The following is a 54,504-nucleotide window of genomic DNA, read 5'->3' as shown; positions in this document are numbered from 1 at the left end:
CCTCGATACGGGTGTCCAGGCGGCCCCGGCCCATCTGCCGGGCGGCCTCGCGCATGTCCCGTACCGGGCGGAGCACGCTGCGCGCGGCGAGCAGCGCGGGGATCAGGGCGATGGCGAGGCCGGGGACGGCTCCCTGCTGGGCGGCGTCGACCATGGCCTTGACGGTGGCCCGTTCGGCATCGAGCGGCATGGTGGCGTAGAAGACGACGCCGGTGGCCTCGCGGACCCCGTCGTGGACGAAGACGGCCGCCATGGCGACGACGAGGTACGGGTTGCCGAAGCGGTCCTCGACGCGCTGGAAGGCTCCGTGCGGGTGGACCGTCACGTTCCGGCGGAGCGCGTCGGTGACCAGGGGGGAGGTGGTCGGGCTGATGTTGGAGGAGGCCCGCAGCGTGCCGTACTCGCCGAAGATCGTCCAGGGGTGCGGCTTGCCCCGCTTGGCGATGTCGCTGACGCGGCTCTGGAGTTCCTCCTGCTCCATGGGCAGTTGCATGCCCTCCTGCTCGATCTGGTCGCGCAGGGTGGAGACGGCGGTGTCCTGGGTCTGGGTGAGGATCGCGTTGCGAGCCTTCTGGTAGGTGAGGGCGGCCGTGCACACCGCGGTGATGGCGGCGACCAGGAGGAAGGCCGCGATCAGCCGGGTGCGCAGGCCGAGCGGCGCGATGCGTCTCACCTCGTACACCCCCTACAGGGGGCCGAAGCGGTAGCCGAAGCCCCGCACCGTCTGTATGTAGCGGGGGGCGGCGTCGGGGTCCTCGATCTTGTGGCGCAGCCGGCGGACGCACGCGTCCACGAGCCGGGCGTCGGCGTGGTAGCTGTGCTCCCACACGTACTCCAGGAGCTGCTGGCGGGAGAAGACCTGCTCGGGCGAGGCCGACAGGTGCAGCAGGAGCTTGAGTTCGCTGGGGGCGAGGGGTACGCGCTCGCCGTTCTTGGCGACGGTCAGGCCACTGCGGTCGATGGCCAGTCCGGCATGGAACTCGATCTCGTGGCGGCCGCCCACCGGGTCGCCGAGGCGGCGCAGGACGGCCTTGATACGGGCCTCGATGACCTCGGTGCGGGCGGGCTTGACGATGTAGTCGTCGGCTCCGGCCTCCAGGCCGACGACCACGTCGAAGTCGTCGCCGCGCGCGGTGAGCATGATGATCGGCACCTCGCTGGTGTCGCGGATCCGGCGGCAGACCTGCACGCCGTTGATCCCCGGCAGCATCAGGTCGAGCAGGACCAGCTCGGGGCGGAAGCTCGCGAGCAGCGCGAGCCCGTCCTCGCCGGTCTCGGCGGCGCTCACCTCGTGCCCGCGACGGCGCAGGCCGAGGCCGACGCCCTCCCGGACGGAAGGGTCGTCCTCGATCAGCAGTACGCGTGGCATGCGGTCAGTATCCAAGATCTTTTTGGGGCGGCCTCCCCCTAACGGCCGATCTTGCGCCGCAGGGAGTCGCGCAGGTCGGTGATCTCCGTCAGGCGCAACGGCCCGGCAAGGAGGACGACGACGAGTGCGAGGGCCGCGGTTCCCGCCGCCGCGGCGGCGAGGTTCCCGAGGGGGTCGGCGGTGCGGGCGACGGCGTACCCGACGGCGGCCGCGGGCACGCAGGCGGCCAGCAGCCGCAGGTGCGTGGCGACGGCGCTCGCCTGCCGGGCGGTACGCGTTCCCGTGCGCGGGCCGAGCCGCCGGGCGAGGACGTACGCGGTGACGGCGGCGCCCGCGGTGAAGGCGATCGAGCAGGCCGCGGCCATGCCGGTGACGGCCCAGCGCGGCGGCAGCAGGAGGTACGCGGCCGCCGAGAGCCCGGCGTTCAGGGCGGCGATGACCAGGTTGAGGAAGAAGGGGGTCCGGGTGTCGGACAGGGCGTAGAAGCCGCGGGAGAGCACGTACTGCGCGGAGTAGGCGATCAGGCCCGGCGCGAAGGCCGCCAGCATGCCGGCCATGACGGCGATGTCGGCCTCGTCGGCCTGCCCGTACTCGAAGACGCTGCCGGTCACCCAGGGCGCGAGGGCGGCGAAGAGCGCGGCGGCCGGGACGACGAGGGCCGCGCTGGAGCGCAGCGCGTAGGAGACGTCGGCGCGGACGCGGGCGAGGTCGCCGTCGGTGGCGGCGGCGCTCATCCGGGGCATGAGGGCGGTGACCAGGGAGACGGTGATGATGCCCTGCGGGACCATCCACAGCAGGTAGGCGTTGCTGTAGGCGGTGTAGCCGGCGCCGCCGGCGAGGCCCGCCTCGACGGCCTGCTCCCCGGTGGCGGTGGAGAGCCGGGTCACCACCCAGTAGGCGAGCTGGTTGGTCAGGACGAGCAGGACGAGCCAACCCGCGTTGCGCAGGGGACGGGTGAGGCCGCTGCCGCGCCAGTCGAAGCGGGGGCGCCAGCGGAAGCGGGCCGCGCGCAGCGAGGGGACGAGGGCGAGGGCCTGGACGACGATGCCGGCGGTGGTGCCGAGGCCCAGCAGCCGGGTCTCCGAGGCCGTCAGGCCGTCCGCCGCGTCGTGGGAGAGGTACAGGAACAGCCCGAAGACGACGATGACGACGAGGTTGTTGAGGACCGGGGTCCACATCATCGCGCCGAAGCGGCCGCGCGCGTTCAGCACCTGCCCGAGCAGCGTGAACAGTCCGTAGAAGAGGATCTGCGGGAGGCAGTAGCGGGCCAGGGCGACGGTGGTGGACTCCTGACCGCCGGTGTAGGGGGTGTACGCGGAGACGATCAGCGGGGCGGCCAGCACAGCGGCGGCGGTGAGGACGAGCAGCGCGGCCGTGCACACCGTCAGCAGCCGGTCGGTGTAGGCGGCTCCGCCGTCCTCGTGCTCCTTGGCGGCGCGGACCAGCTCGGGGACGAACACCGCGTTGAGGGCGCCGCCGATGAGCAGGATGTAGAGGATGTTCGGGACCGTGTTGGCGACGGCGTAGGCGTCTCCGAGCATTCCGGTGCCGAGCGCGGCGACGACGACGGCGGAGCGGACGAATCCGGTGGCGCGGGAGACGATCGAACCAGCGGCCATGACCGCACCGCTGCGCAGCACCGAGGTCTTCTGCCGCGACGCGGGGGCGGCCGCGCCGCCGGAGGCCGGGGCGGCCGCGCCACCGGAGGCCGGGGCGGCCGCGCCACCGGAGGCCGGGGCGGCCGCGCCTGCGGGGCCGGTACCCGGCCCGCCCGGATGCCCGCCCGTGCCCGCGTCCCGGGGAGCCGCGCCCGCGCCGGGGGAGGCCGTGGCCGCGTCCCCGGCGAACGCGCCCGTGCCCACGCCGGGCGTGGCCGTGTGTGCCGTGGCCGCCGGTACGCCCGGGGCGCCGGCCGCGCCCGTCGTCGCCGCTGCCGTCGTGCCCTGGTTCACCGGCGGGCCAGGTAGGCCTGGAAGGCCTTGTAGAGGGCCGTGTTGGCGTATCCGTCCATCGGGGTCTCCCACTCGCCGAGCATCTCGACGACCTGCCCGCCGGTGCCGAGCTTCCAGCGCAGCAGCCCGAAAGCACGTTCGTCGGGGTCAAGGGTGGAGGGTACCCCGCGCATGTCGTACTCCTCCGCCCCGAGCTCCAGGGCGTCGCACATCATGCGCCACTGCAGCGCGTTGCTGGGCCGTACCTCGCGACGGTGGTCGGCGGAGGCTCCGGTCTGGTACCAGACCCGGCGCCCGGCCACGATCATCGTGTGGGCGGCGAGTATCTCGCCCTGGTGCACGCCCAGGTAGAGGCGCATCCGGCCGGGCTCCTCGGCGTTGAGTTCCTCGTACTGGCGCTGGTAGTAGGCGAGGGAGCGGCCGAGCCGGAAGCCGTCGCGCTCCTCGGTGATCCGCAGCAGCCGGTAGAACTCGGGCAGGTCCTCCGCGGTGCCGACGACCGTCTCCACGCCCAGCTTCTCGGCCTTGCGCACGTTGCGCCGCCATTCCTGGTTCAGGCCCGACCACAGGTCGCCCCGGGAGCGGCCCGCGAGCGGCACGCGGAAGACGTGGCGGGGCTGGGCGTCGCCGTCGTCCTCGCCGCCGCACCGCTTCCAGCCCCGGGTGCGCAGCCGGTCGGCGAGGGCGGCGCCGACCGGGTCGACCTCGGTGGCGAGGACGTCGGACACCTGCCGGCCCGGCCCGGTGGCGGACTTGACGGTGGCCGCGTCCCAGCGGCGGTAGGCGGGGCTGGGGCCGATGCGGACGGCGAAGGCTCCGGCGGCCTTCAGGTGGCGCATGAGCGGGGTCAGCCAGCGGTCGATGTGCGGGTCGGACCAGTCGGCGACGGGGCCCTCGGGAAGGTAGGCGAAGTATTTGCGGGTGCCGGGAAATTGGCGGTAGAGAACGAGTCCGGCACCCTCGATCCGGCCGTCGGGGTAGTGCCATCCGACCCTTTCCGAGCGCCAAAGGTCCTTCACTTCCGCCCATGACGGGTACTGGAGAAAGCTCGCCCGCCGATGCCGCGCAAGGAAGTCCCGGTACTCGGTGACGGACAGGGCGCGCACCCGGGGCTCTTGGTCCTGGTCGCGCTGAGTGGGGGTCACGAGCAGTGCACACACGGCTGACGGCCTTCCTGTTCGCCGGATTCGATGGCTCACAGGACTCTCACAGCCACGCGTGACCGAAGTGCGCGGCGATTGTGACCGGACGATGACCGTTTCGCTGCGGTCGATGTCACAGCAGCCGAACCGAACTTTTCCCCGAGTTCCGCAACCTAAAGTCGGCTCGTTCGCTCTTACTTTGCGTACGTTCACACTTCGGAGGGGTTTTCGTTGAGCCGTATACGCACTCGTCACGCCGTGATGGCGGGCACCGCGGTCCTGGCCGCCACACTGACCGCCTGTTCGGGCGGGAGCGGGAGCGGGAGCGCGGCGGCGGCCAAGGCCGAGGTCAAGCAGAAGCCGGACATGGCGATCTCGGTGAACCTCACGGGCGATCAGGTCAAGGCGGGCGAGCCGGTGAAGGTGACCATCGCCGACGGCAAGCTCGCGCAGGTGAAGGTGTCGGACGGCAAGGGCGGTGAGCTGGCGGGGCAGATAGCCGCCGACGGCAAGACCTGGACCTCCGAGCGGAACGCCTCGCCGGGCACCGACTACAAGGTCGAGGCGCAGAACACCGACAAGCAGAGCGCCACGACCCAGTTCAAGACCGGTGCGGCCGACAAGGTCAACAAGGTCTCGATCAACATCTCGAAGGGCAGCACGGTCGGCGTGGCCATGCCCGTCTCGCTGGTCTTCGACAACCCGGTCACCAACAAGGCCGAGGTGGAGAAGCAGTTGAAGGTCACCACCTCGAACGGCACCGAGGGGTCGTGGGGCTGGTTCAAGGACTACTCCGGCAAGGACCGAGTCGACTGGCGGCCGAAGGAGTACTGGAAGTCCGGCACCGACGTGAAGGTCGACATGAACCTGGGCGGCGTGGACTCCGGCAAGGGCGGCGGGCTCTTCGCCCGGGACTACAACACCGAGTTCAAGATAGGCAAGGACCGCCGGATGGAGGTCAGCCTCGACACCAAGAAGATGACGGTGACCGAGGACGGCCAGACGGTGAAGACCATCCCGATCTCGGCCGGTACGCCGGGCGGCCAGAAGGCCTCGTGGTCCGGGAAGATGGTGCTGATGTCCAAGGAGGGCACCATCAACATGAACTCCGAGACGGTGGGCCTGGGTGACGCCTACAACAAGATGGTCGACTACTCGATGCGGCTCACCTGGTCGGGCATGTACGTGCACGCAGCGCCGTGGAATTCGGGGAACTTCGGCCGCGCCAACGCCAGTTCCGGCTGCGTCGGGATGAGCGACGCCAACGCCGCCTCCTTCTACGCCGAGGCCCAGGTCGGCGACGCGTTCGAGGTCGTCGGCGACGGCTCCAAGGGCAATGCCGACCTCGGCAACGGCTACGGCGAGTGGAACCTGACCTGGGACCAGTGGAAGGCCAAGAGCGCCCAGTCCGGAGCCCCTCAGAACGGCTGACACCGGGGACCGGCGCCGGGGACTGACTTCGACGTGCCCGCGGGCCACCGGCTCGCCCTCGTCATCGACACCGTCGACCCGCTGTACATCGAGCACAACCGTTCCTACTCAGTGAGCAGGAGTGGGTGTTGGACCCATTCCTGCCCGCTGCGGACATCCCGAACGGTTTTGGGTGTCCTGGTCGCCCGCGTTCGCTCCGCGTCCGGTGACACGCATCGTGTGCGTGGTCCGGGGACGCGGGGGCGGGGTTCCTCACACCCAAGGGTGGCCGGTCGGGCCTGGACGGTCCGATGCCCACGACGATCACTCTGGTCGTCGTGGGGCGGTGTCGTCCGTCGCCCGATCGGGTGCCCTTGAGCGCGCCTGCCGATCGCGATGCTCGCCGCATCGTGGCGGCTGGTTGTGCGGTTCTTGGTGGTGAGGGGCTTCTGCCAGTGCTGGGCGCCCCACTTGCTGGTGTAGGCCGGGTCGACGGCGATCACCGTGATACCGGTCTGGTCGGCCATGGAGGACAGCCGGGCCCGCAGCTTCCCCGTGGGCATGCCGGAGATCAACTGCCGGAAACGCTTGCTGCCCCCGTGCTTCTCGCGGGTTTTCTCCGCCGCGAACTCCAGGTCCTCGACCGCGATCGCGGCGACGCCGCAGACTTTCGCCCAGTGCAGCAGTCGGGTCAGCGCGTGGCGGACCTGGGCATCCCGATGCTGGGCGGTGCCGCTGAGGTCGTAGAAGAAGCGGTGCGGCTGTCCGATGGGGTTGCCGTGAGTGTCGAGGCGCCATGCAGCGAGGTGGTCGGCGTTGGTGTCGACACCGATGACACCGTGCGCGAGGGCCGCTTCGAGCGGGATGGTCTTGGTCGGCGGGTATTGCCAGGAAGCGGTCAGGTACCAGCGGTCCCGGTCCGTGTCGTAGCGGATGCGGTAGGCGATGGCCCGGTTGGCTTCCACGCGGTCGGCCCACTCCGGCCCACGGTGGGCGAACGCGACGCGGCAGGACAGGACGTACCGGCCGTGCCCGGCGTTGGCCAGGCCGGTGAGCGGGGAGGGCAACTTGATGCTCACCTCGCCGTCGGGCGTGACGCGGATCGTCTCGTTCCCGAACCGCTTACCGGACTCCCCGTCGGCCTGGAGGAACCAGCGTTCGGCTTCCCACCGGCGGCGCCACTGGGTCTCGGTGAGCTGGGCGGCATCGAGGTGGTGCCGGGTGCCCAGGAGGCGTTTGCCGCCCCGTACGATCCGGACCCGCCCTGCCTCGCGGTCGGCCCGCGCACGGGCCAGCCGGTCTTCCAGCACGTGCAGGCGCCGGGTCTTGGCGAACCATTCCGGCTTACTCCGGTAGCCGCCCGGAGAGCGCCGGCGGCCCTTCTCCCCGACCGGGAGCGACAGGCGGCGGGTGATCGTCCGGATCCCGGCTTCCAGGTTATGGATGTACGCCGCCTGGCCGCGCCGGGCCAGCGCCCACTGGTCATGCGTCGCCTTGGTGACCGACCCCGCCCACCGCGACGACGACACGGCAGTGAGTCCCCGCTTCCGCGCGGCCCAGGCGTCCGTGGAGTGATCCAGCCCGTCGGCACAGCGTGCCTTGAGATCGCGGGATGCCAGCGCGCCGAGGTGCGCGCCGGTCAGGCGCAGCACCTCCTCGTCCAGCGGCGTGAGGTTCTTCAGCCGGGTCCGCACCGCGACACCGGCCGGCCCGAGCGCGACGAACGGCGCCGACAACTCCCGCAACCCACCCACCCCGCACCCCCTCAGCCGCCGAAAGCCGTCCCCATGCTCAACGACCGCCGCTCGCGAGGGTCACCCATTCGATCCAAGAACTCTCGTTCCAACCGGCCACCGACCCGCCCCCCACCGACGAGACGCTCACTCACACACGCCAGAACACACTCACACCCGGTCGACAAGCAGCAGTTCCAACCCCTGCGCGAGCCGTGAGCCCGTGCGTCAGTGCTTGAGGATCTTCGAGAGGAAGTCCTTGGCCCGGTCGCTCTCCGGGGCGGTGAAGAACCGCTCCGGAGTGCGGTCCTCGACGATCTGGCCGTCGGCCATGAAGACCACGCGGTTGGCGGCGGACCGGGCGAAGCCCATCTCGTGGGTGACCACGACCATGGTCATGCCCTCCCGGGCAAGCTGCCGCATGACCTCCAGCACCTCGTTGATCATCTCCGGGTCGAGCGCGGAGGTGGGCTCGTCGAAGAGCAGCGCCTTGGGGTCCATCGCGAGGGCCCGGGCGATGGCCACGCGCTGCTGCTGGCCGCCGGAGAGCTGGGCCGGGAACTTCGGTGCCTGGTCGGCCAGGCCGACCCGGTCCAGGAGCTCCAGGGACCGCTTGTCGGCCTCGGCCCGCTTGCGTCCTCGGACCTTGATCTGCGCGAGCGAGACGTTGGCGAGGACGGTCTTGTGCGCGAAGAGGTTGAAGGACTGGAAGACCATCCCCACCTCGGCCCGGAGCCGGGCCAGTTCCTTGCCCTCCTCGGGCAGCGGCTCCCCGTCGAGGGTGATCGTGCCCGATTCGATGGTCTCCAGCCGGTTGATCACCCGGCACAGGGTCGACTTCCCGGAGCCGGAGGGGCCGATCACCACCACCACCTCGCCGCGGCCGACGGCGAGGTCGATGTTCCGGAGCACGTGCAGGTCCCCGAAGTGCTTGTTGACGCCCCGGAGCTCGATCAGCGGATCGACGGCCATGCCGGTCACCCCTCCGAGGCCTCGGCGTAGGCCTGGCTGAGCTCGGGGGAACCGGTCATCGCCCAGGAGACCCCCGACTCGATCACGTTCAGCTCCCGGCCCGAGGCCAGCCTGATCACCGGCTGGCCGCTCGGCCAGACCTCCCAGCCCGTCCCCGGGATGGTGCGGATGATCACGGTCCCGAGGTAGAAACCGGCGTCGTTGCCGAGCCACGGCACGATCTCGGGATCCCTCCGCCAGCGGGGCATCAACTGGTCGAGGGCCTCCAACGAGGCAACGCTCTCGTCGAGTTCGAGCCCCGCCGCCCTCGCCTGGACGCGCAGCATCTCGCACTCCGAGAACAACTCGGCCACGCCCTCGGGGTCGTCCGCGAAGGCGGCGGCAAGTCCCCCGCCCTGTTCCGTTTCGTGTCGGTTCAGCCAGTTGTCCAGGAAAGGGATGTTCATACCGCCCAGCGTGGCACCAGGATCCGCCGCCGGCCACAGGGCGCGCCTGGATCGGACGGCACGGATCTGGCGGCGCCGCCCTAGAGCTCCAGGTCCACGACGACCGGGGCGTGGTCGGAGGCGCCCTTGCCCTTGCGCTCCTCGCGGTCCACGTAGGCGTCCTTGACGGCCTTGGAGAAGGCCTCGTTGCCGTACACCAGGTCGATGCGCATGCCCTTGTTCTTGGGGAACGCCAGCATCCGGTAGTCCCAGAACGTGTACGGGCGGTCGTACTTGAGCGCGCGCGGGAAGACATCGGAGAGCCCGGCCGCGCGCAGCGCCTCCAGGGCGGCCCGCTCGGCGGGAGTCACGTGCGTGAGGCCCGCGAAGACGGCCGGGTCGTAGACGTCCTCGTCGGTCGGCGCCACGTTGAAGTCGCCGAGCACCGCGAAGGGCCGGGCCCCGGCCGCGTCTTCGGCGACGGCCGCGGTCAGGGCGCGGAACCAGTCCAGCTTGTAGCCGTAGTGGTCGTGCTCGACCTCGCGGCCGTTGGGCACGTAGACCGACCAGACCCGGACCCCGCCGCAGGTGGCGGAGATGGCGCGGGGCTCGTCGACCTCCTCGTAGAGGGGCCCGCCGGGCAGGCCCGTGACCACGTCCTCCAGGCCGACCTTGGAGAGCAGGGCCACCCCGTTCCACCGGCCGGTGGCGTTGACGGCCGCCTCGTAGCCCAGCTCGCGCAGCGCGTCGTACGGGAACTGCTCCGCGGAGCACTTGGTCTCCTGGATGCACAGGACATCCGTGCCGGAGCTCTCCAGCCAGGCCAGCAGGCGCGGCAGCCGGGCGGTGATGGAGTTGACGTTGAACGTGGCGATACGCATGTGTTCAACCTACCGCCCGGCACCGACATCACAGCTCGGCGGTGTCTCCGGCGGTGAGTCGCCCGTGGTCCGTGCCGCCCAGGGCGTCGAGGGTGAAGTCGTAGATCGGCCGCGCGATGTCGGCGAGGTAGGCGTCGTGGATGTCGATGGCCCGGCGCGGCTTGACCTCGCGGAGGTAGTCGACCACCTCGCCGATCTTGTTCCAGGGGGCGTGCACCGGGAGCATCAGGGTGTCGACGGGGGCGTCGGGCACGGTCAGCGCGTCCCCCGGGTGGAAGAGGGAACCCTCGACGAGGTACCCGACATTGGTGACCCGGGGCATGTCCGGGTGGATCAGGGCGTGCAGTTCGCCGTGGACCTGGACGTCGAACCCGGCGGCGGTGAAGGCGTCGCCGTTGCCCACGGTGTGCACCCGGCCCGGGTAGGCGGGGGCGATCTTGTCCGCGACGCTGCGCAGGGTCCACAGCTCGGCCGCCGGATTCGCGTCGAGCGCGGCCCGCAGCCGGCCCTCGTCGAAGTGGTCGGGGTGTTCGTGCGTGACGAGCAGGGCGTCCGCCCCGAGACCGGCATCGGATTCGCTGAAGACGCCCGGGTCGATGACGAGCACGCGCCCGTCCTTCTCTAGCTGGACGCAGGAGTGCAGCCGCTTGGTGAGCTTCATGATCCCAGGCTACGGAACCGCGGTGGAGACCACGTAGACCTTGGGGTTCTCCGGGTTCGTGAGGTCGACCGTGATGTCGCGGGTGGGGCGCGGCTCCGGCTGCTCCAGGGTGATCCCGTACCAGCTCGCCTTCGGGCTCCAGCTCCAGCCCGCGACCTCGGAGTCGTGCGGGGAGATCGCGATCTCCCCCTGGGCCAGGGCGTCGCGGCTGGTGCCGGCGGAGGCGAGGAAGGCGTCCAGGTCGGCCGGGGTGACCGAGAACGCGGTGAACAGCCGGCTGGTGTGCCAGTTGTTGGTCTCCAGGAAGCCGACCCGCCAGGCCTTCGGCGGGATGGGGACCTCGTAGATGCTGCGCTGCACCTTGGAGGGCCAGCCAGGCCGGACCTTGGAGGCGCCGACCCGGGCGGCCTTGTCGCGGCCGCTCTCGCGACTCTGCTGGGTGGAGATCGCCAGGTAGCCCGCCGGCACGCCGATCAGCAGCAGGATGATGACCGCGGTGATCCAGCGGCGCTTGACGACGTGCCTGCGGTCCTCGACGGGGCGCGGGGTGGCGTCGCCGTCGGGGGAAGGGGCCTGGCGGGGCAGGGTGGGCGGGTTCACGGCTGGTCGTCCAGGTGCTTGGGGCCGGGGATCTCGGGGCCGGGCGTCTTGGGGACGGGGGCTTGCGGGGCCTTGGTTTCGGGGGCCTCGGTTTCGGGGGCCGGGGTCTCGCGGCGGCCCAGCTGCTGCGCGTAGCGCTCGTACCGTTCGTAGCGCTCGACCCTGCGTCGGGTGGCGCGGCGGAAGCGGCGGGCGACGAGCCGGGCCAGGTCCGCCGCGCCGACCATGCCGGCCTCGGGGCCGAGCTGCGCCTTGGCGATGCGGGCCTCGGGCCGGTAGCCGCGGCCGGTGAGGTGGCGCCGGAAGGCGTCCCGGGCGGGGCCGATGAGGAGGTCGTCGGCGGCGCTGACGCCCCCGCCGATGACGAAGCAGGAGGGGTCGAGGGCGGCGGCCAGGTTGGCGATGCCGACACCGAGCCACTGGCCGATGTCCTGGAGCAGCTCGACGCACATGGCGTCGCCCTCGCGGGCCAGCTCGGTGATGAGCGGCCCGGTGATCTCCGAGACGTTGCCACCGACGCGGGCGATGATGTTGTACGCGACCGGGGAGTCCGCGGCGGCCAGTTCACGGGCCTCGCGGACCAGGGCGTTGCCGGAGCTGTACTGCTCCCAGCAGCCGCGGTTGCCGCAGGGACAGCGGTGCCCGCCGGGGACGACCTGCATGTGGCCGAACTCGCCGGCGACCCCGTAGCGGCCGCGCTTGACCTGGCCGCCTTCGAGGATGGCCCCGCCGATGCCGGTGCCGAGCGTGATCATGACGAGGTGGTCCTCGCCGCGACCGGCGCCGAAGCGCCATTCCGCCCAGGCGGCGGTGTTGGCGTCGTTGTCGACCATGACGGGGACCGCGAGCCGGGACTGCAGCGCGTCGCGCAGCGGCTCGTCGCGCCAGGCCAGGTGCGGGGCGAACAGCACGCGGGAGCGGTCCGCGTCGACCCAGCCGGCGGCGCCGATGCCGACCGCGTGCACGTCGTGCCGGTCGGAGAGGTCCAGGACCAGTTCGACGATGGTGTCCTCGACGACCTTGGGGCTCTTGGACTTGTCGGGGGTCTCGGTGCGGATCTTCTCCAGGATGACCCCGTCGGCGTCCACGACGCCGGCCATCACCTTGGTGCCGCCGATGTCGATGCCGACGGTCGGGACGCGCGGGGCGGTCAGGTGGGACCGGCGCTCACGGGTCCCGATGGTCCGCAGGACGGTGCCTCTCGCCGCCCTCCGGTGGGCGAGCGTGAAGTCCCGGTACGTGCTCATCGAGTCGTGTCGTCCCTGTCGGTGGTGGCGGTGTGCGTGGTGCGGTCGTCCCCCGATTCTGCCACCCGCTCCAGCTCGTGGCTCAGCTCGTCGAGCTCGGAGCCGCCCGCCATCTGCCGGGTGAGCTCGTCGAGGGTGATCGAGTCGCGGGTGTGGCTGCCCGCCATCGTGCCGCGTTTGAGGAGCACGAAGCGGTCCCCGACCAGGTGCGCGTGGTGCGGGTTGTGGGTGATCAGGACCACGCCGAGACCCGCGTCACGGGCGGCGGCGACGTACTTGAGGACCACTCCGGACTGCTTGACGCCGAGGGCGGCGGTGGGCTCGTCGAGTACGAGGACCTTCGCGCCGAAGTGGACGGCGCGGGCGATGGCCACGCACTGCCGCTCGCCGCCGGACAGGGTCCCGATGGGCTGGTCGACGTCGCGCAGGTCGATGCCCATGCGCAGCAGCTCGGCCCGGGTGGTCTCCCGCATGTGCCGGACGTCGAGGCGGCGCAGGAGCCCGCGGCCCTTGGTGGGCTCGGAGCCGAGGAAGAAGTTGCGCCAGACCGGCATGAGCGGGACCACGGCGAGGTCCTGGTAGACGGTGGCGATGCCGCGGTCGAGGGCGGCGCGCGGGTTGGGGAGCACGGTCTCCTCGCCCTCGATCTCGAAGGTGCCGGCGTCGTGCTGGTGCAGCCCCGCGATGATCTTGATGAGGGTGGACTTGCCGGCGCCGTTGTCGCCCAGCACGCAGGTGATCTCGCCCGCGGAGACCTCCAGGGAGACGCCCTGGAGGGCGCGGATGTTGCCGTAGTACTTGCTGACGTCGGTCAGCTTCACCAGTGCGGTGCTCACTTTGCCTCCGCCCGCTTGCGGACCCACGCGTTGAGGAGCGTCGCGAGCAGGAGCATCGCGCCGAGGAAGAATTTGAACCAGTCCGGGTTCCACTGGGCGTAGACGATGCCGTTGCTGGTCATGCCGAAGATGAAGGCGCCGACGGCCGAGCCGATGGCGGAGCCGTATCCGCCGGTCATCAGGCAGCCGCCGATGACGGCCGCGATGATGTACAGGAACTCGTTGCCGACGCCCTCGCCCGACTGGACCACGTCGTACGAGAAGAGGATGTGCTGGCCGGAGATCCAGGCGCACAGGGCCACGCCCATGTAGAGCCCGATGCGGGTCTTCACGACGGGGACGCCGGTCGCGCGGGCCGCGTCCGCCCCGCCGCCGACGGCGAAGATCCAGTTGCCGGCGCGGGCGCGCAGCAGGATCCAGGTGGCCACGGCGACCAGGACCAGCCACCACAGGATGGTGACCTTGAGGGTGACCGATCCGATCGTCCACTGCGAGGCGAACAGGGCGCGGGCCGAGGAGAAGCCCTCCATGTCGGCGATGCTCTTGGTGGAGACCGAGCCGCTGATCAGCTTGGTGAATCCGAGGTTCAGGCCGGTCAGCATCAGGAAGGTGCCGAGCGTGATGATGAAGCTGGGCAGCTTGGTGCGGGTCAGCATGAAGCCGTTGAAGAACCCGATGGCGAGGGTCACGACCAGGGACACCAGGACCCCGACCCAGACGTTCGCGGTCATCTGGTAGCTGAACATCGAGCTGACCAGCGCCGAGGTCGTGACCATGACACCGGCGGAGAGGTCGAACTCGCCGCCGATCATCAGCAGGGCCACCGGGCAGGCCATGATCCCGATGGTGGAGGCCGAGTAGAGGATCGTGCTCAGGCTGGAGGCCTGGAGGAAGGTGGGGGCGGCGATGGAGAAGAAGACGAAGACGGCGGCGGCGCCGACCACCGCGCCGAATTCGGGACGCCCCAGCAGCTTGCGGACCAGGGAGGTGGGCGCGAGCCGTTCGTCCGCGGTGGCGGTGGCGCTCATCGCCGACCCCGCTTGATGTAGTCCTCCAGCCGGGCGGCCTCGGCCCCGGTGACGATCTGCGGTCCGGTGAGGACCGGGCGGCCGCCGCCGAGCACGTTCGCGTTGTAGCGGTAGAGCCAGAGCAGGTCGATGGCCTCGTAGCCCTGGAGGTAGGGCTGCTGGTCGACGGCGAAACCGAGGGCGCCGGACTTCAGGTCGCGGGCGACGGCGTTGTTCAGGTCGAAGGTGTCCACCTCGGCCTTGCTCGCGGCCGCTTCCTTGGCCTTGATCGCGGTGGCGGCGAAGGGCGCGCCGAGGGTGACGATCGCGTCGACGGAGGGGTCCGCCTGGAGCTTGGCCTGGATGGCCGCCTGCACGGAGGGCATGTTGGTGCCCTCGACGTACAGGTTCTCCATCGTTCCGTCGAACGTCTTCTTCGCCCCGGCGCAGCGCTGCTCGTGGCCCACGTTGCCCTGTTCGTGCAGGACGCAGACGGCCTTCTTGCGGCCCCGCTTGCCCAGCTCGGTGCCGACCGCCTCGCCCGCGATCGTCTCGTCCTGGCCGATGTGGGTGAGCGCCCCGTACTCGGCGGACTGGGCGGATCCGGAGTTGACCGTGATCACCGGGATGCCGGCCTTGACGGCCTTGGCGATGACGTCCTTGAGGGCCTCGGGTTTGGCGAGGCTGACAACGATGCCGTCGACCTTCTGGTCGATGGCGTTCTGCACGAACTGAGCCTGCTGCTGGGCTTGGTCGTCGTGGGCGTAGACGAAGTTGATGTTGTCCTTCGCCGCCGCTTCCTTGGCGCCCTTCTGGACGATGTCCCAGAAGGTGTCGCCGTCGCCCGCGTGGGTGACCATCGCGAAGGTCCAGCGCGGGGTGGACACGGCGGGCCGGCCCGCCTCGGCGGCCTTCGCGCGCTCTTCGGCGCGCTTTCCGCCCGTACTGCTGCAGCCCGCGAGCGAGGCTCCCAGTACCGCCGCGAGCACCGCGCCAACGACGCGCACCCCTGTCCCAACCCTAGCCACGTCGCCGCGCCCTTCCCTCGTCCGTCTCGTCCGTCATGTTCGTCACGACCGTCATGATTCGGTCATTCCGGTTCCAGCCGCTCAGTATCCGCCACAGTGGACCATGCGGGCCCATCGGGGCATGCCCGGGCAGATTGACAGGTCCCCCGTACGGGGTCACGTTGAGTGCATGCGCATCGGGCTCATCGGTACGGGCCGGATCGGCTCCTTCCACGCGGCGGCACTGGCCCGCCATCCGGAGGCGGGCTCGCTCCTGCTCGCGGACGCCGATCCCGCGCGGGCGGCGCGCCTCGCCGACCGGCTCGGGGCCACCGCCGCGCCCTCCGTGGAGCAGGTCTTCACCTGGGGCGTGGACGCGGTGGTTGTGGCCTCCGCGACCGACGCCCACGCGGACCTCGTCGTACGCGCCGTGCGCGGCGGGCTCCCGGTGTTCTGCGAGAAGCCGCTGGCCCCCGACCTGACCCGGACCCTGGCGGCGCTGCGCGAGGTGGCGGCCGCGGGCGGCCTGCTCCAGGTGGGGTTCATGCGGCGCTTCGACGCGGGCTACCGCACGGCGCGGGAGCTGGTGCGTTCGGGCGCGCTGGGCCGGCTGCACACCGTACGGACGATGACGGCCGATCCGGCGCCGCCGAGCGCCGAGTACCTGGCGACCTCGGGCGGGCTGTACCGGGACTGCCTCGTGCACGACTTCGACATGGTGCGCTGGGTGACCGGGCGCGAGGTGGCCGAGGTGTACGCGGCCGGGTCGGACGCGGGGCCGCCGAGGTTCCGGGAGATCGGGGACGTCGACACGGCGGCGGCCCTCCTCACCCTGGACGACGGGACCCTCGTCACCTCGACCGGCACCCGGTGCAACGGCGCGGGCTACGACGTGCGGATGGAGCTGGCCGGGGAGCTGGACCAGGTCTCGGCCGGGCTGGACGACCGTACGCCGATCGCCTCGACGGAACCGCACGGTCCGCCCCCGGCGAGCAAGCCGTGGACGGGCTTCCTGGAGCGGTTCGCCCCCGCGTACGAGGCGGAGCTGGCGGCCTTCGTGCACCTGGTGCGGGGCGAGGGCGCCAACCCGTGCGACGGCCGGGAGGCGCTCGCCGCGCTGCGGATCGCGGAGGCGTGCGAGCGCTCGCGGCGGGAGGGGCGCCGGGTGCGGATGGAGGAGCTCCCGGATCTGTGAGGGGGTGGCCATTCGTCACGCCTACCAGCGCACGGGAAGCCTGGTCACGCCCCGCATCAGGCTGCCCCGCTGCCAGAGCGGCGGCCCGCCTGCCGGGTCCTCCTCCAGGTCCGGGAAGCGCTCCAGCAGGCCCCGGATCGCGATGCGGCCCTCCATGCGGGCCAGCGGGGCTCCGATGCAGAAGTGCGGGCCGTGCCCGAAGGCCAGGTGGCCCTGCGGGGCGCGCCGGATGTCGAAGGCGTCCGGGTCCTCGTACTTCCCCGGGTCGCGGTCCGCGGAGGCCAGCGAGACGAGGACGGTGGCCCCGGCCGGGATGACGGTGGAGCCGAGCGCGACGTCCTCGCGGGCGTAGCGGTAGGTGGCGTTCTGGACGGGGCCCTCGTAGCGGAGCATCTCCTCGACGGCGCCGTCGAGGAGCCCGTCGTGGTCGGCGCGCAGGTCGGCCAGCTGGTCGGGATGGGCCAGCAGGGCGCGTACGCCGTTGCCGATCAGGTTCACGGTGGTCTCGTGGCCCGCGACGAGCAGCAGGAAGGCCATCCCGATCACCTCGTCGGACGAGAGGGCCTCCTCCCCGTCCTCGCCCTCCTCCCGGGTGCGGATCAGGGCGCTGAGCAGGTCCTCGCCGGGATCCTTCGCCTTGGCGGCGACGAGGTCCGCGAGGTAGCCGCTCAGCTGCCGGTGCGCGGCGCCGTCGGGGCTGCCGGCGCCCGGGGAGAGGATCTCGCGGGACCAGGAACTGAACCGGTAGCGGTCCAGGTCGGGGACGCCGAGCAGCTCGCAGATCACGGTCATCGGCAGCGGGAAGGCGAGGGCCTTGACCAGGTCGGCGGTGCGCTCGCGGCGGGCGGCCATCGCGTCGAGGAGCTCGTCGGTGATCTGCCGGACGCGGGGGCGCAGGGCCTCGACCCGGCGCGTGGTGAACTCGCGGGCGACCAGGCGGCGCAGCCGGGTGTGCCGGGGCGGGTCGGATTCGAGCATGTTCGCGTTGCTCGCGGCGGCGAGGGTGTCCGGGAAATGGCCGGATTCTCGCCAGTCCTTGGCCAGGCCGGGGTGGGTCAGTGCCTCGCGGGCCTCGGCGTGGCCGACGACGAGATAGGTGGGGTCGTACTCGGGGGCCTGGGCGGTGACCCGGTGGACCGGTCCCGTCTCGCGTAATCGGGCGTAGAACGAGTGGGGGTCGGCGGAGAAGTCCGCGGCGTTCGCGCTGATGTCCACGACTGGCATTGGCCCACAGTACGGCGGCGGTTCGCCCCCTGACGCGGCGTTTTCGGCCACTCCTCAGGAGGCGGCGCGGCGCCCCCAGGCCGTGCCGGCGAGGACGAGGGCCGCACCCGCGAAGCCGAGCGGGGCGAGGTGTTCGCCGCCGATGGCGATGCCGGCGGCGGCCGCCCACAGGGGCTCGGTGCCCAGCAGCAGGCTGACGCGGGAGGGCGAGGTGCGGCGTACGGCCCACATCTGCACGAAGAAGGCGAAGAGCGTGCAGAAGAGGGAGAGGAACGCCAGCCCGGCCCACTGGGCCGCCCCGAAGCCGGCGGCGGTGGCCCAGGGGCTCTCCCCCGTCCCCGGCACGGCCGCCAGCAGCGCGAACACGGCGACGGCCCCGCCGAGCTGCACGGTGGTCAGGGACAGCGAGTCCGCGTCCTGCACGGCCCGGACCCGGGCCATCAGCAGGACGTGCAGGGTCCGGGCGAGGGCGGCACCGAGGATGAGCAGGTCGCCGAGGCTGGGCGCGGTGAACCCGGCGCCCTGGGTGAGCAGCAGGACCCCGGCGACGGAGACCCCGGCCGCCCCGAGGAACCCGGGGGAAGGCTTCCTCCGCTCCACCAAGGCCTCGGCCAGCGGCGTGAAGATCATGGTCAGGCTGATGATCAGCCCGGCGTTGGTGGCGGACGTGTGGACGACCCCGTAGGTCTCCAGCAGGAAGATCCCGCCGAGTACGAGGCCCAGTCCCCCGGCGCCGCGCAGCTGCGCGGGGCGGAGCGCCCGCAGCCGCGCCCACCCGGCGACGGCCAGCACGGGCAGTACGAGCGCGAACCGGAGCACGAGAACGGCGATCACGGTGTGGGTGGTGGTGACGCCCTTGGCCGCGAGGTAGCTGCCGCCCCACACGACGGCGACGGCCAGCACGGGCAGGTCGGCGAGCCAGGCCCGGCGGGGGGCGGTGGCGAGGGCGGGCGAGGTCACGGTCATCGAAGCTCTCCAACGGTGCTCGGGAAGTGGAGACTTCGGCGGCTCGCACGGTGCGGGGCCACCGTACCGGAGGCGATCATGCCGGTCGAACGATTTCCCTACCTGTCAGACCGGCCCCGTAGCATCGCGGTATGGCCGACCTCTACGCCCTGGACCTGGCGTTCGACCTGCTCGAATCCACCCCGGACACCGTGCTCGCGGAGCTGCGCCGCCAGCTCGCGCCCGGCGGGATCCTCTCCTCGCGCGGCCCGGCCGCGCGGATCGGAGGCATGCTCGTGGGCGAGTTCGCCCCGGCGTCCGGCCCCGGCTGGGCGCTGACCAGCCGCCAGGAGGTGCACGAGGAGGGGCTCCCCGCCCTCGAGGACCTCCTCGTGGTCCTCGCCCCGCACATCCGCCGGCCGGGCCCGGTGGGCCGGATCCGGCACTGCGAGCACGAGTCCCCGGACCTCCTCGTCCTGCGCGAGGGCCGTGTGGTGCAGGTGGCCCTGGATCCCCGCTGACCGCCGGCCACCGCGTGCGCCGCGTCAGTCCGCGAACGTCCCGAAGGCGGCGCGCCCGGTGGGCCGGTAGGTGTGGATGGCGGTCCCGCTCGACGTGGTCCTGGACCCGGTCAGCTCGAAGGCGGTCGGCAGCCCGCCGGTCGGGAACAGCCGCCGCCCGCCGCCCAGGAACACCGGGAAGACCAGCAGGTTCAGCTCGTCCACGAGGTCCCGCGCCAGCAGCCACTGCGCGAGCTGCCCGCTGCCGTGCACCTGCAACTCCCCGTCCAGCGCGTCCTTGACCCGGACGATCTCGCTCTGCAGCTGCTCCCCGTCGAGCACGGTGACCGGACCCCACTGCGGCTCCTTGAGGGTGGTCGAGGCCACGTACTTGGGCAGCCGGTTCAGCTTGCCCGCGACGGGGTCGGCCGGGTCGTCGTGCTGCGGCCAGTAGCTCGCGAAGATCTCGTACGTCCGCCGCCCGAGCAGGAACGCCCCGGTCCGGCCGAAGACCTCGGTGATGAACTCCCCCATCCCCTCGTCGGCGAACGGCACGAGCCACCCGCCGTACTCGAACCCGCCGCTGCGGTCCTCCTCGGGCCCGCCGGGGGCCTGCATCACCCCGTCGAGGGTCAGGAAGGTGGTGAGGGTCAGCTTGCCCATGGCTCTGCGCTCCTTGCCCGTTCGTCGCCGTGCACCGGCCTACACCGGTTCAGACTCCCGCCCACCCGGTTCCCCATCGCTCCGCCACGCGGGGAGGGCACCCGCACGCCGCGCCCGCTACGGGCCGTGGACCGGGAACGACGCCTGGAACGCGAGGCGCAGGTCGGCCCCGTCCCCGATGCGGGTGAGGAGTTCGTCGAGCGCGATGAACTCCTCCCAGACCGCCCGGCCGCTCGCCCCGGCCAGTGCGGTCACGACGAGGTCCTCCAGCTCGGGGACCCGCTTGTTCTTCCAGATCTTGTCGGCGAGGCTCACCAGCAAGTCCTCCAGGCCGATGCCCGGTTCCGCCCACGACGCGTGGTTGGCGGCGAAGCGGGGATCGGTGCTGCCGTTCAGGGCTCTCGCGAGGAGCGTGGTGGCCGTCATCGCGTCAGGGTAACGACGGTGACCCCTGCTCGGCCCTCCCCTACGGTCCTGTCATGAGCGCATCCACCCGTGGCCTGATTCCGCCCGCCCTCCCCCACGTCTACCGGGTCACCAAGTACGACCCCGCCGACCGCAACCGGCACGGCCACTACACCGGCACGGAGGACGTCGTCAGTGACCACGGCCCGGTCGAGGCCGCCTACCTGGAGGCCGTCGCCGCCTTCGCCCGCGACACGGGCGTCGACCGGGTGGCCGTCCGTGAACCGGGGGTCGGCGGCTTCGTGCACTTCGGGGCGGAGCCGACGGTCGAGGGCCACGGTCTGGCCGGCCTGTTCCCGGCCGACCTCACCGGGTTCCACGACGGTGCCGAGGTGTCGATCCCCGTCGCACAAGAGCTCGTGCGGGCCATGCTGCGCGACAACGGGGCCTGGTGCCGTCTGGAGGTGGAGGGAGCCTTCGCCGTCCACATCGGCTACGACCAGTACATGTACGTGGGCAGCAGGCACCCCTGCGGGACGGCCCTGGACCGGACCCGCTCCCTGGGACTGTTCCCCGAGCCCATCGACGCTTCGCCGTACGACTTCGAACCGGACGGTCCGGACGGTCCGGAGATTCCACGCCCCGCCGACGAGGACTTCTGGGCCCGGGTGCGCCTGGTGGTCGCCGACTCCCGGGAGACGGTGCTGGAAGAGGGCCACCTCAGCAACGCGACGCGCTGGCACCGGCTCACGGACGCGAACCTCGACGCGGTGCGTGCCGGGCTCGCACCCCGGGCCCGGCTGGCCGTCTGGCCCGATCTGTTCACGGACATCGCCACCCTCCTGGACTCCCTGCCGGACGAGTTCGCGGCGGAATTCGTCTGGGAGGACGCGGCCGGCCGGATCGAGTACGCCTTCGTCGACGAGACCGAGCTCGACGAGCTGACCTCCCGGCTCGCCGGTGCGCGTGCCGGGGCCTTCCTGTCCCCGGACATCGGTGGGCGGCGCCCGCTGCTCGCGGCGGTGCTGCCCGATGCCGACGGAGTCCTGCGCGCACGCTGGCAGAGCGACCGGACCCCCGTGGACGGGGCCCGGATCCGGGACTGAGTCGTCTCAGGCGGGGCCGCCGGGGTCGAGGAGCCGGTCGCCGAGCGGGGTGCGGCGGTAGAGGACGTGGCGGGCGTCGCGGGCGCGGGTGACCAGGCCGGTGGCGTGGAGGACGGCCAGGTGCTGGGAGACCGCGCTGGGGGTGACCCGGAGGCGGCGGGCGAGTTCGACGGTGGGCAGGGGACCGTCGAGGAGGGCCAGGAGGGTGGCCTTGGGGGCGCCGATGAGCCTGGGGAGGGCGGTGGCGTCGGGCGGGCTCGGGGCGGACCACAGGGTCGCCACGCCCCGGCTGGGATAGGCCAGGCCGGGCGGCTGGTCGGCGGTGACGGGCGGGGCGGGCTTGTGGGCGAAGACGGAGGGGATCAGCAGCAGTCCGCGCCCGGCGGCGGGGATGTGGAACTCGCCGAGGACGTTGTCGATGCGCAGGGTCCCGCCGTCCCAGCGCAGGTTGGGGTGCATGTCGGCGAAGAGGCGGCGGGCGCCGCCGACGGCCAGCTGCCGGGCCCGGTAGGTCATGTCGGCTTCGAGCACGAGCCGCATCGCGGGCCAGGTGGGCTGGAGAGCGAGCGTCCAGTACCGGTGCAGCAGTTCGCAGATGGTGTCGCGCAGGGCGGTGACGGGGCGGTCGTCGGCGGCGAGCGCGGGGTGCAGGGGCGCGGGGAGCGGGTCCGGGTGGTGCGCGTCGAGCAGGTCCCGGCGGACGACGGCGGCCGGGGTCCGGCGTACGACGGCCAGTTCCTCGGCGAAGGTCGCGGAGAACCGCTCCGGACGGGGCGTCAGGAAGTCGGGCGTCGTACGGTGCTGCGCGACGAGCGAGGCGAGCAGTGCCGTGTCCAGCGTGCCGCTGACGCGGGGGACGGTCGCCCTGCGCCAGGGGGCGTGGATCGCGGACAGTCCCGGCTCACGGAGCACGCGGAGGCTCAGCACGGTGTCCATGAGCGGGGACAGGGCGAAGCGGGTGTCCGCGAGGTCGTCGGCGTCGAGCCCGAAGCTGATCATTAAGCCCGAGGCTACATCCATTGGCCGGGCCTACGGGGTGGGCTGAACTGCCGGGCATGACGAAGCCCTCCCGCGGCCGGCGCGGCGGCCGGACACCCACCGCCCGACCTGCCGGACCGCCGGCCCCGACGCACCGGCCGACGCCACCCCGTCACCCCGGACCGCCGGCACCGGTTGCGGCGCCCGCGCCCGCCTCGCAGGCACCCCCGGCGCCCTCCGCGCCCCGGGCGACGCAGCTGGCCAAGGCCTCCCCGGCGGTGACGACCCCCGCGGGCACCGAACAGGCCGCCCAAGAGACCTCCGTGAAGCAATCCGCGGCGGCAGCCGGGCCGCGCACCTCGGCGGCGCGCCAGCCGCGGGTGGCAGCCCCGGGAACACCGGCGGACCGGCTCGATCGGCGGCTGATCGCGATCCTCTCGCTGACCTGCGCCGTCGCCGTGGGCAACATCTACTTCCCGCAGGCCATCGTCCCGTTGATCGCCGCCGGCCTCGGGACTTCGCCCGACAAGGCGGCCGCCATCGTCACCGCCACCCAGGTCGGCTACACCCTCGGCATCTTCCTGCTCGTCCCCCTCGGCGACCGGCTCCCGTACCGCCGTCTCCTCGTCGCCCTCCTCGCGGCCGGCGGCGGGTCCCTGCTGGCCGCCGCCCTGGTCCGCGGTCTGACCCAACTCCTCGTCGCGGGCGTCCTCGTCGGGGTGACCACCACGGCCGCCCAGCTGATCGGCCCGATGACCGTCGGCCTGGTCGCGGAGCGGCGGCGGGGTGTGGTGATGGGGACCCTGCTCAGCGGGTCCATCGGCGGCATGCTCCTGGCCCGTACCTTCAGCGGCGCCCTCGGCGAGCGGTTCGGGTGGCGGGCCCCGTACTGGGTCGCCGGGCTCGTCATGCTGTGCCTCGCCGTCGTACTGGCCCGCGCGCTGCCCGCCGGCGAGGCGGCCCCCGCGCCCCGGGTGCCGCTCCGCTCGCTCCCCCTCCGGCCGCTGCGGCTGCTGCGCACCGAGCCCGAACTGCGCCGCTCCGGCTGGTACCAGGCCTCCCTGTTCGCGGGGTTCTCCGCGATGTGGGTCTGTCTGGCGCTGCTCCTCACCGGCCCGCTCTACGGTTTCGGCCCTCAGGCCCTCGGCCTCGTCGCGCTCACCGGCGTGGTCACCATGGCGTGCACCCCGGTGGCCGGCCGGCTCGTGGACCGCCTCGGCCCCGACCGGGTCAACCTCGCCTGCTTCCTCGCCACCCTCACCGCCGCGGGCGTACTCGCCGTCGGGGCCCGGGGCGGCACCGCCGGCCTCGTCGGGCTCGTCCTCGGCACGCTGCTGCTGGACACCGCCATGCAGTGCGGCATGGTCGCCAACCAGGCCCGCTTCTACGCCCTGCGCGCCGACTCCCGCAGCGCGCTCAACACCGCCTACATGACCTGCGGTTATCTGGGCGGCAGCGCCGGGTCCTGGCTCGGACTGATGGTCTACCGGCACACCGGCTGGCCGGGGGTCTGCGTACTGCTGGCCCTGCCGGCCCTCCCCGTCGTCGACTCCGTCCGCCGGGTACGGGCCGCGAAACGCGAGGTCGGATTCCCGCCAGCGGACCGGACCTCCCGGAGATTTCATTGAACCCGCAACCAATCACGGGAATCGACGAGATCGACGAGCTCAACGGGAGGAAACACCATGCACAGCACCACAGTTGCCCTGGTGACCGGCGGCAGCCGCGGGATCGGGGCGGCGAGTGCCCTGAGGCTCGCCGAGGACGGCGCCGACGTCGCGATCACGTACGTCAACGACGCCCGGGCGGCGGCCGAGGTCGTCGGCAAGGTCGAGGCCCTCGGGCGGCGCGCGGTCGCCGTACGGGCCGACGCGGCGGACCCGGCGGCCGCCGCCCTGGCGGTGGAGCGGACGGTCCGGGAGTTCGGCCGGCTCGACGTGCTCGTCAACAACGCGGGCATCGGCGTCCTCGGCCCCCTGGACACCCTGGCCCCGGACGACGTGGACCGGGTGCTCGCCGTGAACGTACGCGGGGTGTTCCTGACGGCGCAGGCCGCGGCCGGTCACATGCGGACCGGCGGGCGGATCATCACCATCGGCACCTGCATGACCCAGCGGGTGCCCGGTCCCGGCGGCACGCTCTACGCGATGAGCAAGTCGGCGTTGATCGGCCTGACCAAGGCCCTGGCCCGGGAGTTGGGCGGGCGCGGGATCACCGCGAACATCGTCCACCCCGGGCCGGTGGACACCGACATGAACCCGGCGGACGGCCCGTACGCCGGCCCGCAGGCCGCGATGACCGCCGTGGGGCGGTTCGGCACCGCCCATGAGGTGGCCGCCATGGTGGGCTTCCTCGCCGGATCGCAGGCCGCCTTCGTGACGGGCGCGGAGTTCGCCGTCGACGGCGGCCACGCCGCCTAGCCTCCCGACCGCCGGTCACGACAACCAGCGGCCGCCCGCCATCAGGTCACGCCCGGCGATCTCGTTCGCCTCGCGCCAGGCCTGGATCCACACCGGCGCGACCCGGAAGTACGGGTAGGGGACGGCGAAGCCGCCCGGGTCGAACCCGGTGTGGGCGGCGAAGGCCTCCCGCTCGCCGGGGGCGAGGTCCCCGACGTCCAGCGTGGTCGCGGCGCCCTCGACGAGGACCACGTCGCGGGTGACGCCGAAGGCCAGCCGTACCCGGCCGTTCGCGGCGAGGTTGCGCCCGGTGGGCACGGTGGCGCGGGTGGACAGCAGGAAGGTCTCGCCGTCCCACCGGAAGGAGAGCGGCACGAGGCACGGCACACCGTCGGCGTCCGCGGTGGCGACCCAGACGTCGTTGTCGTCCTGGAACCGGGCGAGGGTGTCCTTGAGACGGACCTCACGCTCGCGCGGCGCGGCGGGAACCTCGGTCATGTACGTGCCCTCCCCGTCGGTGCGGGGCCCGCGCATCGGGCCACCGAGGCCCATCCTGCCCCACCCGTAACGGAGTTCACATGAAAAAGCGCCGGAGGGGCGCACCGCTCAGCGGTGCGCCCCTCCGGGCCGTGCGCGCCCCGGGGGTGTCGGCCCCCGGGGCTGGATGTGGGTGGCGTCAGCCGCCCAGCTCCTGGTGACGGGCGGCCAGGGCGGCCGCGCCGTTCTCCGTCAGCGAGCCGAAGAGGCGCAGGCGGGAGAAGCCGCCGTCCGGGAAGATGTCGATCCGGACGTGCGTGCCGACCGCCGGGGCGTCCAGCACGAAGCGGTGGTTGGTGTCGGGCTGCAGGCGGGTGCGGGGGAGGAACTCCTGCCACTCGCCCTCCTCGCCCGTCTTGATGGACAGCGAGGCCCAGCCGGCCGAGTTGCCCTTCAGGTACGCGGTGTCGATCTCGACGGCGCGGATCTCGGACTCGGTGACGAGCTGGTAGCGGATCCAGTCGTTGCCGTTGTCACGGCGGCGAGCGGTCTCCCAGCCGTCGTCCATCTTGCGGGAGCGGCCCGGGTTGATGGTGTTGGTCGGCGGGGAGTAGAAGCGGTTGGAGGCGTCCTGGACGGAGCCGCCGTTCTCCAGCGCCACCACGTCGAAGGAGCCGAGCGCCTCGAGCCACTTCGGGTCCGGCAGGACCTCGCCGTAGACGCGCAGGCGGGCGATGCCGCCGTCGGGGTGCTGGTTGACGCGCAGGTGCGTGAAGCGCTGCGGGGCGGCGACCTCGAAGCCGTTGGCCGCGTGGCCGCCGACCGGGGTGCGCTCGACCAGGGTCGTCCACTTCACGTCGTCGCCCTGGAGCTCCGCCGGGGTCGGCGCCAGGGCGCCCTCCCAGTTGGTGCCCTCGATGGAGACGGCCTGCGGCATGTTGCCGCGGAAGTGGGCGGTGTCGACGACGATGCCGCGGATCACGCCGGGGGCGCCCAGGCGCACCAGCGCCCAGTCGTGGTCCTCGGGGGTCGGCCAGGGCTGGGTGGCGGAGACGCCACGGCGGCGGCGGGTCTCCCAGCCGTCCATGACCTTGCCCTTGTGACCGAAGTCCTCGGGGTCGAAGTGCGCGGCCTCGGAGATCAGCAGGTTCTCGCGCTGGGCGAAGAACTCGTCGTTGGCGTCGATGACACCGGCGCCCAGCTCACGGGCGGCGAGGTTCGCGTACTGGGTGAACGGGAAGTCCGCGGTGCGGTAGTCCGCGTACGGGTCGCCGCCTCCGTACGGGTTCGCGTTACCGGTGAAGGAAGGAATCGCCACTGTCAGTTCTGCCTTTCGAGGAGGAGGCCCGTGGGCTCGGTCGGGTTGCCGTGGTCGGCGATCTGCGTGCCGCGCAGCCAGGTGGACTTGACGACGCCGTGCAGGGTCTTGCCCGCGTACGCCGTCACCTGGTTGCGGTGGTGGAGCTCGGCCGGGTCCACGGTGAACGTTTCTTCGGGGGCCAGGACGGCGAAGTCGGCGTCGCGGCCGACCTCGATCGCGCCCTTCTGCGCCAGTCCGGCGAGGGCGGCCGGGGCGGCGGACATCCAGCGGACGACGTCCTCGAGGGTGCGTCCGCGCTTGCGCGCCTCGGTCCAGATCGCGGGGAGGCCCAGCTGCAGGGAGGAGATGCCGCCCCACGCGGTGGCGAAGTCGCCGGTCTTCAGGTCCGCGGTGGAGGGCGAGTGGTCGGAGACGATGCAGTCGATCGTGCCGTCGGCGAGCGCGTCCCACAGGACGTCCTGGTTCGCGGCCTCGCGGATGGGCGGGCAGCACTTGAACTCGGTGGCGCCGTCCGGGACTTCCTCGGCGGTGAGGGTGAGGAAGTGCGGGCAGGACTCGACCGTGATCTGCACGCCCTCGGCCTTGGCGGCGGCGATCAGCGGCAGCGCGGAGGCGGAGGACAGGTGCAGGACGTGGACGCGCGCGTTCAGTCGCTTCGCCTGGTCGATCAGGTTCTGGATCGCGGTGTTCTCGGCGTCCTGGGGGCGGGAGGCCAGGAAGTCGGCGTACTTGGGGCCCGGGTTCTGCGGGGCGGACTCCAGGTGGTGCGGGTCCTCGGCGTGCACGATCAGCAGGCCGCCGAAGCCGGTGATCTCGGCGAGCGAGGTGGCCAGCTGCTCCTGGTCGAGCAGGGGGAACTCGTCGACGCCGGAGGGCGAGAGGAAGCACTTGAAGCCGTAGACACCGGCGTCGTGCAGCGGCGCCAAGTCCTTGACGTTGTCCGGCAGGGCGCCGCCCCAGAAGCCGACGTCGATGTGCGCCTTGGTACGGGCCACCTCCTGCTTGACGCGGAGGTTGTCGACCGTGGTGGTGGGCGGCAGGGAGTTGAGCGGCATGTCGAGGATCGTGGTGATGCCACCGGCCGCGGCGGCGCGGGTGGCCGTCCAGAAGCCTTCCCACTCGGTGCGGCCCGGGTCGTTCACGTGGACGTGGGTGTCGACCAGACCGGGGAGCAGGACGTCGTCGCCGAAGTCCTGCAGCCGGGCTCCGGCCGGTACGTCCGCGTCGTGCGGCAGCACGGCCGCGATCTTCCCGCCGGCGACGGCCACCGAGGCGGCACGCGTCCCCTCGGGGGTGATGACGCGCGTCGAGCGCAGTACCAGTTCCACAGCCACGTCGGACACCGGAACCTCCCCATCTACTTCCACAGAGCGAAATTCAACGTTCTGTTGACGGAGTCTGCGGGGCGATGGAGAACCAGTCAAGAGCGCCCGGAGGGACCGCTGATCCACCAGCACCGCAATTGGATGTTTCCACAGGATGGAATTAAGATTTCGCTATACAGAATGTAGCTACCACCACCGGGAGTCGGGCAGGTAACTTCGCGAGGACGTCCGCCCCCGGACATACCGCCTCTGACCGGCGGAGACGGCATCGCCCCTGGTCTAGGGCCGACGCCGACTGACCGGTAGGCTGCTTCCTTGCCTGCCAGCACCGAAAGGACCGCGCCGTGCCGACGTCCAGCGCCAGCACCACCGACGCTTCCGCCAAGCCCACCGCCGCCAGCGGTGGCGTCCAGTCCCTTGAGCGCGCCTTCGATCTGCTCGAACGCATGGCCGACGCAGGGGGCGAAGTCGGTCTCAGCGAGCTCTCCGCCGCCAGCGGTCTGCCGCTGCCGACGATCCACCGTCTCATGCGCACCCTCGTGGCGTGTGGCTATGTCCGCCAGCAGCCCAATCGACGTTACTCCCTCGGGCCGCGTCTGATCCGCCTCGGCGAGTCCGCGTCGCGCCTTCTGGGCACCTGGGCCCGCCCGTACCTGGCCCGCCTGGTCGAGGAGACCGGCGAGACGGCCAACATGGCGCTGCTCGACGGGGACGAGATCGTCTACGTCGCCCAGGTGCCGTCCAAGCACTCCATGCGCATGTTCACCGAGGTCGGCCGCCGCGTGCTGCCGCACTCCACCGGTGTGGGCAAGGCGCTCCTCGCGTACACCCCCGCGGAGGAGGTGCGCGCCCTGCTGGCGCGCACCGGGATGCCGGCCGCGACCGAGAAGACCATCACCACGCCCGAGGGCTTCCTGGAGGCCCTGGAGCAGGTCCGCAAGGCCGGCTACGCGGTCGACGACAACGAGCAGGAGATAGGGGTCCGCTGCCTCGCGGTCTCCGTGCCGAACTCGCCGACCGCCGCGGCGATCTCCATCTCGGGCCCCGCGGGCCGCGTCACGGAGGCCGTGGCCGAGTCGTTCGTGCCGATCCTGCAGGGTGTGGCCGCCGAGCTCTCGGTCGCGCTGGCGAACCAGAACCCCGCGTAGCGGCCGGCTGCCGTACGTACGCGAAGGCCCCGGCTCCCCTCGCTTCGAGAGGGGAGCCGGGGCCTTCGCGCGTCCTGCCCGCTCAGGACGCCGGGACCCGCTCGGGCTCCGCGCCCTGGGTCAGGCGGCCGTCCGTCATCGTCGCCGTGCGGTCCATCCGGTCCAGGTGCGCGTGGTCGTGCGTGACCAGCACGGTGGCCGTGGAGCGCTCGCGGGTCAGGGTGACCAGCAGGTCGAGCACGGCCGCGCCGCGCTCGTGGTCCAGGGCGCTGGTCGGCTCGTCGACCAGCAGCACCGCCGGCTCGTTCATCAGGGCGCGGGCGATGTTGATCCGCTGGCGCTGGCCGCCCGAGAGCTGGTGGGGGCGCTTGTCGGCCTTGTCGGCCAGCCCCACCGCGTCCAGCAGTTCCAGGGCGCGGCGGCGTACGGTGCGGGCGGGCCGGCCCGAGAGGTGCGTCATGACCTGGAGCTGTTCGGCGGCGGTGAGCGAGGCGAGCAGGTTCGGCTGCTGGAAGACGATGCCGATCTTCTCCCGGCGCAGCGCCGCCTTCTCGGCGGCGCCGAGCCCGGTGACGTCCGTACCCGCGACCACGACCCGGCCGGAATCCGGGGTGACCAGGGTGGCGGCCACCGCGAGCAGGCTGGACTTCCCGGAGCCCGAGGGCCCGATCACGGCCGTCAGGGTGCCCGGGGGGACCTCCAGGCCGACCGAGTCGAGGGCGGTGAGCCTCCCGTCGCCGTCGGGGTAGGTGAGCGTCACGTCGTGGACGAGGAGGGTCATCGGGCGCTCCCGAGGGCGGTCAGCGGGTCTACGGCGGTGATCCGCCGGATGGACAGGGCGGCGCCCAGCGCACCGAGCACGATCATGATCGCGGCGGGGACGAGCACGGTGGCGGCGTCGAGGACGAAGGGCACGTCCCCGCCGCTGATCAGCACGCCGAAGCCGGCGGCGAGGGCGGTGCCCAGCCCGGTGCCGATGGCGAGCATGACCACGGCCTGCCCCAGGGCGTCCTTCAGCAGGTAGGGGGTGGAGGCACCCAGTGCCTTCAGGACGGCGATGTCCCCACTGCGCTGGATCGTCCACACCGTGAAGAAGGCTCCTATGACGAGCGCGGAGATCGCGAAGAGGAAGCCGCGCATCAGCTGGAGCGAGCCGTTCTCGGAGGTGTACGAGCCGATGGCGCCGAGCGCCTCGTCCACGGTCATGGCCTTGGTCCCGGCGGTCTTGTCCGCGGCGCCGAGGTCCGCGTTCCCGTCGGCGGAGACGGCGACGACGGTGGCCACGGTGGCGGTGGAGGTGCCGGGGTTCCCGATGCGCTGCCAGTCGGCAAGGTCCATCCACACGACCGGGGTGTGGCTGAAGGCGGCCGTGCCCGAGACGCCGGCCACGGTCAGTTCCAGTGGACCGATCCTGACCTTGGCGCCCGCGGTGAGTCCGCCGAGCTCCTTGGCGGCCTTCTCGGTGAGGACCACCCGGCCCGGTGCGAGCCCGGCCCCGCCCGGGGCGAGCCCACCCGACGGGTCCACGCCGAAGACGGAGACACCGGCGGTGCGCTCACCCGAGACGGCGTTGGTGGTGCGGATGCCGAGCGGCTCCGCGGAGCTCACCCCCGGCCGCCCCCGCCAGGCCTCCCAGGCGCTCGCGGGCACCTGGGAATTGGTGAACGACACCTTCTGGTCCCCGGACGGTGCGGCGAAGGCCAGATGGGTGGCGGGCAGACCCGTGATGGCCGAGATGTTCTCCCGGGCCAGGCCGGAGGTGAGCCCGGACAAGAGGCCGACCAGCAGCGTGATCAACAACACGACCGAGCCCATGAGGGCGAAGCGGCCCTTGGCGAACCGTAGATCTCTCCATGCGACGAACATGTCCCCCACCTTGGTCTTCCGGGTGGGCACGGGGCATCGCGCCACGGGAGCGATCCTGGTATCGAAGGACGCACGCGGACATCAAACTTTTGGTTGACCGGGGGTGCCCGGGCCCGACTTACGCTGGTCGGGCCATGGCTGTTCTGAATCCCCCCGCACCGCGCCCCCTCACCCCCGTCTCCCGCGTCCTGCGGCTGTGCCTGCACGCCCTGCTCTTCGGGCTGCTCGCGCTGGCCGCCGGGCGGGCCGTCGCCGACTCCGAGCCACGGGCCGGCTCGGTGGTCGCCGTCTGCGCCCTGCTGACCACCGTGTACGTGGCCGGCGTACGAGCCCCCTCGGTGCACGGCTCGCCGCGCGCCGCGGCGGTGTGGCTGGCCGCGCTGGGCGCCGTCTGGGCGGCGCTGCTCGTGGTCTCGCCCGACGGACTGTGGATCGCCTTCCCGCTGTACTTCCTGGAGCTGCACCTGCTGCGGCTGCGCTGGGGCGTCACGGCCGTCGCGGTGACCGCCTGCGCGGCCATCGCCGGTTTCCTCGGGCACAGCGGCGCGGTGACGCCCGGGGCCTTCCTGGGGCCGCTGCTGGGCGGCGCGGTGGCGGTGGCGACCGTACTGGGTTACCAGGCGCTGTACCGCGAGAGCGAGCGGCGCCGGGAGCTGATCGAGGAGCTCATCGCGACCCGGGCCGAGCTGGCCGCGGCCGAGCGGGGCGCCGGGATCATGGCCGAACGGGAGCGGCTCGCCCGGGAGATCCACGACACCCTCGCGCAGGGCCTGTCCTCCATCCAGCTGCTGCTGCGGGCCGCGGAGCGGGCGCTCCCGGAGCGGGCCCCGGCGCTGGAACACATCGCCCGGGCGCGGGAGGCCGCCCAGGAGAACCTCGCCGAGGCACGCCGCTTCGTACGGGCCCTGACCCCGCCGGACCTGGAGCACGGGTCGCTCGCGGCCGCGCTGGAGCGGCTGTGCGCGGGGGCGCCGGGACCCCGGGTGCGGTTCTCGCTGAGCGGCGGCCCGCGCGAGCTGCCGACCCCGTACGAGGTGGCCCTGTTGCGGATCGCGCAGTCGGCGCTGGCCAATGTGGTGCGGCACGCGCGCGCGGACCGCGCCGAGATCACGCTGACCTTCATGGACGCCTCGGTCACCCTGGACATCGTCGACGACGGGCGGGGCTTCGACCCTTCCTCGGCCGCGGCGGCCTCGGGCGACGGGGGCTTCGGACTGCCCGCGATGCGCTCGCGCGCCGAGACCCTGGGCGGGCTGTTCACCGTGGAGTCCGATCCGGGTCAGGGCACCGCCGTGGCCGTCACCCTGCCGTTGCCCCTGGAGGCGTCCCGATGACGATCCGGCTGCTGCTCGCCGACGACCACCCGGTGGTCCGGGCCGGGCTGCGCGCGGTGCTGGACACCGAACCGGACTTCGCGGTGGTCGCGGAGGCCGCGACCGCCGAGCGGGCCGTGGAACTGGCCGCCGCCGAGCCGGTGGACGTGGTCCTGATGGACCTCCAGTTCGGGCCCGGCATGCACGGCTCCCAGGCGACGGCCCTGATCACGGCCCGCCCGGGCGCGCCGCGGGTGCTGGTGCTGACCACGTACGACACGGACGCGGACATCCTGGCGGCGGTGGAGGCGGGCGCGTCGGGCTACCTGCTCAAGGACGCGCCGCCGGAGGAACTGGCCGCGGCCGTGCGCACGGCCGCGGCGGGGCAGTCGGCGTTGGCCCCGGCGGTGGCGCTGCGGCTGATGGACCGGATGCGGACGCCGGCGGAGGCGCTGACCAAGCGGGAGCTGGAGGTGCTGCAGCTGGTCGCGGACGGGCTGTCGAACCAGCAGATCTCGAAGAAGCTGTTCCTCAGCCAGGCCACGGTCAAGTCCCACCTGGTACACATCTACGCCAAGCTCGGCGTGGACTCGCGCACCTCGGCGGTGGCCGCCGCCGCGACCCGCCGCCTGATCCGGACGCCGTAACCGTCCTGGTGGGGCTGGCCCCCGTACCGGGACACCGGTAGGCAGGCGGGCGGGCGCGGGCCCCCGGGCGGGAGCATCGGGGCATCGAGTTCCCGATGCGAGAGCGAGCCTCCGATGCAGACCGTGCAGACCGTGTTACCGACCCGTCCGACCACACCGCCCGCCGAAGTCCGTACGGCCCACCGGCTCTGGCTCACGGCCGTGGCCGCCGGGGCCTTCGAGACCGTGCTCGCGATCGGCCGGATGGTGGCCGACGGGACCGCCTCCGCCGGGGAGATCGGCGTGGGCCTGGCGGTGCGGCTGACCGTCTTCACCGTCGCCGTGCTCGTCGCGGGGAGGATGCGGGGCGGCGCCCGCTGGGCCCGGATCACCCTCGCGATCGGTCTCGGGGTGCTCGGTACGGCCTCGATGGTGGTGCAGCCGCTCGGGTACCTCGCCGACGGCGGTTCGCTGTCGGCGGCGCTGTCGCAGGCGGGTGCCCTCGACTGGGTGTTCGGCGCGAGCCGGGCCGTGCACGTGGGGGCGGTGCTCGCCGCCGTCGCCCTGATGTTCCGCCCGGCGGCGAACGCGTACTTCCGGCCCCGCAGCTGAGCCGCCGGAAACCCCTGGGGCCTGTCGTCACATTCCCGTCGTCGCCCGGCGTCGCGGGGCAGACGGGAATGTGACGACAGGCCCTACGCCACCCAGTGGGGCCGTTCCACCGCCGAAGGCAGCGGCACCCCGTCGTGGAAGGCGCTCGCGAGGCGGCGTACGCCCTCGTCCAGGCGGTCTGCGGGCAGGGTGTAGGGGATCCGGAGCCGGTGTTCGAAGGTGCCCGGATCCACGCCGAAACGGGCGCCCCGGCCGATGTGGACGCCGGCCGCCGCGGCCCGCTCGGCCAGCGCGGAGCTGACCGGCTCCCCGAGGTCCACCCAGAGCGAGAGCCCACCGGGCGGGAGCTGCCAGGACCATTCGGGGGTGTGCCGCTGGAGGGAGCGTACGAGGGCCGCGCGCTGGGTCCGCAGCTCCTCCAGCCGGGCCGGCAGGGACCGGTCGAGGCCGTCCATCAGGGGGAGGGAGATCAACTGGTCGAGGACCGAGCCGGTCATGTCCGCCGAGACCCGTACGGCCGTCAGCTCGGTGATCATCTTCGCGGTGGCCCGGATCCAGCCGACCCGCAGGCCGCCCCAGTGGGTCTTGCTCAGCGAGCCGATGGTGATCACGTGGTCGGCGCCGCCGCGCGGGGCCAGCGAGGCCATCGGCGGGGGCGCGGGCACGTCCAGGGCGATGTCGGCGATGGTCTCGTCGACCACCAGCCAGGTACCCGTGGACCGGGTCGCCGCGAGCAGCCGCAGCCGCTGCTCCGGCGGCATGAGGTTGCCCGTCGGGTTCTGGAAGTCGGGGATCACGTAGGCGAGCCGGGGCACGGTCTGGCGCAGCGTGGACTCGGCGATCTCCATGTCCCAGCCCGCGTCGGAGACGGCTATGGAGCCGGTGCGCACCCGTGCGTGGCGCAGGGCGTCGAGGGCGTTGGCGTACGTCGGGTTCTCGGTGACGACCCGGTCCCCGGCCCGGCACAGCAGGCTGACGACCAGCGCGAAGGCCTGCTGCGCGCCGGCCGTGACCAGGATCTGCCCGGGGTGCGTGGGCAGTCCGCGCCGGGTGAACCGGTCGGCGACGGCGGCGCGCAGGTCGAGCAGGCCGTAGGGGTGGTAGCCGGGGCTGCGGGCGAACTCGGGCAGCCTCGGCGCGGCCCAGGCGAAGGCCTCGGCCAGGCTGCCCTCGGGGGCGCCCATCGCGGCGATGGCGAGGTCCACACCGGAGTCGCCGTCGGCGCGCGCGCCCGTCCCGACGATCGCGGGGGATCCGACGGGGAGGTGGCCGTCGGGGAGTTCGGTCCAGGTGCCGGCCCCGCGCCGGCTGCGGACGTAGCCGCTCTCGCGCAGCAGGTCGTAGGCGCCGGTGACGGTGGCCCGGCTGGCGCCGACGGCCTCGGCGAGCTCGCGCTCGGCGGGCAGCCGCACGTGCAGGGCGATGCGGCCGTCGAGGATCAGGGTGCGGATCGCGTCGGCGAGCGAGCGGTAGCCGGGGCGGACCAGGACCTCCGCGGGGAGCAGGGCCGCGAGCTGGCGGCTGCCGATCGTCCTGTCCGCTGTGTGGACGACTCGCCCGTTTGCCATGCCAACCTCCCCTGATTGGCTCTGCCGGCCAGGCCAATCGAGGACCAGACTCGCCGTATTGGCCCCCGATTGGCAAGGAGCAGCCGAGATGCTGACCGACCGTGACGAACGCGCCCTGCTGGCCTCCACCGAGAACCGGATCTCCGCGCCGCTGCGCGTCGGCGCCGCGCTGGCCTCCGTACTGGCCTTTGTGCCGGGTGTTCTGAAGAGGCGCCGCCGGGCCTCTCCGCACGAGCGAGAATCGGAGACGTGCCAGCCGACACCGACGCCGAAACCGACTCCCCTGCCCACACCGCTCCCCCGGTGATCGCGGGCCTGCTCCTGGCGGCCGGCGGCGGCCGGCGCCTCGGTGGCCGCCCCAAGGCCCTGCTCCCCTACCGCGGCCGCCCGCTGGTGGAGAACGCCGTACGGGTGCTGCGCGAAGCGGGCTGCGGCCCGGTGCACGTGGTGCTCGGCGCCTCGGCCCCCGAGGTCCGCGAGCGGGCCGACCTGGCCGGCTGCACGGTCGTGGACAACCCGGACTGGGCGGAGGGGATGGGCTCCTCCCTGCGGGCCGGCCTGGCCTCGCTGGCCGGTACGGGCGCGAGCGCGGTCCTGGTCTCGTTGGTGGACCAGCCCGGGATCGGCCCGGCCGCCGTGACCCGGGTCCGGGAGGCGTACCGCTCTCCGGCGAGCCTGGCCGCCGCCGCGTACGACGGGGAGCGCGGCCATCCCGTGCTGTTCGGCGCGGAGCGCTGGGCGGACATCGCGGCGACGGCGACGGGCGACAAGGGCGCGCGGGTGCACCTCGCGCGACACGTCGGGGAGCTCGTCCTGGTGGAGTGCGGGGACGTGGCGGAGGCCTTCGACATCGACACACCCCCCGACCTGGCCCGTCTCTCCTGAGCACGGTGTGACGGTGATGGCACTGAGGGCCACGAGGATACGGAATATGTCGACTCAGAGAATCTCGACATCAACAAACCATTGAACTTCCACCATGAGGAAATTACTATCCACTGGTCAGAAGCGCCCTGAACCACATTCGGCGCCCGCGACCGTATGCCGGAACTCTCCACACCCGACGACACTGCGTGCCGTCCAGCGCGAGCATTCCCCCGCGGCCGCCAGGCACCGCCGCTGAAGGAGTGACAGATATGTCCGCACCAGCGCCGTCCCCGCTGGCCATCGTCGATGCCGAGCCCCTGCCCCGGCAGGACGAGGTCCTGACCGAGGCGGCTCTCGCCTTCGTGGCGGAGCTCCACCGGCGGTTCGCCCCCCGCCGGGCCGAGCTCCTCGCCCGCCGCGGTGAGCGCCGCGCCGAGATCGCCCGGACCTCCACCCTCGACTTCCTCCCGGACACCGCACAGGTCCGCGAGGGAGACTGGAAGGTCGCCCCGGCCCCGGCCGCGCTGAACGACCGCCGCGTGGAGATCACCGGTCCGACGGACCGCAAGATGACCATCAACGCCCTGAACTCGGGCGCCAAGGTCTGGCTCGCCGACTTCGAAGACGCCTCCGCCCCCACCTGGGAGAACGTCGTCCTCGGCCAGCTCAACCTGATCGACGCCTACGAGCGCCGCATCGACTTCACCGACGCCCGCACGGGCAAGGCGTACGCCCTCAAGCCCGCCGCCGAGCTGGCGACCGTCGTCATGCGCCCGCGCGGCTGGCACCTCCAGGAGCGCCACCTCCAGTTCGAGGGCGCCCCGGCCTCCGGCTCGCTGGTCGACTTCGGCCTGTACTTCTTCCACAACGCGCAGCGCCTGATCGACCTGGGCAAGGGCCCCTACTTCTACCTGCCGAAGACGGAGTCGCACCTGGAGGCGCGCCTCTGGAACGAGATCTTCGTCTTCGCCCAGGACTACGTCGGCATCCCGCAGGGCACCGTCCGCGCGACCGTCCTCATCGAGACGATCACCGCCGCGTACGAGATGGAGGAGATCCTCTACGAGCTGCGCGACCACGCGGCGGGCCTGAACGCCGGTCGCTGGGACTACCTCTTCTCCATCGTCAAGAACTTCCGTGACGGCGGCGAGAAGTTCGTCCTGCCGGACCGCAACGCGGTGACGATGACCGCCCCGTTCATGCGGGCGTACACCGAGCTGCTCGTCCGCACCTGTCACAAGCGCGGCGCGCACGCCATCGGCGGCATGGCGGCCTTCATCCCGTCCCGCAAGGACGCCGAGATCAACAAGATCGCCTTCGCGAAGGTCAAGGCCGACAAGGACCGCGAGGCGGGCGACGGCTTCGACGGCTCCTGGGTCGCCCACCCCGACCTGGTCCCGATCGCGATGGCCTCCTTCGACGCCGTGCTCGGCGAGAAGCCGAACCAGAAGGACCGCCTGCGCGAGGACGTCTCGGTGGCCCCGGGCGAGCTCATCGCCATCGACTCCCTGGACGCGAAGCCCACCTACGACGGCCTGCGCAACGCGGTCCAGGTCGGCATCCGCTACATCGAGGCCTGGCTGCGCGGCCTCGGCGCCGTCGGCATCTTCGGCCTGATGGAGGACGCGGCCACCGCCGAGATCTCGCGCTCGCAGATCTGGCAGTGGATCAACGCCGGTGTCGTCTTCGAGAACGGCGAGACGGCCACGGCCGACCTGACCCGCAAGATCGCGACCGAGGAACTGGCCGCCATCCGCACCGAGGTCGGCGAGGACGCCTTCACCTCCGGCAAGTGGCAGCAGGCCCACGACCTCTTCCTCCAGGTCTCCCTGGACGCGGACTACGCGGACTTCCTGACCCTCCCCGCGTACGACCAGCTCGCCGGCTGACCATCGCACAGCAGCCGCGCGTGAACGACTCCGCCCCCGTCGCCCCACGGCACGGGGGCGGAGTCGCGTCCGCGGCGTCCGCGGGTCAGCGCTTGCGCTTGCCCCGCAGCCTGGCGTTGGCGATCAGCGCCCGCGCGTGGTCCGGTGGCCGCTGGGTGGGGACCCAGCCCCGGTCGAGCGCCGCCTCCAGCGGTTCGAGCAGGCCGGCCGCCTCCGCCGCGGCGTCGTTCTCCAGCAGGACCGCGCCCAGCAGCAGGCGGCTCTCCAGGGTCTCCGGGGCTTCCGCGCCGAGCAGGTCCGTACGCCCGGCGATCACGGCCCGGAGCAGCGGCACCGCCTCCTGGCCGCGGCCGCAGGCCGACAGGCAGAGCGCGAGCTCGTGGGCGGCCCGCTGGTACTCCGGGGAGTAGGTCCCGTGGGTGTCCTGGCGCGCCTCGACGATCCGCGTCAGCGGTACCACCGCCTCTGGGAACCTCCCCAGGTATCCGAGCCGGCTGGCCCAGGCCCGCAGCGAGAGGATCGCCTCGTCGTTGTACGGGCCCAGCACCGCGACCCGCTGCTCGGCCAGCTCCTCACTGAGCGCCAGCGCCTCCGTCAGGTCCCCCAGGGTCCACAGGCAGTCGGCCTCCACCCGGCGGGCTCGCAGGGTCGCGTCCGCCTGCGGGCCGTTGACCAGCGTCCTGCGGCGCACCACCTCCCGGCTGGCGGCGAGTCCCGCCTCCGGCCGGTTGGAGAGCCAGTTGTGCTCCGCGTCCCGCAGCATCCTGTCGGTTTCCGCGTCGTGGGCGGCGAGCCGCTGCCTGGCCCGCACCGGGCCCCAGGCCTCCAGCGGCGCCACGTCCATGACGATGGCGGCGAGTTCCGCGGAGGCCGGCCGGTCGCCGGGGCGCTTCTCCAGCAGCGCGGACACCAGCAGGTCCAGGGCGGGCGGCAGATCGGGGCGCAGGACCGACAGCCGCTCGGGCCGGTGTTGCAGGTGGGCCCGGCGGTACGCCTCCCTGGAGTCGTGGGTGCCGAAGGGGCGGTCCCCCGTGAGCAGTTCGTACGCCAGGCACCCGAAGGCGTAGAGGTCTCCCTGGAAGGTGACCGTGCCGCCGGTCCACTGCTCCGGGGGCATGTAGGGGGCGCTGCCGAGGATCTGGCCGGGGGCGGTGAGCTGGGTGACCAGTTCGTTGCCGACCGGTTTGGCGATGCCGAAGTCGCAGACCTTGACGTGGCCGTCGTCGGTGAGCATGACGTTCGACGGTTTGATGTCCCGGTGCACGACCTCGGCGGCGTGCACGTCGACGATGCCCTGGACGATCCCGCGCAGGACGGACACGGCCCAGCCCCGGGTCCGGTCGGCGACGAACCGCCGCGCGAGCTCCCGCTCCAGACTGCGTCCCCGTACGTACTCCATGACCAGGTAGTCGACTCCGGCGTCCGAACCGGAGCCGAGCAGGCGCACGGTGTACCGGCTCACGACGCGCTCGGCGGTGCGCGCCTCGCGCCGGAAGCGGGCGCGGGCCTCGGGCGAGGCCGGCGTCTGGCCCAGGAGCGTCTTCACGGCGACGGTGGCCCCGGTCGCGAGGTCGCCGGCCTGCCAGACCTCGCCCATGCCGCCGCGCCCGAGCAGCCGGTCCAGTCGGTAGCGGCCGTCGAGGACGCTCCCGTCCAGGGGGCGGTCGGACGCGGTCATACGCGGCCGATCGCGGTGTGGACGAGCGGCAGGACGTGCGGGGTGCGGCCGACGACGTGGTAGGCGGGGGCGACGCACAGGGTGAGGGGTTCGCGTTCGTCGGCCCTGGGCCACAGCTCGTGCAGGCCGGTGTCCAGGTGCCGGCCCAGGCGCAGTTCGAAGTTCCAGCGGTGGACCCCGCCGAGTTCGGCGATCCGGGCGCGCAGTTCCGCCGTGTGCGCGTGCAGGTCCGTGACCGGGCCGAGCTTCCCCTCGGCCCCGAGCACCCGGGCGGCGGTGCGGTGCCACTGCTCCTCGGCGGCCGGGTGCTCGCCGAAGGCGGTGCGGAACATCGCGGCGGTGAGCCGCACATGGTTCTCCCACCGCTCCTGCCGGTCGTACAGCTCGTCCGCCCCGGCCTCCACGGCGTCCGCGCAGCGGCTGACGATCCGCTCGCGCAGCGCGGCGTACTCCCGGGCCGTCTCGTTGTGGGCGCTCTCCAGTTCGGTGGTCCGGTCGGCCCGCAGTCCGTGCACCACCTCGTAGAGCTTGTCGAGCCGGTCCCGGCGGTCCTCCGCCTCGGTGCGCAGGGCGGCGATCTCGGCGCGCAGCGACTCGACCTCCGCCCGCAGGACCCGTGCTTCCTGGAACACCTTCCACGGCAGGAACCCCCGGCGGGCGTCGTCCTGCTGTTCCTCGGCGCGGCCGGGTACGCCGGACGGGTGCGGGGGCGGCTGCGTGGGCGCGGGCGGCAGCGGGGACGGCGCGGGGTGACGGCCGGCGGGCCACGCACCCGGTGCGGCGGGCAGTCCTCGGTCCGGTTCTGAGCGCTCCATCTGGCGTTCCTCTTCTCGTACTGCCTACTCGGGTACTCCGACGAACTCGACGACGGTGTCTCGGCGTGCCTGGGTACGGGGGTTGACCACGGCCACGCCGATCTCCGTGCCACCGAAGGTGAAGTACAGGTCCACCGCACGGTGCTCCACCGCGCGGTGGAGCGACTCCGAGAGATCGACGACGACCGAGCCGAGGAGCCGGGCCCCGGGCGTCTTGACGGTGAGGTCGTTCACCTGGGGAACGGCGTACAGCGCCACGCGCAGTTCGCGCTGGTCGCTGCTGAGCGGGGCGAGGGAGTAGGTGCGCTCGCTTCCGACCCGGACCGATTCCCCCATGAGGACGAGGGGGTCGAGCACCCCGTCGCGGAAGGCCCCCTTGCCCTTGACCTTGGTGATCTTCAGCTCGCGGACGCTCCCGGACTCCCGCAGCACCCCGCCGAACTTGCGGCGCGCGGAGATTTCGAGGGCGTACGTGTTGGCCGCGCGCCGGGAGTGCACGACCTCGGGGCGGCAGGCGTAGTGCACGGCCCCGCCGAGCACCGCCCGGGACGGGTTGGGCGGGATCATGAGGTGGACCCCGCCCGGGAACTCCTTGTCGATGTGGTGGCCGAGCCTGCTCTGGACGTAGGGCGACTGGGCGAACCCGCCGACCAGGACCACGCGCAGCCCGTCGGCGGCGACGGCGGGGTCGGCGAGCAGCTTGTGGATCTCGGTGCTGACCAGTTGCACCAGCGGATCGATCGTGCCCTGGAAGAGGCCCCGCATGACGTCGGGCTCGATGACGATGTGGTCGTCGACCCCCTGCTGCTCCGCGGCGAGGCGCTCGGATCCGCCGTGCGGGTCGATGATCCGGCTGGCCTTGAGGGAGATGGGGATCCGCACCACGCTGTCGCCGTCGCCGCGGAAGGAGGTCTTGACCCGTTCGAAGGCGTCCATCAGCTCCAGGAGCTGGGCGGGGGCGGCTTCCAGGGCCTTGAACGCCTCCTGGCCGAGCCTCGGGGCGAGCACCTGGACCTGGAAGCGGCGGTTGATGTAGTTGGAGCCCAGCTTTCCGCCCTTCGGCGGGTGCAGTTGCTCCAGTGAGCCGTCGTCCCGGGAGCGGTAGGCGGCGATGTCCACCGTGCCGCCGCCGCAGTCGACGACCAGGGTGGCCAGGGAGCCGAGGCCGCCGATGCCGGCGGCGTCCTGGGCGCAGTACACGGTCGCGGCCTCCGGCTCGGTCACCAGGAGCAGCCGGCCGCGGTCGTGCGCGGGGAAGCCGGCCTGGCGGGCGGCCTCGCGCATCAGGTTGCGTTCCTCCGGCTCCCAGATGGCGGGGACGGTCAGGCACCAGCGGATGTCCGACTCCAGGAAGCCGCCGCCCGTCACGATCCGCTCCAGGGCCGCTTCACGCAGTCTGCGCAGGTAGGCGGCGATGAGCGGGACGGCCTGCTCGGGGGTGCCGACGAGTCCGTTCCCCGGACCCTGCCCGGGCTCGCGGTCCTCGGTGCGCAGCCACATCTTGAAGCCGTGCTCCAGCCGTCCCGGCTCGCCGGCGGCGCCCGCTCGGCGGGCGGAGTATCCCCAGTGCCGGTCCACTCCGTCGGGGTCGAGGAAGAGCGCGGAGAGGTTCTTCGGGTAGGTGACGGGAGCGTCGTCCCACTGGTCCGGATAGTCGATCTGACGCTCGCCGGGGACGTCCGCGCCGGCCGGGAGGACCGCCCAGGCGAATCCCGAGCCGTGCGTCCCGAAGTCGATGGCAGCGACAACCCTGTGGGTCATGTGCGGTGTCCCCCTCGCTCTCACCGGTGCCCGCGGCCGGGAGGGACGACATTGTTACACACGGATCCGGAATGATCGGACGGCCCGTCAGAAGGGTTGAGGGGCACGGGATTTGATCCGGCCACGGTGGCCGGAAACGCCGAACGACCGGTCGGTCGTTACTCAGTCGTAACCTGCGGCTACCTAGCGGTAACAACGTGGGCCGTGTCACCTTTCCGGTTGCCACCGGCCGGCGGTACCCCCACTTCCCAGCCATGCAGCGGAGTCGTTGCCGACTTCGGCATGGCCGAACGCAGGAGTTCCGCAGTGATCGGATTCCGCACCTCAAGCAAGGACCGGGACCGCCGTCGGGTGCGACGGCTCGCCGGGGCCGGCATGGTCCTGCCGCTCGCCGTCGGGGCGCTGCTGGCCGGCGGGGCCGGGACCTCCGCCGCGAGCACCGGGAGCGGCCCCACCGCCGTGGTGTCCATGGGCGACAGCTACATCTCCGGCGAGGCCGGGCGCTGGAAGGGCAACAGCCTCACCAACACCGGGAGCCGGGGCGGCACCGACCGGGCCTGGGTCAGCGGCAGCACGTACGACCCCGCCAAGGTGTACGGGACCACCGCCGGCGGGTGCCACCGGTCGGACTCCGCCGAGGTGCGCAGCGCCGGTGCGGTCGCCGACGTGGCGGTCAACCTCGCGTGCTCCGGGGCCGTCTCGCAGAACGTGTTCCGGGCGGCCAACGGCGGTGTGGCGTTCAAGGGCGAGGCCCCGCAGGCCGATCAGCTCGCCGCGGTGGCCGCGAGCCACGACGTCAAGGTGATCGCGCTGTCCGTCGGCGGGAACGACCTGGGCTTCGCCGACATCATCAAGGAGTGCGCGTACGACTTCATCCTCTGGAACTCGTACTGCTACGACGACCAGCAGGCCGTGGTGGACGGGAAGATCGACGCGGCGATGGCGGGCGTGGGCAAGTCCGTGGACGAGATCCGGGCCGTGATGCGGGCGGCCGGGTACGCCGACTCCTCGTACCGGATCGTGCTGCAGTCCTACCCGTCGCCGATCCCGCGCGGCGCGGAGAACCGGTACACGCAGAGCGACTGGAGCCGGCTCAACAGCGGCGGCTGCCCCTTCTGGAACCGGGACTCGGACTGGGCGCGGGACTCCCTCGTGCCGCAGATCGCGAACCGCATCAAGGGGGTCGCCGCGGCCAAGGGCGTGCAGTTCCTGGACCTTCGCGACATGCTCCAGGGGCGCGAGGTGTGCGCCAAGGCCAGCAAGCTGGTGAGCTCGACGGTGCCGGCCTCGGCGAAGACCAGCGAGTGGGCGCGCTGGATCGACAGCAGCGAGACCCAGGGCCTGGTCCAGGAGTCCATGCACCCCAATTACTACGGCCAGCTGGCGGCCGGCCGCTGCCTCGCCCTGGCCCTCGGCCAGCCCGCCGGCTCCGCCGTCGGCTGCAAGAACACCGCCGGCGGGGACGAGACGGGGATGTACCTGACCCCGGCCCCGTAGCGGTCCGGCGGGGCCGCGGTCCGGCGGCCGCGGCCCCGCCTCTTACAGGGCCGGCCTGGGCCTCGTCGCCGCGCTGCCGACCCGGCGCGGTGGCCCGGCGGCGGCCTCCGTCCGACCTCTGCTCCCGGACAGCCCCCGCACACGGCTCGTGTGCGGGGGCTGTCGGCGTGCACGGGCTCGGTCAGGCGCCGGGCGCGGTCGACTTGGTGCCACCGTGGCAGGGGTGTGCGGCTTCGACGCTGGTCCTGGTCCACATCCACGCAAGGATCTGGAACCCGAGGTCGTGGAGGAGGAGTCGGGCCTCGTCGACCTTGACGTCCTGGTCGGTGGCTTGCTTCACCAGGGCGCAGACGTAGTGGACGCCGCCGCCGACGAGGGCGAACCAGACGGGGTTGCGGGGGCTGGTCTGGTGGGCGGGGGTGAGGCGGGAGGCTGCGGCTTCGACGGCGGCGCGGGTGATGGTGTGCGTGCGGTCGCCGTTGGTGAAGGTGAGGGTGTCGGCGTAGGTGGCCATGTGTGGTGTGCCTCTTCGTGGTGGGTGGTTGAGGGTCAGCGGGTGCGCTGCGCGCAGATGCCGCACAGGGTCAGGCCCATGGGGCCTTCGGCTTCCTCGCGGCTGTGGGGGGCGTAGCCGTCGCAGGTGTCGCGGTCGGCGAAGGCCAAGGGGTGGCAGTCGCGGTACAGGTGGTACCGCTCCCGCACGTCGCCGTGGCGGACGTAGACGACGGGTCCGCAGTGGGAGCAGGGGGCGAGTCCGGCGGTGAGGGCTTCGAGTTCGGTGATGCGCTGGTCGTCGGGGACGGGCGCGGGCAGCTTGGGGCACCGGGTGTCCTGGTGGAAGACGCGGGTGCCGGGGTGGAGGTGGATGTAGGGCAGCATGCGTGTGCTCCTTCGGGGTCAGGGGGCGAGGTCGGCGCCGGTGGCCGGCCGGACGTACAGGACGGTGACGTGTGTCCCGTCGTCGGGGTCGGCGGTGGCCGGACACCCGGCGGTCATGCCTTTGAAGGCTTCCCCGGAGACTTCGGTGTCGGGGCGCTGTCCGGTGGTGCCGAGGAGGTTGGCGACCATGCCGGAGCCCATGCACGTGCGGCCGGCCTGCGTGTAGCGGATGCCGACGATGTAGGAGGCGATCCCGAAGGCGCCGCTCTTGGTGAGGTCGGCGGGGATGGTACCGGTCATGCTGATGAATCCGGCGCCGTGCCAACACTCGACTTTGGTGAAGCTGATGTCGCTCCGCGGGAGGGGGTCGGTGCGGTCGAGGCAGTCCACGAACCCCTTCGAGATGTCGGGCAGCTTGGTGGGCGCGGCGGGGGCGGGGCCCTGCGTGATCACGGGGGTGGGTGGCAGGGCGGTTACGACCGTGGGGGACGGGGTGGCCTGCGTGGGCGTCTGCGGGCCGCTGGTGCAGCCGGTGAGGAGAGCCGCACCGGACAACGTGAGAGCGGCCGTACGAACGAGGCCGGAGGCGGTGGGATTGGCCATGGCGTGTGTCCTTCGTGGTGGGCGGCGGGTCAGCGGCCGAGTTCGGTGCGAGATGCGGTGGCGACGCGGATGGTGGCGATGTCGCGGAGGATGCGGGCGTCGGCGTCGATGGGGGTGAAGTCCCCGAGGAGGGTCTTGCCGGACGGGATCGACTCGACCTTGAGGGGGGCGGAGTCGAGGACGTAGCCGGAGGCGTCGAGGAACTCGAACTTCACCCGGTAGTCGGCGCGCACGTCGCTGTGGTTGGTGATGCAGTACGTCACGCGATAGCCGGCGCGGACGGGCTTTCCCGTGGCGGTGACATCGCCGGTGGCCGGTGCGTCTGCGCGGGTCTCCACCTCGTCGGGGACGTTGCACGTCTTGCGGACGCGTTCCTCTTCGCTGCGGACCTCACCGGAGGAGGCGGTGTTGTCGCCGCTCTCGTCGCCGTCGGCGAGGTTGGCGGCGCAGGAGGCCAGGAAGAGGAAGCCGAGGACGCTGGTGGCGATCTTCCACCCGGTGGCGCTGCCCTCGCGGGGCGGCGGGGGCGGCGGGTGTCCCCACCCGGGGAACTGCGGCTGCTGCGGGGGGTGGGGTGGCGGCGGGGTGGTCACGTGGTGCTCCTGGTCGAGGCGCGCCCGACAGCGTTCTGCCGGGCCCGCAGGTGGCGATGGTCAGTAGGAGCCGGTGCGGGCGGTGTCGGTGCAGGCGTCCACGCACTCCTGGCGGTCCGCTTCATCGTTCGGGTAGTGGTTCATTGACTCGCCTACGCATGAGCCGAGTTGGCGGCCGCCGAGTCCGCCTGGTCCTGGCCGGTGCCCCACGGGCGGCACGGCTGGGGTGTGCTGGTGCATGACGCGTGTTCCTTGCGGTGGCGTGCGTGGCCGGGCAGGACGGTGCGCGGCGAGTGTGGTGGTGCTGCCTGCGGGGGCGGACCGGCGTCGCCCGGGGTGCGGGGCGGGGCGGGTCCGTCCGGGCCGGTCGGCCGGTCACGGGAGCCAGTAGGCAGCGTACGCGGCAGTAGCGGCACGGTTTGCCATGGGGGCGAAACGCGCCACGGGCGGCCGGTTCCGAGGTGGAGTTCGGACGTGCCAGGCCCCTCTGGGGGGCGGGTTGGTGGGTGCCGTACGCGAGGTCGCAGGAGGGGCGGTGCGCGGACGGTGGGCCGGTGAGGACTCGGCAGGTGCAGGCACGTCGCCGTGCACCGGGGGCGTCTCGTCCCGCAGTTCGCTGGTGGCGGAGGCGGTCTCGGCGCACATCCGGTCGAGGTGCCAGATGTCGAACCCGTACCGGCGGGCGGCGGCGTCACGGCCGGTGTCGATGAACTCCCGGGTTACGGCGTCCGCCCAGCCGCTGAGCCGCTCGGCGACGTACCAGGTGGCCTCGACGTAGCTGACGGCACTGAAGCCGGGGCAGGTGCGGATCGCGGTGAGGACGGGGCGGGGCATCGCCTCACGGTCGAGCATGTGGAGCGCGAGGCGGGAAGAGGGGCGGACGATGGCGGTCGGCTCGTCGGCGGCCGGCCGTCGCAGGAAGGTCCGGGCGGGGCACCCGCCCGGTGGTGGGCGGGTGCGACGGGTGCGATGGTCACGCGGCCACCGCCAGGGCAATGGCTCGGGCGTCGGCCGGGGTGGGGAGGCAGTGCACGCGGATGGCGGGGGCGCGGTGCCCGGGGGTACCGTCGCGAGACGAGCCCGTACGGGGGACATGGCACGGGAGGAACCGTTCCGCCGCATCCGGCAGCACCTACCGTCGGCCGGATGCGATTGCTCCTCGTAGGCCTCGCGGCGGCCGTCACCGCCCTCGCCCCCGTCACTCCCCCGTCGGCCGCCGCGGTGGTGGCCGCGCCGTGCGTGGACACCACCGGCCGGGACTCCTCCGAGACCCGGGAGGACAGCTCCGTCGACGAGGGAGAGATCCGGTGGACGGACGCCACCGGCTACGACACCGCGCGCAAGCACGGACTTGCGGCGTGGCAGTACAAGGGCTCCACCATCAAGCTCCTCGCCGACTCCGCCACGACCGTCAACGACCTGGAGTTCGCCGACTACTCCGATGCCGGGCAGAAGAAATCGGCCTACTGGGAGCGGAACGGCGGGATCGCCGCGACTGACTACATCCGGTTCAACAGGGCGACGTTGGACCGGTCCAGTCCGGCGATTCAGCGGCAGGTCGCCGCACACGAGATCGGGCACGCGCTCGGGCTGTGCCACAAGTCGGACGGCGGAGGGTCGTACGTGAGGTCGCTGATGTGGAAGGAGCCGCAGGACGTGTTCGACTCCCCGACCGACACGGACAAGGCGAACTACAAGGCACTTTGGAAGTGATCATGAACGGTAGGCGATGGGCAGTCGCCGGGCTCGCGGCCGGAGCTCTCGTGGCGGGCGGCGCGTGGTGGGGACTGGACCCGGGCGGCCCGACGGCAGTGCACTCGGTGTGCGGGCCGGACTTCAGCGACGACGCGAGCATCGCCGACGAATCGAAGGCTGTCGCGGTGGTCGAGGCGGTACGGACGGGCGCGTACCGGGAGCCGGCAGGGGAGCCGAACGCGGCCCTGACGACGCAGGTGAAGGTGCTGGAGACGGTGAAGGGTGAGTTCCCGGCCGAACTCGCCGTGACGCAGTCCGCACGGCGGGGCGGGGCACCGGGCCGGTACGCGGTGCCCGACGGACTCATCCGGTACGCACTGCTGGAGCCCGGCCGGCAATACGTCGCCGGCTTCACCGGCGAGACCAGCGGCGCGCCCGGTACGGAAGCGTGGGTGTGGTACGTGGAACCGGTGGAACGCGGTGTGGCCGGTGAAGTGGCGCACTGGCGAAAAGCACTGGCCGCACCGCCGAAGGCGGCCGCGGCCGAGGAATGCGACGACACGATCAACTAGGGCGGACGCCGTGGTGTGAGGCGAGGCCGCGGGCCGCTGTGAGCATGCCCGGGTCCACGGTTCGGCGTGGCCGTCGGTGGTCTGCTTCCAGACGCCGGCGGTGGCGGCGGCGACCGCGGAGCGCGGGAACGGGACCTGTGGATGCACCCGGCCCCGGCCCCGTGCGGTCCCGCGGCCGCGGCCCCGCTCCTACATGGACTCGCTGAGCACGGACAGGACGTTGCCCGCAGGGTCCTTGAACCAGGCGATGGCGGCGGGTCCGTCCTCCTGGCGGACGATGCCCTTGGCGTCGGCCTCGAAGCCGTCGTAGCGCTCGAAGCGGACGCCCTTCGCGGTGAGTTCGTCGACCGTCTTCTCGACGTCGGCCACGGGGAAGTTGAGGATCGTGAAGGTCGCGGGCTCGTGGTCGTCCTTCGCGTAGACCATCACCTTCGTGCCGCCGGCGAGGTGCAGCGTCAGGAGCGGCATCCGCGGCTCGTCCTCGGTGACGCGGAGCCCGAGCGTGCCCGCGTAGAACTCCTTGGCCCGGCCCAGGTCGTCGACGGAGAAGCCGCTGAACGCCTTGGTGTCCTCGAACATGATCCCTACCTCGATCCGGCGCGCACCCCTCTTCCCAGTCTCCTCCCGGGCCCCACGGCCGTCGACCGGGAAATGGGGTGATCACGCGGGGCGCAGCCGGCATGCTCTCGCGCATGGCAGTCCGCAGCGCACGTCCCAGCCTGTACATCTCCGTCGACATCGAGGCCGACGGACCCATCCCAGGACCGTATTCGATGATCAGCTTCGGGGCGGCGGTCGCCGGCCGGCAGGACGGTGATTCGTATACGGCCGCCGACCCCGAGCAGCGGACCTTCTACCGGGAGCTGCGGCCCATCAGCGACGAGTACGTGCCCGAGGCGCTCGCCGTCAGCGGGCTGGACCGCGACCGGCTCGTCCGCGAGGGCGAGGATCCGGCGGCCGCCATGGACGCGTTCCGCGCCTGGGTGCGGGAGGTGTCGGCGGAGGCGGGGGCGCAGCCCGTGATGTGTGGCTATCCGGCGTCCTTCGACTGGACCTTCCTGTACTGGTACCTGATGCGGTTCGGCGGGGACAGCCCCTTCGGGCACTCCGGCTGCCTGGACATGAAGACCCTGTACGCGACGAAGGCGCGGGTGCCGCTGCGGGCCGCGGTCAAGGGCCGGATGCCGCGCGAGCTGCACAGCTCGCGGCGGCACACGCACCACGCGCTCGACGACGCCGTGGAGCAGGCCGAGCTGATGAGCAATCTGATGCTCTGGACGCCCTGAGTCTCAGACTTCCGGGAGCAGGCGGCGCAGCGGGGTGCGGGCGCCCTCGCGGAGGGCCGAGCGGAAGGCCTCCGGGGTGAGCCGGGCGCGCAGGACCCGTTCGGCGCGGGGGGCGGGCGCGGCGGCCGGACGGGTGCGCGAGACGCAGCCGAGCAGCCGCGCGGCTTCCAGGTACCGCCCCCGGTCCGCCTCCAGTTCCGCGAGCACTTCCGCCGCGAAGGCCTGGCCGACGCCGTCGCCGAGGGCGAGCAGGGTCGCCAGGGTACGCAGCAGGGCTTCCCGCGCCGCTGCCTGCCGGCCCTCGTGCCGGTGGACCATCGCATGGGCGAAGTCGCTCCAGGCGCGCGCCCACGGATCGGCGGGACGGCCCGGCGGGCCGGCGGCCGAACCGGACGGCGAGTCGGGCGAAGGGGCGATGGCGGGGCCGAACGGCGGGCCGGTGAGCGGACCGGGCAGGCCGGTGGCGGGACCGGGCGACGGGTCGGTGAGCGGACCGGGCAGGTCGGTGGCGGGGCCGAACCGCGGGTCGGTGAGCGGGCCCGGCAGGTCGGTGGCCGGACCGAACCGCGGGTCGGTGAGCGGGCCCGGCAGGTCGGTGGCCGGACCGAACCGCGGGTCGGTCAGCGGGCCCGGCAGGTCGGTGGCCGGACCGAACCGCGGGTCGGTCAGCGGGCCCGGCAGGTCGGTGGCGGGGCCGAGCGACGACGGGGCGGCGTGGGCGAGGGCCAGGGTGTGCGCGGCTCGCAGTGCCTCCCGGCCGGGGCCGAACTCCGGGTGCTCCGGCAGCAGTTCCAGCCCCTCCAGGAACTCCGCGACGGCGTCCTCGTGCCGCTCCTCCCACAGCGCGACCGTGCCCCGCACATGCGCGAGGTAGGCCAGGCAGGTGTCCTCCCCCTCCTGCACGGCCGCACTCCACGCCTCGACCAGCAGCGGGTCCGCCCCGGCCGCCTCGCCGAGGCTCGCCACCAGCCAGGCGGCCAGCCACAGCGCGCGGGCCGGCCGCGGCGCCGGGTGCAGGGCGAGGGCGCGTTCCACATGGCGCCGGCCCTCCTCCGTCAGCCCGCACGCCGACCACAGGAACCACAGCGACACGGCGATCTCCAGGGCGGCGGCCGGGCCGGTCGCGGACAGCGGGTTCATCGCCACCCGCAGCTCCGGCAGTTCCCGCAGGGCCAGTTCCCGCGCCTCCGCCTGCGCCCCCTCCCGCCACAGCTGCGCCGCCCGTTCCGCCAGCACCCGGCAGCGCTCGTGGTGGCGCCGGGCGGCCGTCGTCCCCTCCCCGGCCGGGCCGTGCGCGAGCAGCCGGGCCGCGTGGGCCCGTACGGACAGCGGCAGCCGGTAGCGGCCCGGCCCGCCGTCGGCGAGCAGACCGGGGACGAGGTCCCGCAGCACCTCGGCGGCGCCCTCCCGGGTGAGCACGCCGAAGCCGCACACCTCCGCGGCGGCCGCCAGGTCGAAGGAGCCGGCGAAAACGGACAGCCGCTCCCGCAGCAGCCGCTCGGCGGGCGACGCCAGCCGGTACGAGCGTTCCGCGTCGACCCGGGTGCCCCGGCCCGCGCCGCCCGCGAGGAAGGTCAGCGGATCCGCGGCCAGCCGGCGCAGCGCCTGGTCGGGGGCGTACTGGTGGGAGCGTCCGGCGGCGAGTTCCAGCGCGCCCGGGATCCCGTCGAGGGCCCGGCACAGGGCCGCCACGGCTCCGGCGTTGCGTTCGGTCAGCTCGAAGAAGGGGTCGGCGCCCCGGGCCCGTTCCTCGAAGAGCCGTACGGCCGCGTACCCGGCGATCTCGGCCACCGGCATCCGTCCCACGGGCCCGGCGGGCCCGGCGACCGTCACGGGCGCCGGCGGCAGCGACAGCGGCGGAACGGCCGCCTCGACCTCCTCCCGGAGCCACAGACGGCGCTGCGAGGTGGCCAGAATCCGCAGCCCGGGAAGGTCGGCGAGCAGCCGCCCGGCCAGGCTCCCGGCACGCCCCCGGAGCTGCTCGCAGCCGTCGAGGACCAGCAGCGCCTCGCGCCCCGCGAGGGCGACCGCCAGCCCGGCCTCCAGCTCCGACAGCCCCGGCGGATCCAGCCGGGCCAGGTCGACCCAGCACACGTCGATGCCGTCACTGCTGGTCAGGGACCGTACGGTGCGCACGGCGAGGCGGGTCTTGCCGATGCCGGCCGGGCCGGTGAGGGTGACCAGTCGTTCGACCGCGAGCAGTTTCGCGACGGCGGCCAGCTCCCGCTCCCGGCCGATGAAGCCGGACAGCTCCGCGGGCACCGTCTGGCGCATGCCCGAGCCGGCCTCCCCCACAGATCCTCCCCCGATGTCCTGAACCCGCCTTCGGCAGCCCGGGTGAGCTGTTGAATGCAGGAAGAGAGATGATCGGCCGAAAGTCCGGATGACCGAACGGCTACCGGGAGATCCACCAGGTGAGGGTGATGAATTCGGCCATTTCCGCCATGGACGACTTGGACCGGGCGCTCGTCCACGCACTGCAGCTCGCTCCGCGCGCGAGCTGGGAACGGCTGGGGCCGGTGCTCGGTGCCCGCCCGGACACCCTCGCGCGCCGCTGGGAACGGCTGACGGAGTCCGGCGAGGCGTGGATCAGCGGGATCGGTCTGCGCACGGGCAGTACGCCGCCCCGGATGGCCTGGGTGGAGGTCACCTGCTCCGCGGGCACCTCTCCGGCGGTCGGGGCCGCGCTCGCCGGCGATCCGCACGCCCTGGGCGTGGAGCACCTCACCGGCGGTCGTGACCTGCTGGTCTTCGTGGCGGTGCCGGACCTGCACGCGCTGTACCGGTACCTGTCCTTCCGGGTGCAGCTGATCCCCGGGGTGGTCTCGACGCGGTCCTCGGTGGTCACGGCCGTGCACTACGCCCCGGACCGCTGGCGCCTGGACCAGCTGACCCCGGCGCAGAGCGACCGGCTGACCGGACGGACCGGCCGTACCCGCCGCCCGCCGGGCGGGCCGCTCTCGGCGGCGCCGTCGGCCACGGCCTCGATGGCGGCGGAGGAACGGCCGCTCGTCCTGGCCCTGGCCGCGGACGCGCGGCGCAGCGTGGCCTCGCTGGCCAGGGAGTTCGCGATGAGCGAGTCGACCCTGCGCAGGCGCCTGGCCCGGCTGGAGGCGGGGCAGAGCCTGCGCTTCAGCAGCGCGCTCGCGTCGGGGCTGTCGGGGTGGCCGGTCGCGGCGACGGTGTGGGCGGAGGTGGCCGAGTACGAGGTGGCGGACTGCGCGGCGGCCGCGGCGGGGCTGCGCGAGACCCGTACCTGCATGTCGGTGAGCGGGCGCTGGAACTTCATGATCAGCGCGCGGCTGCGCACGTTGGAGGACCTCTCGCGCTACACCTCCGACCTCGCCCGGCGGCTGCCCGGGCTGCGGATCACGGACTCGGCGGTGTCGTTGTACGTACGCAAGTGCGAGGCGCAGGAGTTGGACCACGAGGGCCGCCGGATCCGGACGGTCGCGCCGGACATCTGGTCGGAGCCGGCACCGGAAGCCTCCGGGGCGGTCTGAGGGGCGCACGGGGCGCGGACACGGCTGTGCGCACGCCACACCCGCAGTGGGTGGCGTGCGCACAGCCGTGAACGGTTCGTACGGGGCGGGGTGCCCGGTCAGTGCACCGGCACCGGTTCCGGGCCGGAGGCCAGGGCCGCGTCCTTCTTGGCACCGAGGTGGTTGAAGGCCAGGTTGAGCAGGATCGCCACGACGCAGCCGGTGCTGATGCCGGAGTCGAGGACGACCAGGAGGTCCTTCGGGAAGGCGTGGTAGAAGTTGGGCGCGGCGATCGGGATCAGGCCGATGCCCACCGAGGCGGCGACGATCAGGGCGTTCTCGCCCTTCTCCATGGCGGCCCCGGCCAGGGTCTGGATTCCGCTGGCGGCGACCGACCCGAACAGGACGATGCCGGCGCCGCCGAGGACGGGCAGCGGGACCACTCCGATGACGGAGGCCGCCATCGGACAGAGGCCGAGCAGGATCAGGATCCCGCCGCCGGCGGCGACGACGAACCGGCTGCGCACCTTGGTCATGGCGACGAGCCCGATGTTCTGGGCGAAGGCGCTGCACATGAACCCGTTGAAGAGCGGGCTGAGCGCGCTGCCGAGGGTGTCGGCGCGCAGGCCCCCCTCGATGGTCTTCGCGTCCGCCGGACGGCCGACGATCTTGCCGAGCGCCAGGATGTCGGCGGTGGACTCGGTCATGCAGACGAGCATGACGATGCACATCGAGATGATCGCGGCGACCTGGAACTGCGGGGCGCCGAAGTGGAACGGGGTCGGGAAGCCGACGACCGAGGCGTTCTTGACGGCGTCGAAGTTGGTCATGCCGAGCGGGAGCGCGATGAGCGTGCCGGCGACCAGGCCGAGCAGGATGGAGATCTGCTGGAGGAAGCCGCGCAGGAACTTGCGCATCAGCAGGACGATCACCAGGGTGAGCGCGGCCATGCCGATGTTCTTCATCGAGCCGTAGTCGGTGGCGGTGCGGTTGCCGCCCTGCGACCAGTTGAAGGCGACGGGCAGGAGCGAGACGCCGATCAGGGTGATGACCGTGCCCGTGACGACCGGCGGGAAGAAGCGGACGAGCTTGCCGAAGTAGGGAGCGGCGAAGAATCCGACGATCCCGGCGACGATGATCGCGCCGAAGATGACGGGGATCGCGTTGTCCCCCTCCCCCTTGCCTATCGCGATCATGGGGGTGACGCCGGCGAAGGAGACGCCGTTGACGAAGGGGAGCTTGGCGCCGATCTTCCAGAAACCGAGGGTCTGGAGGAGGGTGGCGAGGCCCGCGGTGAAGAGGGACGCGCCCATCAGGAAGGCGGTCTCGGTGGCCGAGAGGCCGACGGCCGGTCCGACGATCATGGGCGGGGCGACGACACCCGCGTACATCGCGGCCACGTGCTGGAGCCCGCTGGTGAACATCTTCAGCGGGGGAAGGGTCTCGTCGACCGGGTGTTTGCCCCCGGATCCCTCCGGTACTGCGACTGCGTCTTTGCGAAACCTGGGCGGCAGGGCCACGGCTTCCTCCGGTCGTTATTTAGACACGTCGCCAGGGACGACGTGGGTTCAGGGAGGTGATGCGAAAGCAATGCGAGTCGAGCCTGTATGGAGTTGTGGTGGTGCGAATGCTTTTCCCAAGGGGTGCGGAAGCGACGGCAGAACGTTCGCCCAAACGGTTCTGCGGCTGCTTTCGCGCATGGCGAAGCCACACGGCAACGCCGAGTGGCGCTGCCGGGTGGCAAGGTGATGCCGGTTGGCAAGAGTCACCGCCCCCAGGGGCGCCCGTGGTGAACCACGGGCGCTCCCGGGAACGGCTGCCGCGGACCCCGCTCGGGTCCGCGGCGGGGGGGGGGGGGGGGGGCCCCCCCCCCCCCCCCCCGCGGGGGGGGGGCGGGCGGGGCCAAACGCCCGGCCGGGGGGGGCGGGCCCGCCGGGCGACCCCCCGCGGGGCGGCGGCGCCCCGACGTCCGGG

General features: G+C 72.6%; 53 protein-coding genes and 1 pseudogene (1 of these 54 only partly in view). 17 read left to right on the top strand and 37 right to left on the bottom strand.

Annotated features, from left to right (window positions below; all coding sequences use genetic code 11):
* From ACIQ5Y_RS31110 to ACIQ5Y_RS31095, 4 genes are all read right to left on the bottom strand, one after another.
* On the bottom strand, nt 1–673 hold the start of the coding sequence (locus tag ACIQ5Y_RS31110; protein ID WP_403887828.1) for an ATP-binding protein. It extends 785 nt beyond the left edge of the window; only the first 673 of its 1,458 coding nucleotides appear in the window; its start codon is at nt 671–673; its stop codon lies off the left edge, out of view.
* Between the two features lie 12 nt (nt 674–685).
* Nucleotides 686–1,369: a response regulator gene (locus ACIQ5Y_RS31105; protein ID WP_403887825.1), complete on the bottom strand. Its 684-nt coding sequence runs from the start codon at nt 1,367–1,369 to the stop codon at nt 686–688.
* 38 nt (nt 1,370–1,407) lie between these two features.
* The gene (gene murJ / locus ACIQ5Y_RS31100) at nt 1,408–3,009 is read right to left on the bottom strand and encodes a murein biosynthesis integral membrane protein MurJ (protein ID WP_403887937.1); all 1,602 of its coding nucleotides are present in this window, start codon (nt 3,007–3,009) and stop codon (nt 1,408–1,410) included.
* Between the two features lie 308 nt (nt 3,010–3,317).
* Complete coding sequence (locus ACIQ5Y_RS31095; protein ID WP_403887822.1) at nt 3,318–4,481, bottom strand: lipid II:glycine glycyltransferase FemX; 1,164 nt, start codon at nt 4,479–4,481, stop codon at nt 3,318–3,320.
* 243 nt (nt 4,482–4,724) lie between these two features.
* Between ACIQ5Y_RS31095 and ACIQ5Y_RS31090 the strand changes: the two genes are divergently transcribed.
* The gene (locus tag ACIQ5Y_RS31090; RefSeq protein ID WP_403887934.1) at nt 4,725–5,894 is read left to right on the top strand and encodes an Ig-like domain-containing protein; all 1,170 of its coding nucleotides are present in this window, start codon (nt 4,725–4,727) and stop codon (nt 5,892–5,894) included.
* Between the two features lie 104 nt (nt 5,895–5,998).
* Here ACIQ5Y_RS31090 and ACIQ5Y_RS31085 read toward each other — a convergent pair whose 3' ends face one another.
* From ACIQ5Y_RS31085 to ACIQ5Y_RS31040, 10 genes are all read right to left on the bottom strand, one after another.
* Nucleotides 5,999–7,627: an IS200/IS605 family accessory protein TnpB-related protein gene (locus ACIQ5Y_RS31085; RefSeq protein ID WP_403887819.1), complete on the bottom strand. Its 1,629-nt coding sequence runs from the start codon at nt 7,625–7,627 to the stop codon at nt 5,999–6,001.
* A gap of 207 nt (nt 7,628–7,834) precedes the next feature.
* Entirely contained in the window at nt 7,835–8,578 is a 744-nt protein-coding gene (locus tag ACIQ5Y_RS31080; protein ID WP_403887816.1) for an amino acid ABC transporter ATP-binding protein, read from the bottom strand.
* 5 nt (nt 8,579–8,583) lie between these two features.
* Complete coding sequence (locus tag ACIQ5Y_RS31075) at nt 8,584–9,024, bottom strand: DUF6278 family protein (protein ID WP_403887813.1); 441 nt, start codon at nt 9,022–9,024, stop codon at nt 8,584–8,586.
* An 80-nt stretch (nt 9,025–9,104) separates the two neighbouring features.
* Nucleotides 9,105–9,884 (bottom strand): exodeoxyribonuclease III, encoded by a 780-nt coding sequence (locus tag ACIQ5Y_RS31070; RefSeq protein ID WP_403887810.1) that lies wholly within the window; start codon nt 9,882–9,884, stop codon nt 9,105–9,107.
* 28 nt (nt 9,885–9,912) lie between these two features.
* A complete protein-coding gene (locus tag ACIQ5Y_RS31065) occupies nt 9,913–10,545 on the bottom strand; it encodes an MBL fold metallo-hydrolase (RefSeq protein ID WP_403887807.1) in 633 nt (210 codons plus the stop codon).
* A gap of 9 nt (nt 10,546–10,554) precedes the next feature.
* Entirely contained in the window at nt 10,555–11,145 is a 591-nt protein-coding gene (locus ACIQ5Y_RS31060; protein WP_403887804.1) for a hypothetical protein, read from the bottom strand.
* Nucleotides 11,142–12,392, bottom strand: a complete 1,251-nt coding sequence (locus ACIQ5Y_RS31055) for an ROK family glucokinase (RefSeq protein WP_403887800.1) — start codon at nt 12,390–12,392, stop codon at nt 11,142–11,144. Before ACIQ5Y_RS31055 ends, ACIQ5Y_RS31060 begins: the two co-directional genes overlap by 4 nt.
* Entirely contained in the window at nt 12,389–13,255 is an 867-nt protein-coding gene (locus tag ACIQ5Y_RS31050) for an ATP-binding cassette domain-containing protein (protein WP_403887797.1), read from the bottom strand. Before ACIQ5Y_RS31050 ends, ACIQ5Y_RS31055 begins: the two co-directional genes overlap by 4 nt.
* On the bottom strand, nt 13,225–14,256 hold the full coding sequence (locus ACIQ5Y_RS31045; protein WP_403887794.1) for an ABC transporter permease: 1,032 nt from the start codon (nt 14,254–14,256) through the stop codon (nt 13,225–13,227). Before ACIQ5Y_RS31045 ends, ACIQ5Y_RS31050 begins: the two co-directional genes overlap by 31 nt.
* Nucleotides 14,253–15,263: a substrate-binding domain-containing protein gene (locus ACIQ5Y_RS31040; protein ID WP_403887791.1), complete on the bottom strand. Its 1,011-nt coding sequence runs from the start codon at nt 15,261–15,263 to the stop codon at nt 14,253–14,255. Before ACIQ5Y_RS31040 ends, ACIQ5Y_RS31045 begins: the two co-directional genes overlap by 4 nt.
* Nucleotides 15,264–15,432: 169 nt before the next feature.
* Here ACIQ5Y_RS31040 and ACIQ5Y_RS31035 point away from each other — a divergent pair, with 169 nt between their 5' ends.
* Nucleotides 15,433–16,437, top strand: coding sequence for a Gfo/Idh/MocA family oxidoreductase (locus ACIQ5Y_RS31035; protein WP_403887788.1), 1,005 nt, complete (start codon nt 15,433–15,435; stop codon nt 16,435–16,437).
* Nucleotides 16,438–16,458: 21 nt separating this feature from the next.
* Here ACIQ5Y_RS31035 and ACIQ5Y_RS31030 read toward each other — a convergent pair whose 3' ends face one another.
* Together ACIQ5Y_RS31030 and ACIQ5Y_RS31025 are read right to left on the bottom strand one after the other, a co-directional pair.
* A complete protein-coding gene (locus ACIQ5Y_RS31030) occupies nt 16,459–17,661 on the bottom strand; it encodes a cytochrome P450 (protein ID WP_403887785.1) in 1,203 nt (400 codons plus the stop codon).
* Between the two features lie 54 nt (nt 17,662–17,715).
* Nucleotides 17,716–18,627, bottom strand: coding sequence for a DMT family transporter (locus tag ACIQ5Y_RS31025; protein ID WP_403887782.1), 912 nt, complete (start codon nt 18,625–18,627; stop codon nt 17,716–17,718).
* 131 nt (nt 18,628–18,758) lie between these two features.
* Here ACIQ5Y_RS31025 and ACIQ5Y_RS31020 point away from each other — a divergent pair, with 131 nt between their 5' ends.
* Nucleotides 18,759–19,127 carry a hypothetical protein gene (locus ACIQ5Y_RS31020; RefSeq protein WP_403887779.1) on the top strand — a complete coding sequence of 123 codons (369 nt, stop codon included), beginning with the start codon at nt 18,759–18,761 and terminating at the stop codon, nt 19,125–19,127.
* A 24-nt stretch (nt 19,128–19,151) separates the two neighbouring features.
* On the opposite strand, the gene ACIQ5Y_RS31015 is transcribed toward ACIQ5Y_RS31020, so the two are convergent.
* Complete coding sequence (locus tag ACIQ5Y_RS31015; RefSeq protein WP_403887776.1) at nt 19,152–19,769, bottom strand: dihydrofolate reductase family protein; 618 nt, start codon at nt 19,767–19,769, stop codon at nt 19,152–19,154.
* 117 nt (nt 19,770–19,886) lie between these two features.
* A pseudogene (locus ACIQ5Y_RS31010) lies at nt 19,887–20,144 on the bottom strand (phosphohydrolase); the annotation flags it as partial.
* 104 nt (nt 20,145–20,248) lie between these two features.
* On the opposite strand from ACIQ5Y_RS31010, the gene ACIQ5Y_RS31005 reads away from it, so the two are divergent.
* Nucleotides 20,249–21,280, top strand: a complete 1,032-nt coding sequence (locus ACIQ5Y_RS31005) for an RNA-binding protein (protein WP_403887773.1) — start codon at nt 20,249–20,251, stop codon at nt 21,278–21,280.
* Between the two features lie 6 nt (nt 21,281–21,286).
* On the opposite strand, the gene ACIQ5Y_RS31000 is transcribed toward ACIQ5Y_RS31005, so the two are convergent.
* A complete protein-coding gene (locus ACIQ5Y_RS31000; protein WP_403887770.1) occupies nt 21,287–22,279 on the bottom strand; it encodes a MarR family transcriptional regulator in 993 nt (330 codons plus the stop codon).
* 302 nt (nt 22,280–22,581) lie between these two features.
* On the opposite strand from ACIQ5Y_RS31000, the gene ACIQ5Y_RS30995 reads away from it, so the two are divergent.
* Both ACIQ5Y_RS30995 and ACIQ5Y_RS30990 read left to right on the top strand, forming a co-directional pair.
* Complete coding sequence (locus ACIQ5Y_RS30995) at nt 22,582–23,886, top strand: MFS transporter (RefSeq protein WP_403887767.1); 1,305 nt, start codon at nt 22,582–22,584, stop codon at nt 23,884–23,886.
* 57 nt (nt 23,887–23,943) lie between these two features.
* The gene (locus tag ACIQ5Y_RS30990) at nt 23,944–24,678 is read left to right on the top strand and encodes an SDR family oxidoreductase (protein ID WP_403887764.1); all 735 of its coding nucleotides are present in this window, start codon (nt 23,944–23,946) and stop codon (nt 24,676–24,678) included.
* Nucleotides 24,679–24,693: 15 nt separating this feature from the next.
* Here ACIQ5Y_RS30990 and ACIQ5Y_RS30985 read toward each other — a convergent pair whose 3' ends face one another.
* The 3 genes from ACIQ5Y_RS30985 to allB all read right to left on the bottom strand — a co-directional run bounded on the left by ACIQ5Y_RS30985 (nt 24,694) and on the right by allB (nt 27,789).
* Nucleotides 24,694–25,155 carry a pyridoxamine 5'-phosphate oxidase family protein gene (locus ACIQ5Y_RS30985; RefSeq protein WP_403887761.1) on the bottom strand — a complete coding sequence of 154 codons (462 nt, stop codon included), beginning with the start codon at nt 25,153–25,155 and terminating at the stop codon, nt 24,694–24,696.
* Nucleotides 25,156–25,333: 178 nt separating this feature from the next.
* Nucleotides 25,334–26,452 (bottom strand): allantoicase, encoded by a 1,119-nt coding sequence (gene alc, locus ACIQ5Y_RS30980; RefSeq protein ID WP_403887758.1) that lies wholly within the window; start codon nt 26,450–26,452, stop codon nt 25,334–25,336.
* Nucleotides 26,453–26,454: 2 nt separating this feature from the next.
* Complete coding sequence (gene allB, locus ACIQ5Y_RS30975; RefSeq protein ID WP_403887931.1) at nt 26,455–27,789, bottom strand: allantoinase AllB; 1,335 nt, start codon at nt 27,787–27,789, stop codon at nt 26,455–26,457.
* A gap of 335 nt (nt 27,790–28,124) precedes the next feature.
* On the opposite strand from allB, the gene ACIQ5Y_RS30970 reads away from it, so the two are divergent.
* Nucleotides 28,125–28,928 carry an IclR family transcriptional regulator gene (locus ACIQ5Y_RS30970; protein ID WP_403887755.1) on the top strand — a complete coding sequence of 268 codons (804 nt, stop codon included), beginning with the start codon at nt 28,125–28,127 and terminating at the stop codon, nt 28,926–28,928.
* 82 nt (nt 28,929–29,010) lie between these two features.
* Here the strand turns inward: ACIQ5Y_RS30970 and ACIQ5Y_RS30965 are convergent, their stop codons facing one another.
* Nucleotides 29,011–29,709 carry an ABC transporter ATP-binding protein gene (locus ACIQ5Y_RS30965; RefSeq protein ID WP_403887752.1) on the bottom strand — a complete coding sequence of 233 codons (699 nt, stop codon included), beginning with the start codon at nt 29,707–29,709 and terminating at the stop codon, nt 29,011–29,013.
* Nucleotides 29,706–30,794, bottom strand: coding sequence for an ABC transporter permease (locus ACIQ5Y_RS30960; protein ID WP_403887749.1), 1,089 nt, complete (start codon nt 30,792–30,794; stop codon nt 29,706–29,708). The genes ACIQ5Y_RS30965 and ACIQ5Y_RS30960 overlap by 4 nt, the downstream gene beginning before the upstream one ends.
* A 134-nt stretch (nt 30,795–30,928) precedes the next feature.
* On the opposite strand from ACIQ5Y_RS30960, the gene ACIQ5Y_RS30955 reads away from it, so the two are divergent.
* The 3 genes from ACIQ5Y_RS30955 to ACIQ5Y_RS30945 all read left to right on the top strand — a co-directional run bounded on the left by ACIQ5Y_RS30955 (nt 30,929) and on the right by ACIQ5Y_RS30945 (nt 33,345).
* Complete coding sequence (locus ACIQ5Y_RS30955) at nt 30,929–32,128, top strand: sensor histidine kinase (protein ID WP_403887746.1); 1,200 nt, start codon at nt 30,929–30,931, stop codon at nt 32,126–32,128.
* Nucleotides 32,125–32,754 (top strand): response regulator, encoded by a 630-nt coding sequence (locus ACIQ5Y_RS30950; RefSeq protein ID WP_403887743.1) that lies wholly within the window; start codon nt 32,125–32,127, stop codon nt 32,752–32,754. The genes ACIQ5Y_RS30955 and ACIQ5Y_RS30950 overlap by 4 nt, the downstream gene beginning before the upstream one ends.
* A 123-nt stretch (nt 32,755–32,877) precedes the next feature.
* Nucleotides 32,878–33,345: a hypothetical protein gene (locus ACIQ5Y_RS30945; RefSeq protein WP_403887740.1), complete on the top strand. Its 468-nt coding sequence runs from the start codon at nt 32,878–32,880 to the stop codon at nt 33,343–33,345.
* A gap of 83 nt (nt 33,346–33,428) precedes the next feature.
* Here ACIQ5Y_RS30945 and ACIQ5Y_RS30940 read toward each other — a convergent pair whose 3' ends face one another.
* A complete protein-coding gene (locus ACIQ5Y_RS30940) occupies nt 33,429–34,913 on the bottom strand; it encodes a PLP-dependent aminotransferase family protein (protein ID WP_403887738.1) in 1,485 nt (494 codons plus the stop codon).
* A 306-nt stretch (nt 34,914–35,219) separates the two neighbouring features.
* Here ACIQ5Y_RS30940 and ACIQ5Y_RS30935 point away from each other — a divergent pair, with 306 nt between their 5' ends.
* Together ACIQ5Y_RS30935 and aceB are read left to right on the top strand one after the other, a co-directional pair.
* Complete coding sequence (locus ACIQ5Y_RS30935) at nt 35,220–35,798, top strand: NTP transferase domain-containing protein (protein WP_403887928.1); 579 nt, start codon at nt 35,220–35,222, stop codon at nt 35,796–35,798.
* Between the two features lie 251 nt (nt 35,799–36,049).
* Nucleotides 36,050–37,669, top strand: a complete 1,620-nt coding sequence (gene aceB / locus ACIQ5Y_RS30930) for a malate synthase A (RefSeq protein ID WP_403887735.1) — start codon at nt 36,050–36,052, stop codon at nt 37,667–37,669.
* Nucleotides 37,670–37,754: 85 nt separating this feature from the next.
* On the opposite strand, the gene ACIQ5Y_RS30925 is transcribed toward aceB, so the two are convergent.
* Genes ACIQ5Y_RS30925 through ACIQ5Y_RS30915 form a run of 3 tightly spaced genes read right to left on the bottom strand, consistent with a single transcriptional unit; the run spans nt 37,755 to nt 41,923 of the window.
* Nucleotides 37,755–39,347: a protein kinase gene (locus ACIQ5Y_RS30925; RefSeq protein ID WP_403887732.1), complete on the bottom strand. Its 1,593-nt coding sequence runs from the start codon at nt 39,345–39,347 to the stop codon at nt 37,755–37,757.
* Entirely contained in the window at nt 39,344–40,162 is an 819-nt protein-coding gene (locus ACIQ5Y_RS30920) for a hypothetical protein (RefSeq protein WP_403887730.1), read from the bottom strand. The genes ACIQ5Y_RS30925 and ACIQ5Y_RS30920 overlap by 4 nt, the downstream gene beginning before the upstream one ends.
* A 24-nt stretch (nt 40,163–40,186) precedes the next feature.
* On the bottom strand, nt 40,187–41,923 hold the full coding sequence (locus ACIQ5Y_RS30915; RefSeq protein WP_403887728.1) for an Hsp70 family protein: 1,737 nt from the start codon (nt 41,921–41,923) through the stop codon (nt 40,187–40,189).
* Nucleotides 41,924–42,298: 375 nt separating this feature from the next.
* Here ACIQ5Y_RS30915 and ACIQ5Y_RS30910 point away from each other — a divergent pair, with 375 nt between their 5' ends.
* Nucleotides 42,299–43,420, top strand: a complete 1,122-nt coding sequence (locus ACIQ5Y_RS30910; RefSeq protein WP_403887925.1) for a GDSL-type esterase/lipase family protein — start codon at nt 42,299–42,301, stop codon at nt 43,418–43,420.
* Between the two features lie 181 nt (nt 43,421–43,601).
* Here the strand turns inward: ACIQ5Y_RS30910 and ACIQ5Y_RS30905 are convergent, their stop codons facing one another.
* From ACIQ5Y_RS30905 to ACIQ5Y_RS30880, 6 genes are all read right to left on the bottom strand, one after another.
* On the bottom strand, nt 43,602–43,934 hold the full coding sequence (locus ACIQ5Y_RS30905; protein WP_403887724.1) for a hypothetical protein: 333 nt from the start codon (nt 43,932–43,934) through the stop codon (nt 43,602–43,604).
* Nucleotides 43,935–43,969: 35 nt separating this feature from the next.
* Nucleotides 43,970–44,299: a hypothetical protein gene (locus tag ACIQ5Y_RS30900; RefSeq protein WP_403887721.1), complete on the bottom strand. Its 330-nt coding sequence runs from the start codon at nt 44,297–44,299 to the stop codon at nt 43,970–43,972.
* A gap of 18 nt (nt 44,300–44,317) precedes the next feature.
* Nucleotides 44,318–44,902 (bottom strand): hypothetical protein, encoded by a 585-nt coding sequence (locus ACIQ5Y_RS30895; RefSeq protein ID WP_403887718.1) that lies wholly within the window; start codon nt 44,900–44,902, stop codon nt 44,318–44,320.
* A 29-nt stretch (nt 44,903–44,931) separates the two neighbouring features.
* A complete protein-coding gene (locus ACIQ5Y_RS30890) occupies nt 44,932–45,495 on the bottom strand; it encodes a hypothetical protein (protein ID WP_403887715.1) in 564 nt (187 codons plus the stop codon).
* A 60-nt stretch (nt 45,496–45,555) separates the two neighbouring features.
* The gene (locus ACIQ5Y_RS30885) at nt 45,556–45,735 is read right to left on the bottom strand and encodes a hypothetical protein (RefSeq protein ID WP_403887712.1); all 180 of its coding nucleotides are present in this window, start codon (nt 45,733–45,735) and stop codon (nt 45,556–45,558) included.
* Between the two features lie 135 nt (nt 45,736–45,870).
* The gene (locus ACIQ5Y_RS30880) at nt 45,871–46,329 is read right to left on the bottom strand and encodes a hypothetical protein (RefSeq protein WP_403887709.1); all 459 of its coding nucleotides are present in this window, start codon (nt 46,327–46,329) and stop codon (nt 45,871–45,873) included.
* Nucleotides 46,330–46,641: 312 nt separating this feature from the next.
* Between ACIQ5Y_RS30880 and ACIQ5Y_RS30875 the strand changes: the two genes are divergently transcribed.
* Nucleotides 46,642–47,208 (top strand): hypothetical protein, encoded by a 567-nt coding sequence (locus tag ACIQ5Y_RS30875; RefSeq protein ID WP_403887706.1) that lies wholly within the window; start codon nt 46,642–46,644, stop codon nt 47,206–47,208.
* Between the two features lie 2 nt (nt 47,209–47,210).
* Entirely contained in the window at nt 47,211–47,762 is a 552-nt protein-coding gene (locus ACIQ5Y_RS30870; protein ID WP_403887703.1) for a hypothetical protein, read from the top strand.
* A gap of 189 nt (nt 47,763–47,951) precedes the next feature.
* Here ACIQ5Y_RS30870 and ACIQ5Y_RS30865 read toward each other — a convergent pair whose 3' ends face one another.
* Nucleotides 47,952–48,341: a VOC family protein gene (locus ACIQ5Y_RS30865; RefSeq protein WP_403887700.1), complete on the bottom strand. Its 390-nt coding sequence runs from the start codon at nt 48,339–48,341 to the stop codon at nt 47,952–47,954.
* Nucleotides 48,342–48,454: 113 nt separating this feature from the next.
* On the opposite strand from ACIQ5Y_RS30865, the gene ACIQ5Y_RS30860 reads away from it, so the two are divergent.
* Nucleotides 48,455–49,048 carry a 3'-5' exoribonuclease domain-containing protein gene (locus tag ACIQ5Y_RS30860; RefSeq protein ID WP_403887697.1) on the top strand — a complete coding sequence of 198 codons (594 nt, stop codon included), beginning with the start codon at nt 48,455–48,457 and terminating at the stop codon, nt 49,046–49,048.
* Between the two features lie 3 nt (nt 49,049–49,051).
* Here ACIQ5Y_RS30860 and ACIQ5Y_RS30855 read toward each other — a convergent pair whose 3' ends face one another.
* On the bottom strand, nt 49,052–51,322 hold the full coding sequence (locus ACIQ5Y_RS30855; protein WP_403887694.1) for an ATP-binding protein: 2,271 nt from the start codon (nt 51,320–51,322) through the stop codon (nt 49,052–49,054).
* 149 nt (nt 51,323–51,471) lie between these two features.
* On the opposite strand from ACIQ5Y_RS30855, the gene ACIQ5Y_RS30850 reads away from it, so the two are divergent.
* Nucleotides 51,472–52,551 (top strand): Lrp/AsnC family transcriptional regulator, encoded by a 1,080-nt coding sequence (locus ACIQ5Y_RS30850; RefSeq protein ID WP_403887691.1) that lies wholly within the window; start codon nt 51,472–51,474, stop codon nt 52,549–52,551.
* A 98-nt stretch (nt 52,552–52,649) separates the two neighbouring features.
* Here ACIQ5Y_RS30850 and ACIQ5Y_RS30845 read toward each other — a convergent pair whose 3' ends face one another.
* The gene (locus ACIQ5Y_RS30845) at nt 52,650–54,050 is read right to left on the bottom strand and encodes a nucleobase:cation symporter-2 family protein (protein WP_403887688.1); all 1,401 of its coding nucleotides are present in this window, start codon (nt 54,048–54,050) and stop codon (nt 52,650–52,652) included.
* Nucleotides 54,051–54,504: the final 454 nt, after the last annotated feature.

The organism is Streptomyces sp. NPDC096339 (assembly GCF_044762985.1).
Lineage (GTDB): Bacteria > Actinomycetota > Actinomycetes > Streptomycetales > Streptomycetaceae > Streptomyces.
This window is presented reverse-complemented; position numbering and strand designations above follow the sequence as displayed.

Excerpts from the sequence above, each read along its gene's own strand:
- ACIQ5Y_RS31005 (WP_403887773.1), top strand. The coding sequence starts at position 20,249 with ATGAGCGCATCCACCCGTGGCCTGATTCCGCCCGCCCTCCCCCACGTC.
- ACIQ5Y_RS31030 (WP_403887785.1), bottom strand. The coding sequence starts at position 17,661 with ATGCCAGTCGTGGACATCAGCGCGAACGCCGCGGACTTCTCCGCCGAC.
- ACIQ5Y_RS30960 (WP_403887749.1), bottom strand. The coding sequence starts at position 30,794 with ATGTTCGTCGCATGGAGAGATCTACGGTTCGCCAAGGGCCGCTTCGCC.
- ACIQ5Y_RS31065 (WP_403887807.1), bottom strand. The coding sequence starts at position 10,545 with ATGAAGCTCACCAAGCGGCTGCACTCCTGCGTCCAGCTAGAGAAGGAC.
- ACIQ5Y_RS31000 (WP_403887770.1), bottom strand. The coding sequence starts at position 22,279 with ATGATCAGCTTCGGGCTCGACGCCGACGACCTCGCGGACACCCGCTTC.
- ACIQ5Y_RS30870 (WP_403887703.1), top strand. The coding sequence starts at position 47,211 with ATGAACGGTAGGCGATGGGCAGTCGCCGGGCTCGCGGCCGGAGCTCTC.
- ACIQ5Y_RS30905 (WP_403887724.1), bottom strand. The coding sequence starts at position 43,934 with ATGGCCACCTACGCCGACACCCTCACCTTCACCAACGGCGACCGCACG.
- ACIQ5Y_RS30880 (WP_403887709.1), bottom strand. The coding sequence starts at position 46,329 with ATGCCCCGCCCCGTCCTCACCGCGATCCGCACCTGCCCCGGCTTCAGT.
- ACIQ5Y_RS31025 (WP_403887782.1), bottom strand. The coding sequence starts at position 18,627 with ATGACCGTGACCTCGCCCGCCCTCGCCACCGCCCCCCGCCGGGCCTGG.
- ACIQ5Y_RS30915 (WP_403887728.1), bottom strand. The coding sequence starts at position 41,923 with ATGACCCACAGGGTTGTCGCTGCCATCGACTTCGGGACGCACGGCTCG.
- ACIQ5Y_RS30865 (WP_403887700.1), bottom strand. The coding sequence starts at position 48,341 with ATGTTCGAGGACACCAAGGCGTTCAGCGGCTTCTCCGTCGACGACCTG.
- ACIQ5Y_RS30925 (WP_403887732.1), bottom strand. The coding sequence starts at position 39,347 with ATGACCGCGTCCGACCGCCCCCTGGACGGGAGCGTCCTCGACGGCCGC.
- ACIQ5Y_RS30855 (WP_403887694.1), bottom strand. The coding sequence starts at position 51,322 with ATGCGCCAGACGGTGCCCGCGGAGCTGTCCGGCTTCATCGGCCGGGAG.
- ACIQ5Y_RS31070 (WP_403887810.1), bottom strand. The coding sequence starts at position 9,884 with ATGCGTATCGCCACGTTCAACGTCAACTCCATCACCGCCCGGCTGCCG.
- ACIQ5Y_RS30985 (WP_403887761.1), bottom strand. The coding sequence starts at position 25,155 with ATGACCGAGGTTCCCGCCGCGCCGCGCGAGCGTGAGGTCCGTCTCAAG.
- ACIQ5Y_RS30875 (WP_403887706.1), top strand. The coding sequence starts at position 46,642 with ATGCGATTGCTCCTCGTAGGCCTCGCGGCGGCCGTCACCGCCCTCGCC.
- ACIQ5Y_RS31035 (WP_403887788.1), top strand. The coding sequence starts at position 15,433 with ATGCGCATCGGGCTCATCGGTACGGGCCGGATCGGCTCCTTCCACGCG.
- ACIQ5Y_RS30920 (WP_403887730.1), bottom strand. The coding sequence starts at position 40,162 with ATGGAGCGCTCAGAACCGGACCGAGGACTGCCCGCCGCACCGGGTGCG.
- ACIQ5Y_RS30965 (WP_403887752.1), bottom strand. The coding sequence starts at position 29,709 with ATGACCCTCCTCGTCCACGACGTGACGCTCACCTACCCCGACGGCGAC.
- aceB (WP_403887735.1), top strand. The coding sequence starts at position 36,050 with ATGTCCGCACCAGCGCCGTCCCCGCTGGCCATCGTCGATGCCGAGCCC.
- ACIQ5Y_RS30955 (WP_403887746.1), top strand. The coding sequence starts at position 30,929 with ATGGCTGTTCTGAATCCCCCCGCACCGCGCCCCCTCACCCCCGTCTCC.
- ACIQ5Y_RS31055 (WP_403887800.1), bottom strand. The coding sequence starts at position 12,392 with ATGAGCACGTACCGGGACTTCACGCTCGCCCACCGGAGGGCGGCGAGA.
- ACIQ5Y_RS30990 (WP_403887764.1), top strand. The coding sequence starts at position 23,944 with ATGCACAGCACCACAGTTGCCCTGGTGACCGGCGGCAGCCGCGGGATC.
- ACIQ5Y_RS31015 (WP_403887776.1), bottom strand. The coding sequence starts at position 19,769 with ATGGGCAAGCTGACCCTCACCACCTTCCTGACCCTCGACGGGGTGATG.
- ACIQ5Y_RS30910 (WP_403887925.1), top strand. The coding sequence starts at position 42,299 with ATGGTCCTGCCGCTCGCCGTCGGGGCGCTGCTGGCCGGCGGGGCCGGG.
- ACIQ5Y_RS30850 (WP_403887691.1), top strand. The coding sequence starts at position 51,472 with ATGAATTCGGCCATTTCCGCCATGGACGACTTGGACCGGGCGCTCGTC.
- ACIQ5Y_RS30860 (WP_403887697.1), top strand. The coding sequence starts at position 48,455 with ATGGCAGTCCGCAGCGCACGTCCCAGCCTGTACATCTCCGTCGACATC.
- ACIQ5Y_RS30900 (WP_403887721.1), bottom strand. The coding sequence starts at position 44,299 with ATGCTGCCCTACATCCACCTCCACCCCGGCACCCGCGTCTTCCACCAG.
- ACIQ5Y_RS31020 (WP_403887779.1), top strand. The coding sequence starts at position 18,759 with ATGGCCGACCTCTACGCCCTGGACCTGGCGTTCGACCTGCTCGAATCC.
- ACIQ5Y_RS31075 (WP_403887813.1), bottom strand. The coding sequence starts at position 9,024 with ATGAACATCCCTTTCCTGGACAACTGGCTGAACCGACACGAAACGGAA.
- ACIQ5Y_RS30950 (WP_403887743.1), top strand. The coding sequence starts at position 32,125 with ATGACGATCCGGCTGCTGCTCGCCGACGACCACCCGGTGGTCCGGGCC.
- ACIQ5Y_RS31045 (WP_403887794.1), bottom strand. The coding sequence starts at position 14,256 with ATGAGCGCCACCGCCACCGCGGACGAACGGCTCGCGCCCACCTCCCTG.
- ACIQ5Y_RS31090 (WP_403887934.1), top strand. The coding sequence starts at position 4,725 with ATGGCGGGCACCGCGGTCCTGGCCGCCACACTGACCGCCTGTTCGGGC.
- ACIQ5Y_RS30895 (WP_403887718.1), bottom strand. The coding sequence starts at position 44,902 with ATGGCCAATCCCACCGCCTCCGGCCTCGTTCGTACGGCCGCTCTCACG.
- ACIQ5Y_RS31080 (WP_403887816.1), bottom strand. The coding sequence starts at position 8,578 with ATGGCCGTCGATCCGCTGATCGAGCTCCGGGGCGTCAACAAGCACTTC.
- ACIQ5Y_RS30885 (WP_403887712.1), bottom strand. The coding sequence starts at position 45,735 with ATGCACCAGCACACCCCAGCCGTGCCGCCCGTGGGGCACCGGCCAGGA.
- ACIQ5Y_RS31105 (WP_403887825.1), bottom strand. The coding sequence starts at position 1,369 with ATGCCACGCGTACTGCTGATCGAGGACGACCCTTCCGTCCGGGAGGGC.
- ACIQ5Y_RS30940 (WP_403887738.1), bottom strand. The coding sequence starts at position 34,913 with ATGGCAAACGGGCGAGTCGTCCACACAGCGGACAGGACGATCGGCAGC.